Source organism: Sulfitobacter sp. R18_1, assembly GCF_017743915.1.
GTDB classification, from domain to species: Bacteria; Pseudomonadota; Alphaproteobacteria; order Rhodobacterales; family Rhodobacteraceae; genus Sulfitobacter; species Sulfitobacter faviae.
Genome location: NZ_JAGHRG010000001.1, coordinates 659,602 through 712,563 on the forward strand (window position 1 = coordinate 659,602; position 52,962 = coordinate 712,563).

At 50.4% G+C, this 52,962-nt stretch carries 58 protein-coding genes and 34 tRNA genes (1 of these 92 only partly in view); 62 read left to right on the forward strand and 30 right to left on the reverse strand.

Annotated features, from left to right (window positions below):
- Together J7392_RS03965 and J7392_RS03970 are read left to right on the forward strand one after the other, a co-directional pair.
- A protein-coding gene (locus J7392_RS03965) for a hypothetical protein (RefSeq protein WP_209216297.1) crosses the window boundary here: on the forward strand, positions 1 to 240 show its 3' portion. 153 nt of this gene lie to the left of the window's left edge; 240 of the gene's 393 nt are visible here — the last part of the coding sequence; its start codon lies off the left edge, out of view; it ends in the stop codon at positions 238 to 240.
- Positions 241 to 329: 89 nt separating this feature from the next.
- On the forward strand, positions 330 to 1,697 hold the full coding sequence (locus tag J7392_RS03970; RefSeq protein WP_209216298.1) for a hypothetical protein: 1,368 nt from the start codon (positions 330 to 332) through the stop codon (positions 1,695 to 1,697).
- A gap of 52 nt (positions 1,698 to 1,749) precedes the next feature.
- Here J7392_RS03970 and J7392_RS03975 read toward each other — a convergent pair whose 3' ends face one another.
- The 11 genes from J7392_RS03975 to J7392_RS04030 form a co-directional block, all read right to left on the reverse strand.
- On the reverse strand, positions 1,750 to 2,658 hold the full coding sequence (locus tag J7392_RS03975) for a hypothetical protein (protein WP_209216299.1): 909 nt from the start codon (positions 2,656 to 2,658) through the stop codon (positions 1,750 to 1,752).
- Positions 2,659 to 2,710: 52 nt separating this feature from the next.
- A complete protein-coding gene (locus tag J7392_RS03980) occupies positions 2,711 to 3,871 on the reverse strand; it encodes a hypothetical protein (RefSeq protein ID WP_209216300.1) in 1,161 nt (386 codons plus the stop codon).
- Between the two features lie 63 nt (positions 3,872 to 3,934).
- The gene (locus J7392_RS03985) at positions 3,935 to 4,351 is read right to left on the reverse strand and encodes a lytic transglycosylase domain-containing protein (protein ID WP_247744469.1); all 417 of its coding nucleotides are present in this window, start codon (positions 4,349 to 4,351) and stop codon (positions 3,935 to 3,937) included.
- Positions 4,351 to 4,974, reverse strand: a complete 624-nt coding sequence (locus J7392_RS03990) for a hypothetical protein (RefSeq protein WP_209216302.1) — start codon at positions 4,972 to 4,974, stop codon at positions 4,351 to 4,353. Before J7392_RS03990 ends, J7392_RS03985 begins: the two co-directional genes overlap by 1 nt.
- A gap of 5 nt (positions 4,975 to 4,979) precedes the next feature.
- Positions 4,980 to 5,990, reverse strand: coding sequence for a ParM/StbA family protein (locus tag J7392_RS03995; protein ID WP_209216303.1), 1,011 nt, complete (start codon positions 5,988 to 5,990; stop codon positions 4,980 to 4,982).
- 331 nt (positions 5,991 to 6,321) lie between these two features.
- Entirely contained in the window at positions 6,322 to 7,503 is a 1,182-nt protein-coding gene (locus J7392_RS04005; RefSeq protein ID WP_209216305.1) for an ATPase, T2SS/T4P/T4SS family, read from the reverse strand.
- Between the two features lie 166 nt (positions 7,504 to 7,669).
- Positions 7,670 to 8,692 (reverse strand): type IV secretory system conjugative DNA transfer family protein, encoded by a 1,023-nt coding sequence (locus J7392_RS04010; protein WP_209216306.1) that lies wholly within the window; start codon positions 8,690 to 8,692, stop codon positions 7,670 to 7,672.
- An 11-nt stretch (positions 8,693 to 8,703) separates the two neighbouring features.
- Entirely contained in the window at positions 8,704 to 9,339 is a 636-nt protein-coding gene (locus J7392_RS04015; RefSeq protein WP_209216307.1) for a DotD/TraH family lipoprotein, read from the reverse strand.
- A 213-nt stretch (positions 9,340 to 9,552) separates the two neighbouring features.
- On the reverse strand, positions 9,553 to 12,951 hold the full coding sequence (locus J7392_RS04020) for an SbcC/MukB-like Walker B domain-containing protein (RefSeq protein ID WP_209216308.1): 3,399 nt from the start codon (positions 12,949 to 12,951) through the stop codon (positions 9,553 to 9,555).
- Positions 12,944 to 13,615, reverse strand: coding sequence for a DUF4194 domain-containing protein (locus tag J7392_RS04025; RefSeq protein WP_209216309.1), 672 nt, complete (start codon positions 13,613 to 13,615; stop codon positions 12,944 to 12,946). Before J7392_RS04025 ends, J7392_RS04020 begins: the two co-directional genes overlap by 8 nt.
- A gap of 1 nt (position 13,616) precedes the next feature.
- Entirely contained in the window at positions 13,617 to 15,011 is a 1,395-nt protein-coding gene (locus J7392_RS04030) for a Wadjet anti-phage system protein JetA family protein (RefSeq protein WP_209216310.1), read from the reverse strand.
- A 127-nt stretch (positions 15,012 to 15,138) separates the two neighbouring features.
- On the opposite strand from J7392_RS04030, the gene J7392_RS04035 reads away from it, so the two are divergent.
- Positions 15,139 to 15,612 carry a GNAT family N-acetyltransferase gene (locus J7392_RS04035; RefSeq protein WP_209216311.1) on the forward strand — a complete coding sequence of 158 codons (474 nt, stop codon included), beginning with the start codon at positions 15,139 to 15,141 and terminating at the stop codon, positions 15,610 to 15,612.
- A gap of 4 nt (positions 15,613 to 15,616) precedes the next feature.
- On the opposite strand, the gene J7392_RS04040 is transcribed toward J7392_RS04035, so the two are convergent.
- Positions 15,617 to 16,258: a hypothetical protein gene (locus J7392_RS04040; protein ID WP_209216312.1), complete on the reverse strand. Its 642-nt coding sequence runs from the start codon at positions 16,256 to 16,258 to the stop codon at positions 15,617 to 15,619.
- A 214-nt stretch (positions 16,259 to 16,472) separates the two neighbouring features.
- On the opposite strand from J7392_RS04040, the gene J7392_RS04045 reads away from it, so the two are divergent.
- The 47 genes from J7392_RS04045 (at position 16,473) to J7392_RS04275 (ending at position 34,616) form a co-directional block, all read left to right on the forward strand.
- Entirely contained in the window at positions 16,473 to 17,288 is an 816-nt protein-coding gene (locus tag J7392_RS04045; protein ID WP_209216313.1) for a hypothetical protein, read from the forward strand.
- Between the two features lie 10 nt (positions 17,289 to 17,298).
- Positions 17,299 to 18,081 carry a hypothetical protein gene (locus J7392_RS04050; RefSeq protein ID WP_209216314.1) on the forward strand — a complete coding sequence of 261 codons (783 nt, stop codon included), beginning with the start codon at positions 17,299 to 17,301 and terminating at the stop codon, positions 18,079 to 18,081.
- Positions 18,082 to 18,099: 18 nt separating this feature from the next.
- On the forward strand, positions 18,100 to 18,423 hold the full coding sequence (trxA, locus tag J7392_RS04055; protein ID WP_209216315.1) for a thioredoxin: 324 nt from the start codon (positions 18,100 to 18,102) through the stop codon (positions 18,421 to 18,423).
- Positions 18,423 to 18,956: a hypothetical protein gene (locus J7392_RS04060; protein WP_209216316.1), complete on the forward strand. Its 534-nt coding sequence runs from the start codon at positions 18,423 to 18,425 to the stop codon at positions 18,954 to 18,956. Before trxA ends, J7392_RS04060 begins: the two co-directional genes overlap by 1 nt.
- 157 nt (positions 18,957 to 19,113) lie before the next feature.
- A complete protein-coding gene (locus J7392_RS04065) occupies positions 19,114 to 19,260 on the forward strand; it encodes a hypothetical protein (protein WP_209216317.1) in 147 nt (48 codons plus the stop codon).
- 401 nt (positions 19,261 to 19,661) lie between these two features.
- Positions 19,662 to 19,736: transfer RNA gene (locus tag J7392_RS04070), tRNA-Asp, on the forward strand.
- 23 nt (positions 19,737 to 19,759) lie between these two features.
- Complete coding sequence (locus tag J7392_RS04075; RefSeq protein WP_209216318.1) at positions 19,760 to 19,978, forward strand: hypothetical protein; 219 nt, start codon at positions 19,760 to 19,762, stop codon at positions 19,976 to 19,978.
- Positions 19,958 to 20,032 (forward strand) — tRNA-Lys (locus J7392_RS04080). Before J7392_RS04075 ends, J7392_RS04080 begins: the two co-directional genes overlap by 21 nt.
- 27 nt (positions 20,033 to 20,059) lie before the next feature.
- The gene (locus J7392_RS04085; protein ID WP_209216319.1) at positions 20,060 to 20,680 is read left to right on the forward strand and encodes a hypothetical protein; all 621 of its coding nucleotides are present in this window, start codon (positions 20,060 to 20,062) and stop codon (positions 20,678 to 20,680) included.
- 4 nt (positions 20,681 to 20,684) lie between these two features.
- Positions 20,685 to 20,763: transfer RNA gene (locus J7392_RS04090), tRNA-Lys, on the forward strand.
- Positions 20,764 to 20,867: 104 nt separating this feature from the next.
- Positions 20,868 to 20,951: transfer RNA gene (locus tag J7392_RS04095), tRNA-Cys, on the forward strand.
- Between the two features lie 104 nt (positions 20,952 to 21,055).
- Positions 21,056 to 21,131, forward strand: a tRNA-Thr gene (locus J7392_RS04100).
- 54 nt (positions 21,132 to 21,185) lie between these two features.
- A complete protein-coding gene (locus J7392_RS04105; protein ID WP_209216320.1) occupies positions 21,186 to 21,644 on the forward strand; it encodes a hypothetical protein in 459 nt (152 codons plus the stop codon).
- A 64-nt stretch (positions 21,645 to 21,708) separates the two neighbouring features.
- Positions 21,709 to 21,795: transfer RNA gene (locus J7392_RS04110), tRNA-Leu, on the forward strand.
- A 29-nt stretch (positions 21,796 to 21,824) separates the two neighbouring features.
- Positions 21,825 to 21,899: transfer RNA gene (locus J7392_RS04115), tRNA-Glu, on the forward strand.
- 138 nt (positions 21,900 to 22,037) lie between these two features.
- A tRNA-Leu gene (locus J7392_RS04120) sits at positions 22,038 to 22,123 on the forward strand.
- A gap of 24 nt (positions 22,124 to 22,147) precedes the next feature.
- A tRNA-Gln gene (locus tag J7392_RS04125) sits at positions 22,148 to 22,223 on the forward strand.
- A 126-nt stretch (positions 22,224 to 22,349) separates the two neighbouring features.
- Positions 22,350 to 22,465 (forward strand) — tRNA-Ala (locus J7392_RS04130).
- An 8-nt stretch (positions 22,466 to 22,473) separates the two neighbouring features.
- Positions 22,474 to 22,549: transfer RNA gene (locus J7392_RS04135), tRNA-Ile, on the forward strand.
- 9 nt (positions 22,550 to 22,558) lie between these two features.
- Positions 22,559 to 22,634 (forward strand) — tRNA-Phe (locus tag J7392_RS04140).
- Between the two features lie 410 nt (positions 22,635 to 23,044).
- Positions 23,045 to 23,119: transfer RNA gene (locus J7392_RS04145), tRNA-Gly, on the forward strand.
- Positions 23,120 to 23,231: 112 nt separating this feature from the next.
- A tRNA-Ala gene (locus J7392_RS04150) sits at positions 23,232 to 23,307 on the forward strand.
- A gap of 398 nt (positions 23,308 to 23,705) precedes the next feature.
- A tRNA-Met gene (locus J7392_RS04155) sits at positions 23,706 to 23,782 on the forward strand.
- Positions 23,783 to 23,932: 150 nt separating this feature from the next.
- Positions 23,933 to 24,007 (forward strand) — tRNA-Trp (locus J7392_RS04160).
- A gap of 6 nt (positions 24,008 to 24,013) precedes the next feature.
- Positions 24,014 to 24,089: transfer RNA gene (locus J7392_RS04165), tRNA-His, on the forward strand.
- Positions 24,090 to 24,131: 42 nt separating this feature from the next.
- Complete coding sequence (locus J7392_RS04170; RefSeq protein WP_209216321.1) at positions 24,132 to 24,569, forward strand: GatB/YqeY domain-containing protein; 438 nt, start codon at positions 24,132 to 24,134, stop codon at positions 24,567 to 24,569.
- A gap of 4 nt (positions 24,570 to 24,573) precedes the next feature.
- Positions 24,574 to 24,650, forward strand: a tRNA-Ile gene (locus J7392_RS04175).
- 103 nt (positions 24,651 to 24,753) lie between these two features.
- A tRNA-Val gene (locus tag J7392_RS04180) sits at positions 24,754 to 24,829 on the forward strand.
- A gap of 151 nt (positions 24,830 to 24,980) precedes the next feature.
- Positions 24,981 to 25,056, forward strand: a tRNA-Glu gene (locus J7392_RS04185).
- A 301-nt stretch (positions 25,057 to 25,357) separates the two neighbouring features.
- Positions 25,358 to 25,433, forward strand: a tRNA-Met gene (locus J7392_RS04190).
- Between the two features lie 203 nt (positions 25,434 to 25,636).
- Positions 25,637 to 26,395: a Sir2 family NAD-dependent protein deacetylase gene (locus tag J7392_RS04195; RefSeq protein WP_209216322.1), complete on the forward strand. Its 759-nt coding sequence runs from the start codon at positions 25,637 to 25,639 to the stop codon at positions 26,393 to 26,395.
- Positions 26,396 to 26,416: 21 nt separating this feature from the next.
- Positions 26,417 to 26,492, forward strand: a tRNA-Met gene (locus J7392_RS04200).
- Between the two features lie 130 nt (positions 26,493 to 26,622).
- A tRNA-Arg gene (locus J7392_RS04205) sits at positions 26,623 to 26,699 on the forward strand.
- Positions 26,700 to 27,205: 506 nt separating this feature from the next.
- Positions 27,206 to 27,282: transfer RNA gene (locus J7392_RS04210), tRNA-Pro, on the forward strand.
- A gap of 27 nt (positions 27,283 to 27,309) precedes the next feature.
- Positions 27,310 to 27,385, forward strand: a tRNA-Ala gene (locus tag J7392_RS04215).
- 37 nt (positions 27,386 to 27,422) lie between these two features.
- Positions 27,423 to 27,505 (forward strand) — tRNA-Leu (locus J7392_RS04220).
- Positions 27,506 to 28,424: 919 nt separating this feature from the next.
- Positions 28,425 to 28,515 (forward strand) — tRNA-OTHER (locus J7392_RS04225).
- 76 nt (positions 28,516 to 28,591) lie between these two features.
- Positions 28,592 to 28,679 (forward strand) — tRNA-Ser (locus tag J7392_RS04230).
- Positions 28,680 to 28,891: 212 nt separating this feature from the next.
- Positions 28,892 to 29,116, forward strand: a complete 225-nt coding sequence (locus J7392_RS04235) for a hypothetical protein (protein ID WP_209216323.1) — start codon at positions 28,892 to 28,894, stop codon at positions 29,114 to 29,116.
- 10 nt (positions 29,117 to 29,126) lie between these two features.
- Positions 29,127 to 29,199, forward strand: a tRNA-OTHER gene (locus J7392_RS04240).
- A 72-nt stretch (positions 29,200 to 29,271) separates the two neighbouring features.
- Complete coding sequence (locus J7392_RS04245) at positions 29,272 to 30,213, forward strand: DUF2974 domain-containing protein (protein WP_209216324.1); 942 nt, start codon at positions 29,272 to 29,274, stop codon at positions 30,211 to 30,213.
- A 93-nt stretch (positions 30,214 to 30,306) separates the two neighbouring features.
- A complete protein-coding gene (locus tag J7392_RS04250) occupies positions 30,307 to 30,579 on the forward strand; it encodes a hypothetical protein (RefSeq protein ID WP_209216325.1) in 273 nt (90 codons plus the stop codon).
- An 88-nt stretch (positions 30,580 to 30,667) separates the two neighbouring features.
- The gene (locus J7392_RS04255) at positions 30,668 to 31,426 is read left to right on the forward strand and encodes a phage Gp37/Gp68 family protein (protein ID WP_209216326.1); all 759 of its coding nucleotides are present in this window, start codon (positions 30,668 to 30,670) and stop codon (positions 31,424 to 31,426) included.
- A gap of 74 nt (positions 31,427 to 31,500) precedes the next feature.
- A complete protein-coding gene (locus tag J7392_RS04260) occupies positions 31,501 to 31,923 on the forward strand; it encodes an HNH endonuclease (protein WP_209216327.1) in 423 nt (140 codons plus the stop codon).
- 1 nt (position 31,924) lies between these two features.
- Positions 31,925 to 32,001 (forward strand) — tRNA-Arg (locus J7392_RS04265).
- Positions 32,002 to 32,384: 383 nt separating this feature from the next.
- Positions 32,385 to 34,499, forward strand: a complete 2,115-nt coding sequence (locus J7392_RS04270; RefSeq protein ID WP_209216328.1) for a TerD family protein — start codon at positions 32,385 to 32,387, stop codon at positions 34,497 to 34,499.
- A 30-nt stretch (positions 34,500 to 34,529) separates the two neighbouring features.
- Positions 34,530 to 34,616: transfer RNA gene (locus J7392_RS04275), tRNA-Leu, on the forward strand.
- A gap of 52 nt (positions 34,617 to 34,668) precedes the next feature.
- Here the strand turns inward: J7392_RS04275 and J7392_RS24430 are convergent.
- Entirely contained in the window at positions 34,669 to 35,172 is a 504-nt protein-coding gene (locus J7392_RS24430; protein ID WP_209216329.1) for a DUF5362 family protein, read from the reverse strand.
- Between the two features lie 152 nt (positions 35,173 to 35,324).
- On the opposite strand from J7392_RS24430, the gene J7392_RS04285 reads away from it, so the two are divergent.
- A tRNA-Gln gene (locus tag J7392_RS04285) sits at positions 35,325 to 35,400 on the forward strand.
- 104 nt (positions 35,401 to 35,504) lie between these two features.
- Here the strand turns inward: J7392_RS04285 and J7392_RS04290 are convergent.
- Positions 35,505 to 35,774, reverse strand: a complete 270-nt coding sequence (locus tag J7392_RS04290; RefSeq protein WP_209216330.1) for a hypothetical protein — start codon at positions 35,772 to 35,774, stop codon at positions 35,505 to 35,507.
- The gene (locus J7392_RS04295) at positions 35,759 to 36,664 is read right to left on the reverse strand and encodes a hypothetical protein (RefSeq protein WP_209216331.1); all 906 of its coding nucleotides are present in this window, start codon (positions 36,662 to 36,664) and stop codon (positions 35,759 to 35,761) included. The genes J7392_RS04290 and J7392_RS04295 overlap by 16 nt, the downstream gene beginning before the upstream one ends.
- 59 nt (positions 36,665 to 36,723) lie before the next feature.
- On the opposite strand from J7392_RS04295, the gene J7392_RS04300 reads away from it, so the two are divergent.
- From J7392_RS04300 to J7392_RS04310, 3 genes are all read left to right on the forward strand, one after another.
- Positions 36,724 to 36,798 (forward strand) — tRNA-Val (locus J7392_RS04300).
- Between the two features lie 7 nt (positions 36,799 to 36,805).
- Positions 36,806 to 36,894: transfer RNA gene (locus J7392_RS04305), tRNA-Ser, on the forward strand.
- Positions 36,895 to 36,977: 83 nt separating this feature from the next.
- Positions 36,978 to 37,604, forward strand: a complete 627-nt coding sequence (locus J7392_RS04310; protein ID WP_209216332.1) for a hypothetical protein — start codon at positions 36,978 to 36,980, stop codon at positions 37,602 to 37,604.
- Positions 37,605 to 37,662: 58 nt separating this feature from the next.
- Here the strand turns inward: J7392_RS04310 and J7392_RS04315 are convergent, their stop codons facing one another.
- From J7392_RS04315 to J7392_RS04340, 6 genes are all read right to left on the reverse strand, one after another.
- A complete protein-coding gene (locus J7392_RS04315) occupies positions 37,663 to 38,019 on the reverse strand; it encodes a hypothetical protein (protein WP_209216333.1) in 357 nt (118 codons plus the stop codon).
- 92 nt (positions 38,020 to 38,111) lie between these two features.
- Positions 38,112 to 38,810, reverse strand: a complete 699-nt coding sequence (locus J7392_RS04320; protein WP_209216334.1) for a hypothetical protein — start codon at positions 38,808 to 38,810, stop codon at positions 38,112 to 38,114.
- Positions 38,811 to 38,908: 98 nt separating this feature from the next.
- Positions 38,909 to 39,856 carry a spore coat U domain-containing protein gene (locus tag J7392_RS04325; RefSeq protein ID WP_209216335.1) on the reverse strand — a complete coding sequence of 316 codons (948 nt, stop codon included), beginning with the start codon at positions 39,854 to 39,856 and terminating at the stop codon, positions 38,909 to 38,911.
- Entirely contained in the window at positions 39,847 to 42,117 is a 2,271-nt protein-coding gene (locus J7392_RS04330; protein WP_209216336.1) for a fimbria/pilus outer membrane usher protein, read from the reverse strand. The genes J7392_RS04325 and J7392_RS04330 overlap by 10 nt, the downstream gene beginning before the upstream one ends.
- A 136-nt stretch (positions 42,118 to 42,253) precedes the next feature.
- Entirely contained in the window at positions 42,254 to 42,676 is a 423-nt protein-coding gene (locus tag J7392_RS04335) for a fimbria/pilus periplasmic chaperone (protein WP_209216337.1), read from the reverse strand.
- Between the two features lie 11 nt (positions 42,677 to 42,687).
- Positions 42,688 to 43,176: a spore coat U domain-containing protein gene (locus J7392_RS04340; protein ID WP_209216338.1), complete on the reverse strand. Its 489-nt coding sequence runs from the start codon at positions 43,174 to 43,176 to the stop codon at positions 42,688 to 42,690.
- Positions 43,177 to 43,348: 172 nt separating this feature from the next.
- Here J7392_RS04340 and J7392_RS04345 point away from each other — a divergent pair, with 172 nt between their 5' ends.
- From J7392_RS04345 to J7392_RS04355, 3 genes are read left to right on the forward strand one after another with little or no spacing between them, the layout of a single operon-like run.
- Entirely contained in the window at positions 43,349 to 43,693 is a 345-nt protein-coding gene (locus tag J7392_RS04345) for a hypothetical protein (RefSeq protein ID WP_209216339.1), read from the forward strand.
- Between the two features lie 60 nt (positions 43,694 to 43,753).
- The gene (locus J7392_RS04350; RefSeq protein WP_209216340.1) at positions 43,754 to 44,155 is read left to right on the forward strand and encodes a hypothetical protein; all 402 of its coding nucleotides are present in this window, start codon (positions 43,754 to 43,756) and stop codon (positions 44,153 to 44,155) included.
- A gap of 1 nt (position 44,156) precedes the next feature.
- Positions 44,157 to 44,360, forward strand: coding sequence for a hypothetical protein (locus J7392_RS04355; protein ID WP_209216341.1), 204 nt, complete (start codon positions 44,157 to 44,159; stop codon positions 44,358 to 44,360).
- Between the two features lie 9 nt (positions 44,361 to 44,369).
- Here J7392_RS04355 and J7392_RS04360 read toward each other — a convergent pair whose 3' ends face one another.
- Positions 44,370 to 44,978, reverse strand: coding sequence for an outer membrane lipoprotein carrier protein LolA (locus tag J7392_RS04360; RefSeq protein ID WP_209216342.1), 609 nt, complete (start codon positions 44,976 to 44,978; stop codon positions 44,370 to 44,372).
- 362 nt (positions 44,979 to 45,340) lie between these two features.
- Here J7392_RS04360 and J7392_RS04365 point away from each other — a divergent pair, with 362 nt between their 5' ends.
- Together J7392_RS04365 and J7392_RS04370 are read left to right on the forward strand one after the other, a co-directional pair.
- The gene (locus J7392_RS04365; RefSeq protein WP_209216343.1) at positions 45,341 to 45,898 is read left to right on the forward strand and encodes a hypothetical protein; all 558 of its coding nucleotides are present in this window, start codon (positions 45,341 to 45,343) and stop codon (positions 45,896 to 45,898) included.
- Positions 45,885 to 46,811, forward strand: a complete 927-nt coding sequence (locus tag J7392_RS04370; RefSeq protein ID WP_209216344.1) for a nucleotidyl transferase AbiEii/AbiGii toxin family protein — start codon at positions 45,885 to 45,887, stop codon at positions 46,809 to 46,811. The genes J7392_RS04365 and J7392_RS04370 overlap by 14 nt, the downstream gene beginning before the upstream one ends.
- Positions 46,812 to 46,823: 12 nt before the next feature.
- Here the strand turns inward: J7392_RS04370 and J7392_RS04375 are convergent, their stop codons facing one another.
- The 8 genes from J7392_RS04375 to J7392_RS04410 form a co-directional block, all read right to left on the reverse strand.
- Positions 46,824 to 47,201, reverse strand: coding sequence for a curlin repeat-containing protein (locus J7392_RS04375; protein ID WP_209216345.1), 378 nt, complete (start codon positions 47,199 to 47,201; stop codon positions 46,824 to 46,826).
- A gap of 80 nt (positions 47,202 to 47,281) precedes the next feature.
- Positions 47,282 to 47,758, reverse strand: coding sequence for a hypothetical protein (locus tag J7392_RS04380; RefSeq protein WP_209216346.1), 477 nt, complete (start codon positions 47,756 to 47,758; stop codon positions 47,282 to 47,284).
- Positions 47,759 to 47,814: 56 nt separating this feature from the next.
- Positions 47,815 to 48,375, reverse strand: a complete 561-nt coding sequence (locus tag J7392_RS04385; RefSeq protein WP_209216347.1) for a hypothetical protein — start codon at positions 48,373 to 48,375, stop codon at positions 47,815 to 47,817.
- A 61-nt stretch (positions 48,376 to 48,436) separates the two neighbouring features.
- Positions 48,437 to 48,937 (reverse strand): hypothetical protein, encoded by a 501-nt coding sequence (locus tag J7392_RS04390; RefSeq protein ID WP_209216348.1) that lies wholly within the window; start codon positions 48,935 to 48,937, stop codon positions 48,437 to 48,439.
- A 50-nt stretch (positions 48,938 to 48,987) separates the two neighbouring features.
- Complete coding sequence (locus J7392_RS04395; RefSeq protein WP_209216349.1) at positions 48,988 to 49,449, reverse strand: hypothetical protein; 462 nt, start codon at positions 49,447 to 49,449, stop codon at positions 48,988 to 48,990.
- A 77-nt stretch (positions 49,450 to 49,526) separates the two neighbouring features.
- Positions 49,527 to 49,988, reverse strand: a complete 462-nt coding sequence (locus J7392_RS04400) for a hypothetical protein (protein ID WP_209216350.1) — start codon at positions 49,986 to 49,988, stop codon at positions 49,527 to 49,529.
- 123 nt (positions 49,989 to 50,111) lie between these two features.
- Positions 50,112 to 50,633 (reverse strand): DUF262 domain-containing protein, encoded by a 522-nt coding sequence (locus tag J7392_RS04405; protein ID WP_209216351.1) that lies wholly within the window; start codon positions 50,631 to 50,633, stop codon positions 50,112 to 50,114.
- Between the two features lie 78 nt (positions 50,634 to 50,711).
- Positions 50,712 to 51,044: a hypothetical protein gene (locus J7392_RS04410; RefSeq protein WP_209216352.1), complete on the reverse strand. Its 333-nt coding sequence runs from the start codon at positions 51,042 to 51,044 to the stop codon at positions 50,712 to 50,714.
- Positions 51,045 to 51,184: 140 nt separating this feature from the next.
- Here J7392_RS04410 and J7392_RS04415 point away from each other — a divergent pair, with 140 nt between their 5' ends.
- The 3 genes from J7392_RS04415 (at position 51,185) to J7392_RS04425 (ending at position 52,958) form a co-directional block, all read left to right on the forward strand.
- Positions 51,185 to 51,358 (forward strand): DUF465 domain-containing protein, encoded by a 174-nt coding sequence (locus J7392_RS04415; protein WP_209216353.1) that lies wholly within the window; start codon positions 51,185 to 51,187, stop codon positions 51,356 to 51,358.
- A 623-nt stretch (positions 51,359 to 51,981) separates the two neighbouring features.
- Positions 51,982 to 52,398 (forward strand): Hsp20 family protein, encoded by a 417-nt coding sequence (locus J7392_RS04420; protein ID WP_209216354.1) that lies wholly within the window; start codon positions 51,982 to 51,984, stop codon positions 52,396 to 52,398.
- A 404-nt stretch (positions 52,399 to 52,802) separates the two neighbouring features.
- Positions 52,803 to 52,958: a hypothetical protein gene (locus J7392_RS04425; RefSeq protein WP_209216355.1), complete on the forward strand. Its 156-nt coding sequence runs from the start codon at positions 52,803 to 52,805 to the stop codon at positions 52,956 to 52,958.
- The last annotated feature ends 4 nt before the right edge of the window (positions 52,959 to 52,962 follow it).

Here is a 52,962-nt window from a genome sequence, read left to right on the forward strand (position 1 = left end):
CATGCGAAGGAGGAGTGGGCGGGAGCGATGCCGCCAGTTGATCTCGCATACCGATTTGAGCTACCGGCAAGAGACAGGTCGATGACCCCATCCCATGTAAGAAAGTGGGAGGCCAGTCGCGGTGTGAAGCTTTCTGATGCGCTCGATATCCACTGGGTATCGCTTGATGATGACTACTACTTCAGCCTTGATGAATATGTGGCAAAGATACTTGTACCAGCCAGTAGTCAAAAAATATGATCCAAGAAAAATAAATCATATTTTTGGTGGTTTCTTTCTAGAACCATAGATAACTACGGGGGTGAACGAGAAGTCCCCGGAGGGAAGTCATGGCAAAGAAGCAAATTAAGTGGCCAGATCTTAGTGTTTATGGTGTTGTGCTCAAGCGTTGGATGGGCCCTGAAAAGGGCGTAGATGCTGAGCAAGGCGACAGGTACGCCGTCATCTATCCTCTAGCAGAGTCGATGGATGTAGACCTTAAGGAGGCCTTGGCGACATCTGGCTTTGAAGAGGCATGGATCGATGGTCAAAGCATCATGCGTCGCCAGGGTAGCTTTGGATCGTCAGATTTGAAGTCGACCTTCCCTGACGTGATCAGTGAAACAGGTTTTGCCCACCAAGTACTTGAGGGTGATGCTCAGATCGAGAAGATCTGCAACCTCCGTGGTGAGTTTGGTCCCGCTCCAGTTCTTGAGGAAGCGCCTGTTGAAGAGGTAGCCGAAGTCGAGGAGATCGATGACGATCTTGAAGGCATGCTTGGCGCCCTTGTAGAGGGCCTAGAGGACGCTCCAGAGGCTGAGGCTACCGAGGCTCCAGAGTCAGAGGTTGTTGCTCCTGAGGTTGCCGTAGAGCCTGCTGTAGAGGCAGAAGTCGCCCCGGCCGTGGTCGAAGTCAAAGAACCCGCTCCAGCCAAGGAAGTGGCCAAAGACAAAGTTGTAAAAGCGGCTCCCAAGGAAGAGGCAAAGGCCCCTGCCCCGGTTGCTATTCGCAACGACGTAGAGATGACAGATAGCTCATTCGACGGTTTTGAAGCTTACCTTATCTATCAAGGTATTCCCGCGTTGGCTCGTGAGGAGTTCATGACTGCCCTTCCTCATCTCGTATCTTTCCTAAAAACACAGGAAAGCGAGAGTGATCTTGCAAAAGGTGCTTGGGAAACTCCTCAGCATCCTGGTGAAGTCCGCAAGCTGTTCAAAGAGAAATGTGATCCAGCAGACAAACAGTTTGCGAAAACGAAAATCATTGAGCCGCTGTACCCTCTCGCCTTCGATTTTGTGGCTGTCCAGTGCGATCCAGAAGTTCGTGAGACCATGAACACATTTGCGGCTGAAAATGGCGCCGAAATGGATGAGTTCACGAGCTGGTATGAAGGCTTCGCACGTGACTGCTTGAATGCTGATGGTAAGAGCTACACATCACAGCTAGAGCGTGGCATGCGTGCCTTGGGTTCGCGTATCGCAGTGCAAATGTGTAAGTCTGGCGAAAACACGCGTAGCGCGGATAGGCACCTGCGTGAGAATGATGTTCGCTTCGTCTTCATGGACATGAAGGGTGCAGCAGTCATGGATAACACTAAGCAGGGTTTCATCAATCCAGTGCGCAAAGATGAAGTGCGCCGCAACCAGGTTATCGAGAAATTCGAGACACTGATGCCGTCTCTTGAAGTGGAAGCAGATGCTCCCAAAATGACTGCCTAAAAGAGCCTAGATGTAGTAAGGGGGCTGGATTTTTATTTTCCAGCCCCCTTTTTTATTCTTCGGTTACATCAACATTCAGTCCGAATGATTTGAGATCCGATATTTCTTTCAAGTTGCCTCCGCCAGGAACCTTCATGCGGACATTTTGAGTCCTGCCAACGAAGGTTTTTGGATCCGGAATGGCGGAAATTCCTAGCTCGTTCTCAGCCTCTTTGCGGAGATCCTTAAGAGCCTGAATTTTGGACTTTGCGGCCACAGGGTCGGTTGATGCACCGGGTGTGCCAAACCGCTCCAGTAGAGCGCCTGCTTGGCCCGATGAAGACCTATTTAGGGTTTCCACTTTGACATCTACAGGGGGAGTATCAGCCTCCGGTTCTTCCGTGTCTTCAATGACTTCCTCAGCCTCAACAAAACTGGGGGTGAACTTTTCCTCAGTCTTCACCAGAGGGACCTTTTCAGCTTTCTTGTCGGCAAAATCGCCAATCATGCCTTCAAGAACTTTTACCTTGTCAGCAATCTCCTCTTGGGCGACATGCACCGAGGGTGTGGTATCTTTCCGTTCAATAATGTCCTGCACCATTACTGTCGCGACCACTGCGAAGGCGATCCCTGACAAGTACAATATGCCCTTATCAAATGGAGATAGCCTCCGCCTGGTTGGTTGTTTTATAGCTTCAGGTGAGCGAAGCACGAGGCCGTTCTGAGATCCTTTTGGTTGTTTCTCTAGAGCCTTTACCTTCCCGGATTTGCTCAAGATACCAATGTAGACCGACTTCTTTTTGGCTTGTCTCGAAAAGATGTACCCAAGAAGTCTTCCCTTCCGATCATATGCTTCAATGATACTCAGGAAATCAGGTCGGGCGCCTTTATCTGGGTAGGGAACATCATCGAATTCATGTGGGAATAGAATTCTCCAGGAAGATGCCTTCCTCATTACTTTTTCGTCTTGTATACGTGCCATATCACTTTCCAAATATCATCAATAATATTAAACGTGTGCAATTGATTGCGAATTAAAATTCGACCTCAACTTCGAAGAACTTATCGAGATCCATCAATCCTTGGTTCTCAACATAGTCAATAAGGCCATCCACTGCCTGATCTACGTGGGGTTCCACCAACTTATCTCCAAGGATGTTCTCGGCGTGGAAGTGACTGACGGCCCCTGCCCCTTCGGTGTGGAAGGACATCCGGCCGCAGTTGTTCAGGGCGTACCACAGAACCCGGTCCATAGGCTTCAGCCAGCGGATCTCAGCGCTTGCAAAGACCCCACCGTGCTTGCGTGCCCATCCCAGTAGTCTGAACATCGCTGTGTTCGTATAGGCGTGCTTATCTACAACCTTGTTGATGGCTGGAAGGAATTTGTCCTCTTTTTCTTTAGTCTCGTTGAATATAGCCTCGATCTCTTTATCGGCTTCTTCTTGAGATTTAGTGCTATAGATCACAGAGATGCGCTCTTTCATCCCCCGCGCATTCTTATCGCGCTTCGCGTTCAGGAAGCAGGCAACACAGATGCCTTTGATGTATGCTGGAGCCTTCTCTACACCGTGCCAGGGCTCACCCAGTTGCGCTGCGAACGCTTCCTCTGCCGCATCTAGATCCACTTCACCGTCCTTTAGGCCGATGTTCATGTCTCGCATCCACTCCATAGGAGTTCGTGCGGGTAGCTCTTCTTTGGATAGTGCGTCGGGATCGAATTTTGCTCCCGGTGTGAAGACCTTCCAGTGTTGGGACTGGTAATCAGCGAGAGATGGGCCAAAGCCGCCTGCAAGGGAGAACTGCCTGGAGAAACCCTTCCCTTTCATTTTGAAAACTGTTCGGATTGTCCAGAATATCATTATGGGGACAAGTACCCATCTTGCAACGCGGCCCGCCCATGAGGCCATTGCATAGAACTCAGGCCAAGTGATAGAAAATGGATCAACATAATAAGGGCTATCGCTACCTTTGTAGACGCCCTTCATGAACTCCAAATAACCAAGCTCCGTGCCGCTGAAGTTCAAAATATAGCTGGCGGGATAAAGCTGAGCGAGGTTCACTGCAAAGGAAAACCAGACGATGAAATCTCGAGCATAGGTCCAGATGAGCCAAATAGTTAGACATAGCAAACCGAAGGCAACGAATACCATCAATTCCTTTTCTGTCTGGTTGTCTTGTCCCTGTTTTTGACTCATGGTGGCCTCTAAGTATGAACTATAGGTTCATATAGTCGGCGGTTTATTAAATGCAGTTCAATATCAAGGATTGCGCGACATCATATTATTGTAGTTTTCCATGAACTTGGATTGGTATCGCGTTTTGTGCTTCGGTGTCCAAGAATGGTATCGGCCAATACCCTCCAAAACATTGCCATCACTGAGGTCTATATTCTGGCGAAGGATCCAAGCGCCCGCTTTGATGTTGAAGCAGCCGTCGTTCAATAGCTTCTGTCTAGCCATGTTTTCATCGCCCAGAAAGAATGTGTTGGCAACTTCATCTATCCATACGCCGTCATTAATCTGCATCGGTCCTAAGTCCAAGGTGCCGTTGGAGTTGGTAGAGTATCGTCCAACCTTACCGCCCTCTGTTTTCATAATTCCGGCGATGATCAAGGGGTCTATATTGAATGTGCTGGCTGCGGCAATGATGCATGCTGTTGTAACCGGGATAAGCATCACATGATATCTCCGATAAAGCCGAAGCCTGAATCTTCATCTCCACCAGATCCTTCTTCCTGAACCTCTCGCGCCGACCGTTCTTGAGACTGCCTGGTAGGCTTGCGTGGGGGATCTTGGTAATCTCTAGGTTCTGGTTTGCGTGCTGGAGGCGGCGGAGATGGCGCAGGTCTTTCCCTTGGCGGTTCTTCCCGCGTGGGCTCCTCTTTAGGCATCATGTCATCAAGTATTGATGGTCTCTCTACACGCTGTTCTTCCTTTGGCTCTCTATGCGGCGCGATCCGAGGAGACGGTTCGGGCATCGGCTCGAGATCATCTTCATCGCCGTGTAGTTGGCTCCACACCTCGGCGCCCTGCATCTCAAGGCCATCAGTTTTCGAAGGGACTGACGGTTTTCTTCTTCCTGTAGGACCTTCGTGCGCTCTGATGGCCTGCATTTCTTCTGTGATTGAAGGCGGAAGCTCTCCTTCTGCCACCATTGCATCAAAGCCCCTCATCAACATACGTCGAAACACGACCTGAGGACGGCTGCGGCGCTTACAGGATTCCCATAGCGCCAGCAGCATGTCGTCTTCATCAAGACCGTCTTTTAGGTATATTTGGATGGACTTTGCGCGAGGCATAAGGCTTAGCCTTTTACCTTGATGTACTTGTACAATCCCATGGCGTTGGAAAACTCAGGGTCTTCAGCGACATGCCCGTTCGGGAAGTGGTTTGCCACTGACTTGAACAGCGCGGATCCACCGCCGACGAACACGACCGCGCTCAAGTTCGCGGCGGATCCTACTCGGCGATGCACTTCCCGGGCAATGCGCCCTTCTTGATCGCGAACCACCTCATCCACAATGTGACTTACATCATGTTCTTGGTTCCAGATCTTGAATTTCCCGGTCCGTACAGCCTGATCGACCTGATCCAAGGGGAACTGATCTCTTACACGGAACTCTTTGCGGATGGCCTTCGACATGGCGTTGTAGACGTCAAGGACGCCGTGGTTCGCTGTGCCAGATACTGAGTGATCGATTGCGTGACCGCCAAGGACGACAGCGATGTCAGTTGTCCGGCCGCCGATATCCACAATAGCAATACGACCCGAAGCATCATTGCGCTTCTTCAGGTTCTCATCGAGCACATAGTCAAACCATGCAGCTACCGCCTGGCATCCGACGCGCACGTCTGACAGGATAGGCATAGGATCTCCATTTGCTGAAGATACAGACTTCAGGAGATTGACGCGTTTCGCTTCGATATGCTCGTGATCGCGCTCATCATCCAAGAAGTAATCGCCTACTGGTAGACCAGTAACCAGGCTCACATTGCGTCCTGAATATCCCGACTCCATGAGAGCATGGTTTACGAGCACTCGGTTTAGCTGAGAGGTGTGAAATCCATCAAACTGCGTATTTTCGGATTCAATCTCATCCGAAACAGTAAAATGATCACCTTCTTCGGTCGCATAAAGAGAAATGCCACCGCCACTGAAGTTACCGAGACCTACGCGTCCTGCACGAACGGTAGAGCGCATTATTGCTTTTTTGATTTCTCCGGTTTCAGGGCATTCGCCTACGAGCTTTGTTTGAGCATAACCGTCATCTACAGCAACAGGTATAATATTTGAATTCTTGTCTTTTTTGGTCATAGAAACTGCCTCCAGAGAGGATTATAGGATATAAAGCTTAAACTGCCGTTGTCAGAATAGCGGTCTACGGTCGTAATCGATTGCATATCGCATTTTTTCTTCGCTCAGAGGGGGTCTGACGTTTCCAACAAGCTTTAGACGAACAGCGCGAATTGCCGAAGGAAAGTCATATCCAAAGCGTTCCACCCAGTAAAATAGGACCGCAATCGCGATGAGAAGCATGAAGGTCCACATCCGCATATGCAAAAGGAAGCCTAAAAGGAAAAAAGATACCCGTGCATCTAGTACGAAGAATCTGGGAGCGCGAAATGTATTTCTCCAATGTCCCATATCATGTCTCTCTTTTTGTAATATGACGTAAAGTATTTTTGGATATCAGACCTTGATCGTGTAGGCCTATGGCGCAATCAGCCATGCTCTGTCCGATACAGTTGCCTTCAGCAAGAAGACGACGGATAACCTTTGGCCAATCGTCGATCTCGGCAGCGAGCACTTTTTCACGGGTATCATCATCGAATACCATGAACTCGCGACATGCTACTTTACCGCCTCCTTCGCGTGGGAGCAGGATTTGCGTGACGATCATTCTGAGCACCTCTAGGATGTCGATAGCCATGGCTCGGCGTTCGTCCCCCGGGAACGGGGTAACAGCACGTCTGAGCGTCTCTGCGACACCAATGGTGTGCATGGTTGAATACATAAGGTGACCGGTTAGGGAGGCTTCAACGCAGGCTTCAATCGTTGCTTTGTCTCGCGCCTCACCGATGGTGATGATAGTCGGCTTGCGGCGAAGAGCGTTTCTTACACAGTATGCAAACTCGCTTGCTTCATCGGCCTGCGCCCTGGGTCGAAGGTGCTTGCCCACATCAGTTTGGAAGACAACTGATGATGGCATCTCAACCTTATCGTAGACGTATTCAACAGGCTTGGAGTATTCCAATACCTTTTCGTTCGCGTCTGGGTCTTCTAGAACCATGCGTAATCCGCTTGATAGAAGTGTAGATTTACCAGAGCCTGTGGGACCTGTGACAAGAACCATGCCATCCTTTGGTCTGAAGTTCTCCAAAATAGCGGGTTCTACATTTAGGGTGTCGATATGAAGAGGAATATCGGGAAGCGTACGAACAGTAATCTGGATGCCATCCTGACCACTGCTTCTGCCGCCTGTAATATTAACACGAAAACGCATCCTTCCGCCCGGCACGCGGATTTCATGCGATGGGTCCAGGTCAAATCCACTTTTGATCTCTGCGGGACCGTTCTCACCATAAATGTAGCGAACAATCCCATCGACCTCGGGTACCTGAAGTGATTTTTGAGTGACCTTAACGAGCTTGCCGCCAATATCTGCAATCACAGGAAGGTTAGGCTGGATGGTAATGTCAGAAGCACCTTTTTCAGAGCACCAGATCAGAAGCTCATCGAAGTTATCTTCGCCAATGCGACCGTCGACTTCAAAAATTGATCCATCATGTCCGCGTGAGAAACTGCTCTTCTTTTCGTCTTCGCTCATGTTAGTTCCTAAATAAATACCTATTAAAAGGTCATGTATTTTGGAACTGTTTAAGGCTCGTGAAAGGTTATTAATGAAGAAGGGGGCTCTCTCGAACCCCCTTCTCGTTTCCCCCTCCTCTCGCAGGTAAGAAGGGGAAATCCTCAACCTGCTGTACTACTCGACGTTAGTATTGGCGATCCCCGTGTGTGGGGAAGTCTCTGACCTCAACGCTTCCGTAAGGCGTGGCGTAGTCGGCCGCTGGCCCATTCTCGATGGTGGGTGACCAAAGGCTGGGATCAGTTTGCAGCTGAGGATCTCGAGTAATCCTAACTGCACGGTCGTTGACACGCATGCTGCTACCGTCACCAGTGACCCCCAGGGGTGCTTTGGCGAGCATAGGAGCACTTACTTTGCCCTCAGCTAGCAGACGCTTGTACCGGACCATGCCATCATAATCCCGATCAAGGCGATTCAAATCCATCTGGAAGATGTCATTGGCCTGCTTTACGCCGGTCTCCCAACCCTGGCGGACATACTTCTCCCAAAGCTTGCGCTCATTGGGTGTCCGGGGAAGGATTTCCATAGGAGGTTCATTTGGTGCCGAGTAATCCCGAAGAAGGTAGCTATGCCATAGAGGAGCATTCGGCGTGAACTTTGCCTGACTGATAATCTCATAGATATCATCAGCGATCCGAAGGGTCTTCCCTGCGTCATGAACCTCATAAGACTTCTTTGCCTCTGAGATTACGGGAGGAAGCACGACGACGTTATCAGGGCCTCGAATAATGAGACCGGTAAAGTCGTAAATGCGATCCAATTTCGAGGCGCGTTCGCGCAGCATGAGATTGATCTCACGCGACGTATAGGACAAGCCTCCACGCGCACCATAGGCTAGCGCCGTATCCCGCATGGCTGGACGACGAAGACGATCTTCTTCATCCTCGTCCTCTTCTTCCAAGGCCTCAACGGCTTCGATTTTGATCAGCTCACTGAGACCCGGAACCTTCGTCTTGGTGATGGACTCCAATTGTAGATGTCCAGGGTTTATGTCTGATCTATGGGTTGCCGCGCTTCCAGGCGCACCCTCAAGGTTGTCCCCTGTGTGCTTAACCGGCCCGACGCGAGGCATCGTATCAAATGCTGGCGTTGTGCATGCTGAGAGCCCGAAAGCTCCCAGCATCACTACCAATGTAGCGGCTTTATTCACGGGTTTCCCCCTTACTTACCCAGCTTCTCTTTATGCTTACGCACTGCTGGAGGGGTGGTGGGAGCCGCTTTCTCTTGCTTCAGAGAAGGAGAACTCATGGTCGACTTGGCAACAGGCGGAGTGTCGTCTGCATGTGCGTTTGTCAGAAATCGGAACTCGATGCGCTTGCCGTTCGGGTCTACGAATACCTCAGCAAACTGGCTGACCTGGTAACCGATATCTTCGAATACCTTGATAGCAGGCTCATCAACTGCGGAGACCGAAACCATGATATCTACGGGAGGCTCTTGGCCGACTACCGAGAAGGTGTAGCCAATGTTGCGGGCCAGCTCTTCTACCAGCTGAGCTGCTGGACCGGTCCATTCAACGCTTGTGGGGCGCTGCAATTCTGGCGGCATCTTTGCGATAGCATCGCCATCCATCGAAGGGGATGTCGGTGCTGTGCGCGTGCGCTCAACTTGGGCCAAAGTTTCATTGGCTGCTGCTGCGCGTTCGGCAGATTTGGATAGGCGTTCATCGATCTGCTTTGCGGCAGACGATTCAGGTTCCATACGTGATTTGCTGCCAAAACCTGGCATAGCAACGTTGCTGCAAGCAGCGGTGGATAGGAGAGCGCCGATCATGGCAACTCGTGCAATATTCTTCATTTTTATTCCTCCTGCGAATTAAGAATAAATTGCTGTGCCCGAAGGCCGCTTATGCAATATGGTTAAATTATTCATCAGATTACTACAGTGGTATTAAAGCACAGGCATGGTTAAGTCTGATTTAATATACTGCGTGCTTCCTTGGCGTCAGACAAAGCTTAATCACCCGGTGAGAACACCAGTCATGCAGTACTTACGATGCGCAGAAGCTTCTTAAGCGGGCACCGGTTGGTGCACTGGGTTCTCTTTTAGCATGGCTTCTTTCGCCTTCGGCCCGATACCTGATGTATCAATGAAGACGTCTTCAGTGCCTGGGATCCTAGAGACAGTGATGACGCTATCTACCGCTTCGATCAGCGTAGCCCTTTTATCTTCCGGGACAGCAACCACCACTTGAAGTCCTAAGGCCCTGAAGAGGCCCATAAGGCGTTGTGTGTTCGGGATATCGAGACGGTTGAACGCTTCATCGAAGAGAGTGAGGCCCATACCTTCCGTGTCGCCCGCATGGGATTTAGGGTAGTATGCGCTCACCATAGAGGCCGCGATAGCGACATAGTATGGAGCCTGTCTCTGGCCGCCTGAAAGCTTACCTAAAACAGCACTAAGAGGGGTACTCTTAATAGTTGCTGGATCCTTGGGATCGGGATGCTCGATGTAGAGTTCGAAAGTGAAATAGTTGCGGTAATCGCCGAACCTTTTGATGTCATCATCATCACTTTCGAGGATGGCTTCCAGATCGGCAAGTCCTGCGCGAGCTTCTTCGCTCTCAAGGTCACCCTCTGGGTCCAAGGCAGTTTGCACAAGGTCATAAATAGGCAGGAACCTCGCTGATACTGAGCTTCGGAATTGATATGTCTGACCGACAAACTGGTGGCGTTCAAGGCGCCGGTTCAAGCTATCTACCTGTTGCTTGAGGAGCGCAAATTGTTCTCCGAGCTTGCTTACCAAACCCTCTTTGAGAGAGGACTCCATTTCATCTCGTGCCTGTTCCAGCCGCTCTCGGTATTGCAGGAGATCGTTTGCCCGGTATCGCTCTAGTTTGCGTGAGACCCATGCAAAGCGATCTTCATCGTGGGTATCTTCGGCCAGAGGGGCATCCTCAATGAGCCATTTTTGCGCGAAGCTTAGAAGACCGTTGTTACCGCGTTTGACATAAACTGGAGCTGCCCCGTTCCGCACCAAGGAGGCTCTCGCAGCGGCCACTCTAGCACGGTATCCGGTAAGAGCTTCCTCAGCACTGTTTACTGGCATATCCAGCAGAGCAGCGAAGTCTTCCGCATCCATCAGATCGTGATCTGCCTCTTGTTGCACAAGGCCTTCTAGCCTTTTCATATTTTCTGATGCTCTCAGATCAATTGCATCGGCCTCTTTATCCGAGAGACTGTCAATATCGATGTTAGATTGCGCGATTTTCTCTCCTAGAACTGCTATCTGCACCTCGATAGACCGGCGATCTTTTCGCACCTGCTCTAGATCAGGCTTGAGAGAAGCCAAGCGGCCTCGAGCCTCGGACAGCTTTTCTTCTGCTTCGGAAGCCTTGGTGTCGTCGATAGCAGTCTTCTTTTGTCGAAGTGCCCTAGCCTCGATCAATACACCAGAAAACTCCGCTAGCAGGACATCTAGATCTTCATGTGAAATAGTTGAGGCGGACCCGTATCGAGTTATAGCGCTATCAAGTACCGAAAGTGAGGTCTCTGCCTGCGACAGCTGACTACGAATTTCAGATGCTTCACGTACGATGGCCTCGCTGGCTTTCTCCCGGGCACCCTTCCCTAGAATAGACGAACGATCACGGAATACTCGAACTGTCGCACCTGAGTTGGTCTTGCCATTTCGAAGGATCGCTGCACGATGCGACGTCAACTCATTCTCGTCTTCGGCACGTACATAACGTCCTACGGAATAATCTATGAAGCGTCGGATATCATCATTCTCGGTCACCACAATGTCTGCGATGGAGTCTTGAGATCTTCGCTGATCACCTTGCCGGAGGCGACGTGTGTTGATGAGACGAACAGTGTCGAACTGATTGCGATTTTTGAACAGGAGATCAAACGCGGCAGAAAGATCGTCATCAGCCACAAGCAGTGCTTCACGGTTTGGACCCAGAAGAGCCTCCAAGGCAAAGGTCCAGCTAGTATCGGTAACCTCCACTAGTTCTGGAAGGATGGCATGCTCAATCCCTGCTCGATCCAAGGTAGCCATGAAGTCTCGCACTTGTCTGGAGTAAAGCGGAGGGCCAGAGCTTGTACTGGAGACGTCCCCGATCTCATTCAGTCGATCCCTAATTTTTGATGCTTGATCAGATATCTTATCTCTTGAGGTTCGCAGCTCGCCCGAGATCCCGCTGTGATCCAGTATCAGTTTGGTCGCGGATGTGATGTCTGATCGGTTAGCTGCCCATTCTTCGGGGGTTTTGTTCGCGCATATGCTAGCAAGATATCGGGCGTCCGCTGCCAGATCGCGAACCAGTTCAGGAAGCGTCTCTCTATCTAGGTCTTTGAGGTCCACTAAGGGCTGAAGCATCCCTTCAACTTGGCGCCGGATGCCATTTTGTCGTTCAAGACATGTGCGCAACTCAGCATCGACAAGCGCAACCTGGTTGCCTGCGTCTGAACCTCTGAGGATCTCACGCAATGCCTCCACCTCTTTTTCGATCTCGGCTACCCGTCCGGTCAACTCATTGTCACGTTGAATGAGGCCAGCGTCCTTTGCCCGTAGCTTATCGGTATCTGCCGAGAGGGCGCGAACCTTTAAGCGCTGGGCGAGCGTATCAAGTTTGCGTTCCAGAATGGCGATATCTGCTTCCTGGAGCATGATCCCAAAACCCGTCTGATAGTTGTGAGCTATCATCGAGAGGTCAGAAATCATATTTTCGACCCTTTCGACTTCTCCCGTCATTTCACGCCAGATTTCGATGGAAGATTTTACGCCCTTCATATCAAGGGGGATTGGCTCCAATACGAACCGCCTCATGAAATCAGTGGGATCAGATATCTCTTTTGTCAGAAGAGCGTTGGAGAATGCCCTCATGAAGTGCTTGGAATCTGGGGGCAGCTCCGGCCTCATCTCTCCGAGATAGGCGCTCACATACTTGGTGCTGGAGGTATGGAAAGCAAACCCGGGAACCTGATCACGCAAGCGCTCAATGATCTTCTCGTGGCTATCAACAACTTCCCCAGATCCTTTCTTGGACATGTGATCTTCAATCTTGAAGTCGTATCCAGGAGCGACGAACCGGCGGGTGGTCTCAGCATTGTTTTGATCGGCCTTCATGAATAGGCCAATAGCGATGCTAGATTTCTTGCTCTTGTCGGTGAAGGTTAGCACAAGGGTGCTCTCTGCCCGCTCGCGTCGGGGCTTTCCCTCGTTCAAGTCAGAGACGCATCCCAGCATGTAGTCACGGACAGACCGGCTGCGCTCGTTACCTGCGGCCGCGTTCAGCTCAAGCATGTTTCTGTTGTTGCCACTAATGACAGTTTGAATGGCATCCAAAATGGAGCTTTTGCCTGCCCCCGTCTGACCGATTACGGCCGTATGACCGTCGATCCGGATGTCCAGCGCATCGATCAGATACCAGTTGTGCAGCGATATACGGGTTAACTCATACATTTGCTGTCTCCTGCCCCTGCTCTTCCAAAAAGCCAGAAGCCGTTTCTTTTTCTAGCCAGGCTTCGAGCCGCTCTACAAAGTCATCCGATACCATTACTCGTATTCCCGGAAGTATCGTGATGCGGGTCACCTTGGCCTCTTTGTCACGATCTCCAACTCTGATGCATCCAACGCGAGAAAGGTCTCTCAACAGCGTCTCGATAAGTTGTCGTTCGCTTGGTGGCGTTGCCTTGGCAATCTTTTGGTAGACATCCAGTAGTTCTATGGTGTCCGTATGAACGCGGCCGGTTTCATCCATGCCCCCTGATGCGAGCCCCTTCTCAAAGAGGAAGCGCAAAGCAAGCCTGGTGATGGTTTCGTCCTTTTTTAGTCGCATCTGGCGCCACCCATAGGGAGGTTTTTCGTGGTCCTCAGGGACCAAGGCAATCATCTGACTGCGGCTGTCCATCGTGAGCTTAAAGCCAGCCGTGGCGAAGTACTTTTCGAAGAACACCCGATGTTCCTTTAATGCGCTGATCGCCGCGCTGGGAACGTTCTGCATGTCATCGTATATGACCTGATGAAACAGGAGTGCCTGTATGGCTGTTCTGATCGCCTCGGCCTCAGCTTCAGAGTCCTCTACCTTGTCAAGGATCTGGCCAAGCTCTTTTAGTTCGAATGCCATGTTAACTGCTCTCTTTTGTGCGGCGCTCTATGATGAAGTTTTGGCACCTTATCCAACCATTATCGATAACACCCTCGATGTCGCGAACCTTCCATTTGTCCGAAAGAGCGCCGCCCGATAGATATTCAATCCCCCGCAGCCTCTCGAAGACAAAGAAGTCATCCAAACTATTGATCGGGAGGTCCTTGCCCTCTGCGCTTCTGGCGCCCTTGAGGATGCGATCCAGGTAGCCTTCCGCTTTATCAGGGGTGATCACACTTCGCTCGCGGTATAGCTGAATGGCTGTTTCATATTTTTGCATAGCAGGAGACTTTGAGGGTCTCTTGATTGGTTGCGCTTCAATCTTGATCGATTTTTTAGCTGGGCTGAAGAGGTGTACGGGTCCAGAAGGAAGGTGAGTGCCCAAATTGCAATCATTGGCTTCTGTTGCCTTGAAGTCGTGTTTGCCGATCTTCCGCAAGACGCGCTCAATGGTTTCTGTGTTGGCTTCTTCAATGCTATCCAAGAACTTGATCGTATTTCGGATGCGTTGTTCTACGCGCTTTCTGGTTTCCTCGATGATCTCGAGGTATCCATCGATATTCGTGAAGACGGAAGCAATTTTTCGCAGATCAATAGATACCGCATCTCTGGCCTTTTGGAGGCTTTTTGCCTTCCCTTCCCGGATATAGGCTTCAGCAAGGGACTGAAGCTTGAATTCATCGTCCGAGATATTGTCGACTAGCTCGAGGATCCGAACCCGAAATCGATATGGGCTCGCTTTTGTATGAAGCTGTTTGTAATCGGCGATGAGGTGTCTCTCCACATAGTCCTTGAAGAAGGCTTCAAAGAGAGCGGAGAAATCGTGATGGGACGATATGGCTTCTTCGGCCTTCCCCATACCGGCACTCAAGGTGCGAAGGTGGTTTAGAAAGCCTCTTGCAGAACGTGTGGCTGACCTGAGGGCTTCAGACCTGTTCTCTGGATCTCGATCAGCGCTTTCTAGAAGAGAAAGAACCTGGATGACCTCAGCACCGTAATTACGAAGGCGCCCGGCCTTCATATCGAGCAGGAAGTCTAGCAGGATCCGAGCGCCAGGATCGATGTCTACAAGCCTCTTGTAGCTTGATCTCTGCTCTACGAGCCAGCCTGTCTCAACCAAGCGTGCATAGAGGGTGTTGGCGCGCTTTACGCCGAACGGATCATCGCCTTCCTGGCTTCCTATGCTGTTGGCGTTCAGGAACTCCTGCATAGCATCAATGACTTCAGGTCGGTTCACGACACCAGCATCATCGAAAACCTGCTCAGACAGATATTCCAGAAGTTCGGCGTGCAGATGCTTAGAGCTGCCAGAGAACAGCTTGAAGGCATCCGGATGGATGTCGCCGAAGATTGCTTGCTCTATAGTTTGCCCCATGGTGCTATGGTAAACCTAGTTACAAGTCGTGTAAATCCGACTTATTCAAGTATTTGGCATCAATTGATTACGCATATTTGCGGCTTTCATTACTCATGGCCAACTGCTTGCCAAGGAGATTTGTTTTATGGATATCGAAATTGTGCCAGGTACAGAGGTTTACCAAGAAGAGGTAAAGAGACAAGAGAATATTCCTTATGGCGAACCTGGCATGGGTTCGGATGATCCAGAGTTTATCCAGGACCGCATAAAATATCTATATATGGATTACTTGCGTAATGAAACATTGGTCGTCGCCCGTGATGAAGGAAGAATCGTAGGCGCGATTGGCTTGCAAAAGAACCCCTATGACGGGTCAGTGTATTGGCTCAAATATGTTTCCGTGGAGGAGGCCTATAAGAACCAAGGGATTGCATCTAGCATGTACGAGGAGGCAATCAAGTTCGTTCAGAATGAAGGCTGTCAGATTGAAAGATCCAGCTCTTCGCCGGATGGCAGGGTTTATCTCACAAATGTCGTAAGTCGACTAAATGAAAGGTATCCTGGGGTCATAAAAAATCCCCCGGAAGAAGAGTATTCTCCTCCGGGGGCGATGATCTAAGTTCTTAGTCTTCCATCATGATCAGGTCTTCGAACCATTTGGTGTCGTCTTCGTAGCCAAAGTTGATAAGTACCTTGTGTAGGTCTGGGAACCTGGTGAATTGATCCAGGATCCGTTGGCGATGCTCAGGCTTCTTCCATTTCGGCTCTTTGGCCTTCTCGACAGGGCGAATGCCATTCAGGGCACGGGATAGATCATCAGGAATATCCTGCTTGTAGAAATCGGAGAAATCGCCTTCGAACTCCATCCCATAGGCTTCGGCCAGGATGTCTTTGATGCCTTCCGGATTGTCGACGAGATCCTCATACTTCAGGACGAAAACCCCATTTGGGAAGATGCCTGAATTGATGATGGTTGTGATCGCATGATGGGTCGGCAGAATGCCTGGAGCGTTGTAGGTAGGCTCCACCCCTTGAGGCACGAACCAGCAGTGATCTGCGCCGACAAAGTAGTCATCAGGCACGCGCTTGTGCTTTGATAGCAGGACATCACGAGGATCGCGCATGGTAATGATGAGGTCTACATGCTTCTTGCCCTGAGCTTCCTTTAGGATGTTCGGGATGTCGAAAATATCGAAAGGGCGCTTTGTGCAGTAATTGCCCGGCTTATCGAGGTACTGACGTGCTTGCACCTCGGAGTCCGGCATGTTGAAACCCTTAAGGGTAGAACGCAGCATGTTGTAAAATAGAGTGGTTCCAGCGCGGCCTTGGCCTGCAATTACGATATGTCTTTCCATGTAATCCTATAACCTTATTAAAGATGTTTGCGACTACGGTACCTCTTCTTGGTTTATCGTGGTTTAAAGGTGTTGTTGCTTGCGCGTATGTCTGTATTATTCATTACTAACCGGAGGGATTATTATGACGCCTACCTACACAGTCGTATCACTGAAGCTTGATCATGATCTTGAGGGAAACCCTCGATTGAATGTCGGGCACATGTTCAATGAAGGTGTTGAGGGCACCCTGATCACCTCGGATACGATGATCGCCCTTATGGATCAGGGTTTGGACCGCTTGGGTCGTGTCGACGTATATATTTGCAGTACCAAAATGTCGGCCGAAGAGCTTTATAATATGAAAGCCGCAGAGCAGTCTGGCATAAGAAGGTTAGCTTTCGGTAGCACTGCCGAAGGCTCAGGTGTCATGGTGACGTGGGATCCGAAAGCGAAGTTTGAGTTCCGTACTCATGATCTGAGGCAGGCTTCCCGGCTAGTCACGCACGGAGTTGAAACATATGGAAGCTGGATGCTGGATCACGAACAGTGTCGAAATATCGAGGCTACCGTAGGACACGTGGCATCGAACGGCGCAAGACTTCGCCGCGCTAACTTTAATGCCTATACGGATGCGGTCTGGGAAGACTTGCCGACAATTGCCCAACATGACTTTATAGAGAACGCTCAGCTTGAGTTGGAGGAGCACATCCACGGTTGGGTTGCCCCTATCGGTATATCTGTTGAAGATCTAAACACACTGGCAGAAAATGATGACGAGTTCGACGAGATACTTGAGCATGCGACCGATGGTGACGTCAAAGCCGCCATCCGAGAAGTTATTAAAGAGAAGATGAAGCATTCGGACAATGCGTCTACCAGCGACATTTTGTGGGATGTTCGATCCAAACTTGAAAAGATGGCCGAGTTGAAGGCCGACGATTCAACGTTTGGAGCTTAAGGGAAGCATTATGACTGTTCAGCCACCTAAAATCATCCCGCTCTACGTTCCCGAAACGCAGGAAGTTCACGAGATGGGACTTGCAACAGCCTCTCCGGCTCCATTTGAGGGTCTTACTCTTCTAACCAGTGATAACGAGGTGAAGCTTCGCGATGTGGGCCTCGACCAGATCGGTCATCTTGAGATCATTATTTATGACACCCCTCAGCAGGCGCGAGATGCATGCACAGCAATTGGGGAGTTCCAAAAATATGATACAGAGAGCCGTGACCTCATGCCTGGTGTTGCCCCCTCTGGTGAGGGTATTCTGTTTATCCAGAATCCTGCTGCCGCAGTGTTTGAGTACGAGGTCGTGGATCGCCGCATCCGTTCAGAAGAGCATGCTGATGAGTGGTTTGTCAGTGTATCCCTCGATAGAGGTCAGTTTGAACGCATGAAGGAGGAGATCGAGAAAACACCTTTATCCGTTCTGCATGCCCGCAAGGTGAGTTTCCTAGGGTCACAGATCGAGAGCATGGGGCTCACGATCAACATGCAAAACGAACTCGAAAGCCGCAAAGGTGGCTACATCTCACTTGAGACAACATCACCTGAAAGCATTCTCACAGAAAAATCCTATACGCATGGCGGAATTTTTAAAGATGCTCTCGTAGATGATGTTCGTGAGGCTTTGCTACAGGTGGTCGATAATGATGATATCTCTACGAATGAGAGATTTGATGACGCTCTTGAGCGGCGCTTACACGAAGTGATGACACGCAAAGAAGGCGTGCTAGACGGACCAAAAATTTGAACATTAAGGAATATTTCAATGAAGACTATCAATGTAACTAAAGAGACATATGAAGCTGAAGTAACCAACTCCAGCGTACCTGTGATCGTGGACTTCTGGGCGCCCTGGTGTGGGCCCTGTAAGAGCGTAGCTCCCCTTCTTGATGAGCTGGCAAGCGAGTTTGCCGGTCGCGTAAAGATTGTGAAGGTTAATGCTGACGAAGAGCCTGAGCTTGCAGCTTCCGCAGGTGTGCGTGGCCTTCCTACCCTCCTGTCCGTCGTCAAAGGCGATGTGAAAGCCAGCCGTACCGGTGGTGCCAGTAAGTCAGCACTCAAGTCGTGGGTTGAAGAGGCCATCCACTAATGAGGCATCAAACCCATATCGATCTCTATATCGACCCTACGGACGACGACATGCCTTATCGCTTAGAGCGTCCTGACGTCGAAGGTGCCTATAAGGTCACCTATGAAATCGATGAGCAGTCTGAGAAAGACAATTTTCCGGAGGCTCATCTGATAGTGTACGATACCCCTCAGCAAGCTCGGAGATCCAAGGACCTCATTGAGGGCCTAGATGGAGATGCGATTGTCGAAGTAGCCCAGGCTCCTACTGGTGAGGGTCTTTTGATTACTAGCTCGGACAGTCGCGGATCGCTAAGCAAGGTCAGCCTCGCGATTTCAGTGGTAGATAGGAGAGAGGCTCTCAAGGAATTCCCAATTGATCCGAGTTGGGAGCAGCATGACTTCCAACTCGATTTCCGTTCTACGAAGTGTTCTGCCCCCAATGCCTCGTTGATTGCTAGCATTGCCCATCAGGCTGCCGCACTTTCGGCAGATGAATTGGAAACCCTTCACGAAAAACTCTCCGAATTAAGCGGGCCTAAACCAAAAATCTGATATCCGATTTCCCTTATTTTTATGGCGACTTTCGGACAAGAATAAAAAAGTTTAGAAATTTTCGATTTTTATGCTTGCATTGTTCTTGGGCCGATGCTATCTATCGTCTCACAGGCCAATCACGGCCGTTTACCCAATCTAAGGACTAAGCAATTCAATGAAACTCGTACGTACACATAAGCAAGAGAAGATGGCAGCCGCCGTCTCCGCACGCTTTATGTTGAGCGTCCGGGAACTGGGTTGCATTGAACTTGGCCAGACCTGGTCTGATCGCGATTATGCGTTTGAAGGTTATGGAGGGTAAATCAGAGATTGAGTGAAATCATATCTGGTTGTTTCGAAAGAAGCCCCTCCCTGGTCAACCCAGCGAGGGGCTTCTTTCGTTTTAATTCAATCACTTGTCCGGTGTACTTGATCCGGGGGAGTGGGACACCTGGGTCCCGAGAGCGCCACTGGCGGCTTTCAAAGCGCAGGGACAGACACTCGGATAACGAGTGTGCTACGACCGCTACATGGGGCAAATTCCCCGTGGTCTGCCAGATGCAGATGCTGAAGAGAAGGGTCGTAGTCCGGAGGGAACGTAGCGTCTTTGACGTGGATACCGATGGCTGAGAGTTCAAGGAGTTACCAGCCTTGAACAAACTTCAGCACGAAATCTATTCTTGGGATGGGGCGGCTAAAACTGGCTCATCCCAAGAATAACACGGTCCTATCGTATAGTGGTTATTATTCCTGACTGTCGATCAGGAGACAGGGGTTCAATTCCCCTTAGGACCGCCATTATCAATTCAAAGGAGAGAATGATGAAACGAAAACCTGTATTCAAACCAAGGGACTCGAATGTTCCAGCCATGCGCCTGAGAGTTTCGGGTGCTCACGGAAAAACGAAGAAGGCAATTCGGCGTTCAGATAAGGTCGCGCTTAAGAAGATGTTGCCGGGCACTCAAATGGAAAGCAATAAAACTGCTCTCTTTTTGAGTGCCCTAGCTGCCAAACTAATTGGACGGGTAGCTCAGTGGTAGAGCAGTTGACTTTTAATCAATTGGCCGTGGGTTCGACCCCCACCCCGTTCACCAAATCAACATATTTTAGAAAGCTATTTCATGGAAAACGCACTGATAGAAGAACAAGAACTCGAGGCCGAGAAGCAGAGATTTCGCCTCCACATTCGCGGCTTTGAGGTACTCTTCAGGAGCCTTGGCCGGGAAAAGCTTGATCGCCTGATGCTCAAGGTCTGGAAGCAAAACGCCAAAGAACTTGCTGCCAAGATGGATGCGATTGACCGAGACACCTTAGGTCCTCGAATGGCCTTCTCTCTCGCTGCTGCGAAGGGCGTCCTGACTGTCATCGGCAACGATGATGCGATGTCGGCAGAAACCCTCAAGGGCTTGCTGAGTGCGATCTACAAGTTGGGGCAAACACGCTTCGATGAGAGCTTTCCGCACAAGGATGACAAGTACGGGGAAGCTGACATGGAAGCCCTTCGGCTGCTACATCACATCGAGATGGTCAACTTCTCAGATTACAGTGAGAAAGAAATCTTGGACATTCTTGAGAGTGGTAGCGAAGGTGACGAGGCGCAGGAGATCGCCAAATCAATCAGAGCGGCTCAGGCGACCATCAAGGAAACCCCTGATACAGCCTCCAAGAGGTTCGATGAATTGGCCGCTGTCGGTGAGTACGACATTCATGGCTTCATCGAAGCTGGCAGGCTGAAATCATAAAAATGGACCGGTAGCTGAGTTGGTTCTAGCGGCGGGCTCTTAATCCGCGTCATACCTGGGTTCAAATCCCAGCCGGTTCTCCAAGACAACGTGGGGCGTAGCTCAGATCGGTGAAAGCCGTGTAGTAGAGCGGGCATCGTGAATGGTGTCGCGTCATAGGTGCAACTCCTGTCCTCCACACCAGCACGGCGCAGTGACGGAACGGTAACGTGCGGGATTGCAAATCCCAGGCCCCGAAAGGGAGGCGGTTCAACTCCGCCCTGCGCCTCCATAAATCTGCCGCTCTTGGTCCGTAGCGGGGTAAAAGTCTGGCATTCGTGCCGGGGTCAAATGCGGCCGGGTCCAACCGGTTGCGGCTAACGGACCGCCAATAACGCCGCTATAGCTCAGTCGGTAGAGCAGTCCCTTGGTATGGGACAGGTCAGAAGTTCAATTCTTCTTGGCGGCACCATTGTTCTAAGCATCACCGGAGCCATTTCCTCCTTTAGAGAATGAGGAGTTTGAGATGGATAAAGTGATCACACGACTAGAGGTCGCGAAGGAAAACAGGCAGGAACGACTTGTCCAGTACGACGATCCCAATCCAGAAAGTCTATGGGTCCTGAAGGGCTTCAATGCGGAAGGTATCTGTCTGGTAGTTAGCGTTCTTACCGATCTGAATATGGATCCTAAAGAGAGCGATCAGTTCGCCCGTGATACGGGTAAAATGGTTGAGAAGGTTGCCCAGTTTATTGGGGAATGCCCGGATGTAGATGGGAAGATCACTCTCAAGTTCCTAGAGGATAACGAAGATGAGGTTTCCATAGAAGACACTCCTGGAAACATAAGTGATCACCGCCTATCCGAAATCCTAGCAGATGTCGTTCCGGACGATGATCTTTGGGATGATCACTACCTAGATTGTCTCCGTAGTGTCATGGAAGATATCCACGATAAGCTTACTCCGGCGTCTCCGGCGCCGTGACACCACTTCAACCTTGAAGTTGACGACCTGAGGCGGCTTTGGCCGCCTCCTTTTTTAGATATTTGCCGCTTTGGTGGAATGGTAGACACGGTGCATTCAAAATGCGCTGTTCGGAAAGGACGTCTGGGTTCAAGTCCCAGGAGCGGCACCAAGTTACGATCATGTCTATTCATGATTTATGCACCCATCGTCTAGCGGTTAGGACGCTGCCCTTTCAAGGCGGAAACACGGGTTCGATCCCCGTTGGGTGTACCAATACTACCTGCTGGTTGAGCTTTTCTCCCGTAGGATAACAGAACACGGTATCTTCATAGGCATGCATGAGGACTAAGGGGGCGCGGCAGAGCGTTATCCGCCAAACACATTGGAAGCCATTTCATATGGTTTCCTTATGCGGGATTGGCGTAATTGGTAGCCGCGCAGGTTTTAGGTACCTGTGGTTTCGTACCGTGGGGGTTCGAGTCCCCCATCCCGTACCAATTCAATGAAATCAACAGGTTAGTTGGGGTGTAGCCAAGCTGGTAAGGCAACTGTTTTTGGTACAGTGTACCGGAGGTTCGAATCCTTCCACCCCAGCCAAAATAAAATTCGATCCTACGGGATCACCGAGATGCATAGCTGAAGTCTTCCCGTCGTAGGGATAGCAGACCGGGCGGCTCATGACCGACGGATACAGGGCTGACAACCTGCCTATGCGACCAATTTGGGAGAGTAGCTCAGAGATTGCAGTAAGTAAGGCCGATGCGTCTGGAAGCTGTAACAGTGCAGAGCGGCAGGAAGCCCCTGTGACGTCGCTGGTTAGAATCCAGCCTCTTCCACCAAATAACATCGTCTAATAGCTCAGTTGGTAGAGCACTTCGCTGATAACGGAGAGGTCCCTGGTTCAAGTCCAGGTTAGACGACCATAACAATGTGGATCGGTAGCTCAGCTGGTAGAGCGCTGGATTGAAGATCCAGGCGTCGGGAGTTCGAACCTCTCCTGGTCCACCAATAATATTATCTTTCACTGAATGCTTGGGGTCCATATATAGAGTATCGGCACTCAAGGAAACAGTATGGATAGAAGGCTAAAGAAAACGTTTTTCCGAGTTCAGTCTTCGAGTGAAACTGACCAAACTAAATTTCTTAGGGCGCAACAGTTGCCTTCTGGAAGAATGGTGATTTCACTACGCAGAGAGACATATAACTCAGCGAAAGCCGCTGCGGCCCGAACCATGTCTGATATCAGGAATAAACGGTTTGGATTGGCGCGTTAAGTTCAGGTCTTAAATAGTTCCTGATCCACGATTTTACGGACATGTTCTGGTGAATTTCCATCGGTAGCCAGAAAGCGGGTAGCCATAGGAAAATGGCTGAACGGTGCCCATTCGCCGTCTTGTCCACCAGAATACATAGAATACGCGGGTGTAGCTCAGGGGTAGAGCTCTTCGTTGCCAACGAAGTTGTCGGGCGTTCGAATCGCCTCATCCGCTCCAAGATTGGACGCCGTAACTGGCAGCCAAGTATCGCTCAAGTCAAATCCGCAAGAATATGGAGGGTGATCGTTTAGATCGCTATGCCAGTGACGAGGCATCGATACAAGAATATGGGGTCTTAGCTCAGCTGGGAGAGCAGTTGCTTTGCAAGCATCAGGTCAGGGGTTCGATCCCCCTAGGCTCCACCAATTTAAAAGCGATAAGTTTTATCATCAATGAAACTCAAAATTAGAGGAAATAAGATATGTCCAATACAGAATAAATATTGATCTCTTAGGTCCATAAGGCAGGCGTTTTCAGAACGCCCTACTCTCGTGGCCATGATAATTTTAAGAGAATGTCTTTGTCGGGGGCGGCGCGAAATGAGCCTGGGGTTGATCCTCTGGGAGAGTATCGCGGTCTATGTTGCTAGGGCGAAGCTCAGGCCGCAACACCTGAGTGGACTTAGCCCCCGCCATGGGCATTCTCGTTATCGAAAATACGGGCCTGTAGCTTAAAGCGAACAAAGCGCTCAATGCCCCTGGGGACCGCCTCAGGAATTGACGAGAAGATATCGGTAACGCAGCCGGTCAGGTCCATCAAGTTTTGCGGGATAGAGCAGTCTGGTAGCTCGTTAGGCTCATAACCTGAAGGTCGATAGTTCAAATCTATCTCCCGCAACCAAGATCCTGAGGAATCGGGATAGACCCAATCTGCGGGGTCTCAAAATATGGCGGTCGCTTCGGGCGATAGGCGGGGGACTGGATAATGAAGGAAGATTTGGAATCCAGAATGGCAGCTGGGAATGGGTATGCTGCCACCATTAAAGTTTTTATCGGTGTAGCTCAGTGGTAGAGCGCGAGTCTCCAAAACTCGGCGTCCGGGGTTCGATTCCCTGCACCGGTGCCAAATTATGCTGGTCTAGTGTTAGCGGTAAGCACGCGACGTTGTGGACGTCGAAGGGTGAGTTCAAATCTCACGGCCGGTTCCAATTATAGAAATTCTAAGCTCAACATTCATGGAAGGAAATAAGATGAGCTCCCTCGCCCAAATCAAAGCCGACGCTATTAAAGCGCGTAAGGCAAAATCGCCGGAAGCAAAGGTTTTGGTCACCCTATTGGGCGAGATCGACACCAAAAGCAAAACGCTGGCTCCCGGCAAAAATATGACGGATGCCGATGTGGTGGCTATCGTTCGCAAATTCCTGAAGGGTGTCGACGAAACCCTGAAGCTGTTGGATGCAGATAAAGCACCTGATGCGGTGGCCTACGCCAAGGCGGAGCGCGCTGCTCTCGAGGTGTACTTGCCCAAACAGATGACCGAAGCCGAGATCGAGGCTTTCGTGCGCGCAAAAGTGTCTGAGGGCGCCAATATTGGTCAGATCATGGGTTCTTTGAAACAAGAGAAGGCTGGCCAGTACGATGGCAAGATTGCTTCTCAGGTAGCCAAGAGTCTCTTGGCAGCCGCATAAGTTTGATGTGGTAGCTCAGTTGGTTAGAGCGGCGGGCTCATAACTCGCAGGTCGATGGTTCAATCCCATCTCACATCACCATTATTCCTTGAGGTGCCTGACATTTCGATGCTGGGCACCTCAAATATACCATCTAGCGTATATCTCTAAATTATACCTTATATGGTATACGCTAAAATGTTTTGGCCGCTTAGCTCAGTTGGTAGAGCACCTCCTTTACACGGAGATTGTCGGGAGTTCGAGCCTCTCAGCGGCTACCATTTTCCTGTCTTATGAGTAGAGACATCTGGTGTAAGAGCCCTCACAGGTTCGATGCACATCCGCAACTTGAGCGGAAGGAGTGATTTCTCGAGGTCACGTCCATTTATAATGGTCTGGTGTAATTCCAGATGTCCCTACTCATAAGATAATGGCCCCTTCGTCTATCGGTTAGGACGCTAGGTTCTCAACCTAGAAAGGCTGGGTTCAATTCCCGCAGGGGCTACCATTATTCAGAGTTTGGGTGCTCTTCCTCCTGGCGGTCTGTAACACCGTTGCGGTTAAACGTGGAGGCTGGTTTCGCGAGAGGTTCAAGTCCTCGGGTACCCACCATTATATGAACGATAGCATTCCCGGATAGATACCGATGTTGCAGTCGTTCAATCAAGTTTCGGTCGATTACGCGGCCATCAAATCATTTGCTCCCTGAGGCATTGAGTTGGTGGCTGTGGGTCGTGGGGTCAGGGCCCCGGAGAGTGATGCGAGCCCTTCGGATAAGGGTAAACGTGGATCTCAACCCGAGTTCCTTTTGCGGGATAGAGCAGTGGTCAGCTCGTCAGGCTCATAACTTGAAGGTCGGTGGTTCAAATCCGCCTCCCGCAACCAACTAAAACGTAACGCCTCGCCTATCCTAGGTAACATCGGTCGAGTAAAACGCGGGCTGGATAGCGATCTAAGGAAGCGTAATTAACTTCCATAGGCAGCAATTATTCTAAGTGCGGCGTTACAACCAATTCATGCTCGAAAAAGGGTTAGCCTTCACGAAGCATAAAGTGAACTGTGCTAAAACAAATCGAGGAGTAATAATCATGGCCCGTGTTATCTGTTTGTCTGGAGCTGGCTTGTCGGCCGACAGTGGATTGTCCACGTTCCGTGGTGCTGATGGTCTATGGAATAACCATAGGGTCGATCAGGTCTGCAACATCACGCGATGGAAGGCTAACTTTGATGTCGTTCACCGTTTCTACAATGATTTGCGGACCGGTCTTCCAAAAGTAGAGCCCAATGCGATGCACAGACTGCTGGCTTCTTGGCAGGATCGGTTTGAAACCGTTTTGATCACGCAGAATGTCGACGATCTGTTGGAGCGTGCTGGAGCGCGTGATGTTCTTCATCTGCACGGCCGCCTTGAAGAGATGCTTTGTGTTGCTTGCGGTAATGTCTGGAATATTGGTCACCGTGCATACAATCCGATGGAAGAGACCTGCCCCGCCTGCCCTTGTCGCAAGGGCGTGAAGCCAAATGTGGTCTTCTTTGGTGAACGGGCGCCTGCATACCTGGATCTAGGTAGGGTTCTGAAGTCCGTCACTCCTGAAGATGTCTTTGTGGTGATCGGGACGGATGGCCGTGTCGTGCCAGTAGGAACCATCGTGGCAGAGCTAAAATGCCGGAAGGTTTTGAACAATCTGGAACCTGTAAGTCAGGATGAATGGCTTCCAGGCATGGTTCATGAATGCCTGTTCAATAGAGCCATCTTTCGTCCGGCAGTTGATGCCGTGGAAGAGCTTGATGAGATCGTGTCAGCTTGGATGGCAGAAGTGAACGATACCCCTTCGGCAGTGGCCTGAGGGGTATCGAGAATATAGTTTTGCGGGATAGAGCAGTGGTCAGCTCGTCAGGCTCATAACTTGAAGGTCGGTGGTTCAAATCCATCTCCCGCAACCAATTTCCATGAAGATATTATTGATTTTCTGCATGTATAAACATACCTAATAGTTTAGGTGTTCGGATGCGTTGCATCCGGCATCATGTGCGCCCATGCTGGCCTAGTACACCACGGTAAGGCACAACTATTGCATCGTTAGCTCAGCTGGACAGAGCTCCCGGTTTCGGCCCGGGTGGTCGTGGGTTCGAATCCTACACGGTGCTCCACAACAACCGACATCAGACATAATGTTCGATGTGGTAGTCGACCCCACGTATGCCCTGGGGTCGTTAAAGATAAAGCAGGTTCGCCTGTGGGTCCACGCCGCGCCCTTTCCGAGGCCGTGCCTGTAAGAGGTCAGTATCGGGTGTCATGCAGTGGGTGACATACACAAGTTTAAGTTTATCTAATATCTAATCATGGGTATATTTAACCCCTCCTGAAGCATATTGATGTAATGTAACCAAGAGAATTCGACCAAAATGTCGACACGATATCACGCTCCCCAGACCGCGAGGATGGGGTTAACTCGAAACCCTTTCAGGGAAAAGCAGGACAGGACGTCGGGTCTGCAAGCGTGTACTACAAAGACCTTGGGAGTTGGTGGCCTGAGAGTTTATATAGCGGTGAACATCCCAGTGAAAGTAGCCCGCCAACTGTTTGAGCTTGCGCGAGGCAAGTTAGGTTGACTGGACCTCCCAGGGCATTCTGCGGGATGCTCGCCCACCGCCTTCGGGCTATGGCGCAGTCTGGTAGCGCGTCCGTCTGGGGGACGGAAGGTCGCAGGTTCGAGTCCTGCTAGCCCGACCAAACAAGTTTCATCAAGTATTAGAATATGGGGTCTTAGCTCAGCTGGGAGAGCATCTGCATGGCATGCAGGAGGTCAGGGGTTCAAGTCCCCTAGGCTCCACCAAGATTTCAGTGATCCTTGAGTTTCTCAGAGATCCAATGCGGGCGTGGCGGAATGGTAGACGCGCTGGTTCGAGATACCAGTATCTTTGATGTGGAGGTTCGACTCCTCTCGCCCGCACCAAAATTCTCCAGTTAGAAATATGACTCGGAGCCTAGTTGATTAGTTGATCTGGTCTGCTAAAAATTCGAATAGTTTCGTGTGGGAGCATGTGTGCTCTGGCCCTTTGTTGGCTAAGGTAAGAAGAACGGCATCCGTGTTGTTCTCGGTTCAAATCCGCCACTTCCGCACGGCGAAGCATGCAATGACCTGCTGCTTTGCCAGCCCGCCTGCTTGTGCTAGCCGACAGGCGGGCTGTAACCTAGAATTATGACATCGTAAGATATGTGAGATCCCTTCGGGGTTCGGGGAGTATGACAGGTCCATCGTCTCTGACCTCAAAAAAGGCACCATAGATTGAGTACCTGGAAGACCGTTGGAAGTGGCTCCGGGTGGATAAGCGGGAAAAGCTGGGCTGCAAATCCGGCGCAAAGCCCACGGAAGCTCGATCATCAAAGGCTGCTTGATCTATTGACAACTAACGCAACTCACTATATGAATAAGTGTGTATAAATACTGGGAGGTATTTCTATACATGGCCGAATAAGACACTCAGGACCCGGTAATATTTTTGCGCCAAACTTGACTTGTGCTGAATTTTACTTCGCTCGAAATCCAAGAGGAAGAAAAAATAATCTGCACTTCAAACATGTTTAGTCGCTATAAAGTCGGGATTGATATTGAAGAGAATTGAGAAATTCTCACTCTTTTATGGCAACCTGGGCCATGATCAGGCGATTTAACGCGTGTTGTGTTAGTTGCGATCTGAATCAGGTGTAGTCTCAGGCCTTTTCATATTTTCAGGCGGGAGCGCTAGTGCTCAGCGCTCCCGCCTATAGAATTCTGGGTGCCCTTCCTCCTGGCGGTCTGTAAAACCGTTGCGGTTAAACGTGAAGGCTGGTTTCGCAAGAGGTTCAAGTTCTCGGGCACCTACCAAGGTTATTGCAGAGTGGCGGAAAGTAGACGCGCGGGCCCAGATGCCCGTGAGTGCCCGATCAGTACTCGTGTAGGTTCGAATCCTACCTCTGCAACCAAGCTTACGCGACACCTGCTGTCCCGGCGCCGGGAAGAAAGAGTGGTGTGCCCAGTCGGAGAGACGGCAACTTAAACGGAAGGATGGCAGAGTGGTCGATTGCACCCGCTTGGAAAGTTGGCGGTCCTTCGGGACCCGGGGGTTCGAATCCCCCTCCTTCCGCCATAAGCAATCAAGTATTGAAAAATCGAGGCAAGCATATAAATCGTCTTGATGTCCCTGATGTATCTTGGTATGTATCCGCAAAACTTGTCATTTAATGATAAGTTTCCATTGAAAAGAATTCCTTAAATCGGAATATTAAGACGCCCTATGGGTAAGTAGGCTGATCGAAGCAATGTGGCTTCTGGTCGCCCAAGAAAGAAAAGGAATATGACATGGCTTTAGAGATTAAGCATATCGACGTGAACAAGGTTAAGGGCACTCTGGATGGGGTCCTGGACTTCGAAGTAGAACAGGCAAACGGCAGCGTTATCGCACGGATCCAAGATTGGTCTCGTGAACTCGCAGGTCATTCCGCGCGTACAGTTGCTGAGATGCGGATGCTATCTTATGAAAGCATCGCAAGCTACCGCCTTCATCAAAGATCTATGGGCTCCTAACGGGGCCTTTGCTCTCTTAGCTCAGTTGGTAGAGCATGTGCCCCAGGAGGGGCTGGTCGCAAGTTCAAGTCTTGCAGAGAGCACCTAATACCACTTTGTGGATTGCAGTCGGCCGAACATTTTATAGTCAGATACTATGAAGGTTTGGCTGACTTATGTCCCGCAAAAAGATCACCCCCGAAGATGTCGTGAACTCAGCTCACCTGTGTTTGGCGGTCTATGATGAGACGCCAGATGTCACAGGGTGGGAGCCGATTGGCGTTGATGATCTCGAAGTTCCGGACGGCTATGAACCAGATGGTCGCTATGTGAACGAAAATGCTCTCGCCTTTGTGCGGTCCATGGAAGTGAACGGCGAAAAGACCCTGGCGCTCGCTTTCAAAGGTACCGACAAGTGGTGCTTCCAGGATTGGAAGGACAATATCCTCAACATCAATACGCATTACGAAAAGATGCGTCCGCTTATCGATGCATTGGATCGCTATGTCGAGGATAAAGGTATCGACCGTGTTATGGTCATGGGACACAGCCTAGGCGGCGCTATGGCGGCTATCTACATGGAAGAGCACCCCGACACCGAAAATGGCGTCAAGTACTCTGGTGTTAGCTTTGGAAGCCCGGGTGGGGTCTTTGCTGATGACCACTCTGACAATCGCCTCATATGCTTTCGTCATGACCTTGATGTTGTACCACATGTGGCGTCCATGCGCTCTAAGGTCGGTCAAAACTATCGCTCGCCCGGACGGGTCGTAACAGTCGATGAAGGCGATCAAACACGATTCAAGGGGATCTTCGGACGCGTTAAGGCCCACTCCATGAGAGAGTATGTCAAGACAATCGAAAGTCTGGCTACAAAGAAGACCTTTGGGTTGGCTTTGAGCGTAGATCGAGACCTCTTGATGCTTAGATCGGATGATCCACAGCAAAACTGTCGAATGCGAACAGAACCTTCAAGAGAAGTTGATAAAAACAATATTCGGGGGCACGCTCTTTCAGATGAGGAAGCTCAAGCCCTCGATGAGTTGGTCGACAAAGCACATGAGATGGATAGGCATCTCATAGATGCTCAGGACGATGCCTTTAGTCCCGGCCCGTAGGATTTCTCATGAATAGATTATTGATAGCTCGGGCTATTGTTTGAAATGTGGGTTTAGTGTATTAATTATCCATAATTCAAAACGGTGAAAAATATGAGCGATGATGATACTCCCGCCAAGACTGGTAAAGTCAGGGTAACAATCGACCTGCGACGAGGGCAGATGGATGAATATGAAAAGATGGCTTCCGAATGCGGATTGACGCCTCAAGAACTGTTTAACGTCGCCATGACGCTTTACCAATGGGCAGTCAAGGAATCTAGAAAGGGTCGAAGGATCGGTTCGGTAATTCCAAATGATCTGGAAAGCCTTGAGCTAATCGAGATGCCTGCTCTTGCAAGAGTGCGCCCCGGTGGCTCCGACTAATACTAGAGGCAAACGTCTTCTAGCTTTGAGAGGTGGTGGTCAGCACCGCCTCTTTTTATTTTGAAACCCAAATCCAAGGAGAGGAAAGATGGCCGAGAATACCGGTATCGAATGGGCTATGCACACCTTCAATCCATGGATTGGGTGTACCCGAGTAAGTGCTGCCTGTGATTTCTGTTATGCAGAAGTCTGGGACAATAGGTTTGGCGGAGACAGATGGGGGCCAAAATCCCCCAGAAAGAGAACCAAGACCTGGGGCAAGCCTTTAAAGTGGCAAAAGGAAGCTAAGGCATCTGGTATCAGACCCAGAGTGTTTTGTGCGAGCCTTGCGGATGTTTTTGATAACCACAAATCCATCGAAGACAGCTGGAGGAAAGAGCTTTGGAAGCTCATCAAGGACACGCCTGATCTCGATTGGCTGTTGCTGACCAAGAGACCTCAAAACATCGTCAGGTATCTCCCTGATGACTGGGGTGATGGTTATCCGAATGTCTGGCTAGGGGTCTCTACTGAGAACAGAGAAGAGATGCTCAGGAGAGGTAAGGTGTTGGCTGCCATACCGGCGGCCGTGACCTTCTGGAGTGCTGAGCCCTTGATCGAGGACTTGGGCGCCATTCCTGCGGATATCATGCCTTCATGGGTGATTGCCGGTGGGGAGAGTGGCCCCAACTACAGGCCTTCTGCGGTTGGCTGGTTCAGGTCGATCAGAGACCAGTGTGCAGCATCCGGGACACCCTTCTTGTTTAAGCAGTGGGGTGGCAAGTCCCAGCCCGAGATCAAGAAGCTGGGTAGAGAGCTTGATGGTGTAATCCACGACGGCTACCCGGCACCTCGGGTGATCGCATAAAAATATGATGGGCGGGCAATCTCTAAGAGAGCGTCTGCCCATCATTCCCTATAACCGGCGCCAGGAGAGTAGCCATGAAGGATTTCAAGCTCCTGTCTCGGGAGGATTTCAAAAAAGAAGTGTTTGCACGCGATGGGCACAAGTGTGTTCTCTGCCGTGAACCTGCTGTGGACGCTCATCATATTTTGGATCGCAAGCTCTTTGCGAATGGTGGCTATTTCCTCGAGAATGGTTCCTCTCTTTGTTCTGATTGTCACCTTGAAGCGGAAAAGACGACCGCCACTGTGGAAGAAATCAGAGATGCGTGCGGTATTAAGGCCCATGCCCTGCCAGATGGTTTTGATCCATCGAAAACATATGACAAATGGGGAAATGAGATTTCTCCCAATGGCAGCCGAATTCCCGGACCTCTATTCTGGGATGACGGGGCCCGAAAGATTTTGACCCGTGCTGGCATTTTGTACAGTGGGGTCTTTGAGGGTTTGCCCTCAACCTAATACCCGCCTAGCTCAGTTGGATAGAGCGCCTCGCTACGAACGAGGAGGTCGGGGGTTCGAATCCCTCGGTGGGTGCCAATACAGATAATCTGGAAGAATTCTTAGGTGTCTTCCAGATTATCTTTAATAGAATTGATTTATATGCTTGACCATTGTTCTTTTATGATGGTATATACATGACATGCTCTGTACTGAGCGGACCACATGCATTGACATACTTCTAAAATTTTTTATGGCAAATATAACGTCATGCGCCCGTCCGTTCTGTCCAGAGCATGTGCCTTTGTGATGAGACACATCCTTAGCTCATACTTCTATGCAATTTTTAGGTCGCAGGTTCGACTCCTGCCGTCTGATTAATTTCAGGCGTAGCTCAGCGGTAGAGCAAAAAACAAAATGAGCCGGGCTCTTCTCATCTCATGGGCACATGCTCTGGACAGAACAATTAGATTGGAAAGAACATGAATATCGACGCTATCATCATCTCCCTGTTTGGAGCTGTTCGCATTGAGAATGATATTCCAGAGCGCGAGTCCGAAGCGTCCGTTCTCGATCTCATCGCGTTGGCGAGCGAAGCTGGTTATGCTTTTGATGCTTCCGTCATGCGTCGTATTGCAAAGCTAACCCCAGGCCAGCGTGGTATGCTCTTTCATCGCCTAGGCTGCGGCTTTGAAGATGCGGTTTCCGGATTTGCGAAGCATACGTCTCCTCTGTATCGGGCTTTCCCGAACCACAAGGAAATCCCGATTGATCAACGTCTGGCGTACTTTTTCCTGCACCTTGTAGGGATCGAAGTTCAGCACGACCCTGCCCTCTATGGCGCTCATCCGGTCACAGGTTTCCAGGACTCCCTTTTTGGGGCCTCCGAGAAGATGGACGATGAGTTTTCGGTTCCTCTTGAGGTAAGCGAGCGCACGTTCCGTTTCCTGCGCCTCGCAGATGATGCGTTCATGAATGATAAACTGTGCGCGATGATGGAAAACCTGACTCCGTTCAGCGAGGATGAGCAGTCATTTGTCAAGTTTGCTGTTGCCCAAGACGGTTTCGATGCGGCTAGCCTTTCTGGGGTCAAGTTCCGTGAGAAGCTGCCGATGATCTATGATATGGTTGATCGGGAGACTTACGCAAAAGCCTGCAACTCGGTGACCGATGTGATGCGTCTGGCGGCTCATCTGTCTGGGCCTCGCGTGGTACATGGTACTACTCGTTGGGCAGCTTCTTATCAGGTTGATGCCGATCTCTCTCTGAAGTCGGCGCCTAAGTTCAATCTCAAGAAGTCGCAGGCGAAGGGTCTGCTGGCAATCTTGGAGGCCATTCTAGAGCGTGGCACAACCGATTATCAGACTGACCTCATGCGTCATGAAGAGCCTTGGAAGCGATTTGCTTCGCATGTTCGCGTTCGTGGCTTTGAAAAGCGGTTCCCGCAGGCAGTTGCTGCGCTGAATGATCTTCGTTCTGGCAAGCTGCGCTCTTGGGAGGCCAAATACGCGTCCGCTGATCTCACTCAGAAGATTGCTTTGGCCGAGAACCGTCCTGGTGTGTTTATGCGCCGTATGACGGCCCTGGGACGCCTTGTGGAGGCTTCTGGTGATGATGCTGCCCGAAACATGCTTGCAGAGGCTGCTACGCGCTCCTTTGCGTCTGTGGACCCGTTGAAGCTTGTTCAGCTGCTCGTGCATCTGGAGCGGACTAACTTTACCAAGAAGCGCTATCATGCTCTTCCTTCTGGTGGGGTCATGACGTCCGAGGCTGCCCCTATTGATATGGGGTATATCGCGAAGCTCCTGCGGGAACATCTTGGTGAGCGACTCTCTGGTGTCGTAAGCGGTTCCAACAATGATGAGCTTGCGAACATTTTCATTCCGACCTCTAATCGGGGTGCGTCTTCTTCTAATGTTCGGACATCCAAGGGTGATCGGGTGAAGTTGAGCTTCAAAGATGAGGACGTGGTTCGCTTCTTCCTTCATTGGCATCACCGCTGCGATGTAGATATCTCTGCGTCGTTTTATGATGCAAATTTGAAGCGTGTTTCTGAGTGTACCTACTACAACCTCAGAAGCGCTGACTACGCTGCACATTCGGGAGACATCCTTGATGGATCGCAAGGCGCTGCGGAGTACATCGACATCTCTGTGGGCCCTGCTCGCAAAGCTGGTATCCGTTATGTTCTGATGACTGCAAACGTCTTCTCCGGGCTGACTTTCGACACGTTCGATTGTAGCGTCGGTGCGATGCTGCGGGATGGTCAGACAGGGCGTCACTTCGAAGTCTCCACTGTCGAGACCAAGTTGAACTTGAACAGCCAAACACGGCGGACCAACCCGGCTATCTTTGACCTGGAAACAGGGGAGATGATCTATGTCGATCTGCACGGTAAGTGGGGTCAGGGCGAAAACGTGTCCAGCGGCGCAGCTGATCTTGCTGATGTCATGGATTACTTCGTGAACTTCCATAAGTATCGCGCGACCTTCGCGGATATTATCCAGTTCACAGAGAATGCGTCTGACATGGCTCTCACGGCCGATGCAGTGAAAGAACGTCAGGATGAGATCTTGAGGGATCTTGCCGCAGCATAAGAATACTCAGGGCGCTACGGTGTCCTGTATGCCCAAGTGATGAAATGGTAGACGTGGGGAACTTAAACTTCCCTGTCCTTTAGTGACGTGCCGGTTCGAGTCCGGCCTTGGGCACCAATTACAATTGTGATGAAAAGGGCGCCTATATCTCAAGGCGCCCTTTTCATCTTTAGATGATTTTGGCAGAGTTTTCTGAACTTAAATCAAAGTCGTTATCCATGAGCATTTCATGGGTGGCCTTGAACAGTTTGCTGGAATAGATGTAAATATAGATCGCAAAGCCGATCATTGGGATCCCGATGAATGCGCCAACAATGGTCAGTGAGAGCAAGGCTCCAATAATGATCAGTGCGAGTGGGTAGCGGGTTTGAAACTTTTTCATCCGAACTTCATTCTGAATTGTTTGCACATCGCCATTCTTGAACCCTAAAAGATTTGCGCCCGTGCTATTCTTGATAAAGGCAAAGGTGCCTTCCCAGCCAGGATGGAGGTGGCGCGACATTTGACTGTCAGCTTGCACGTTGAGAACGGTGATCTCTTTTCCGGTCCCTTCTTCTTTGAATACAACGGTGCTGTATTTCCACATCCTATGGGGATTGTTGCCCTTACGCTTTGTGTCGCTGACGGCTTCTCCGACGTAGGTGATTTTGCCTTTTACTGTAATTTTTTGCACGGATGAAAGTCTCTCTTTGCTAAAAGTGTTGAATACATTTAATCATTGCAATTTGGAGTTGTCCATGCCCTATTTGCAGTTGTCATGAAAATTTGCTATTTTGTATGCGTTAACCTGAATGAAATGCATTCAGGTTATTGTGTACTCACCGTTGGGGTGTAGCCAAGCTGGTAAGGCAACTGTTTTTGGTACAGTGTACCGGAGGTTCGAATCCTTCCACCCCAGCCATAATTCCGAATACTGTGATCTTGACGTTGTTGGCTTGTTTGAGCTTGCAAGCTCAAGTTCTCATGAAGCGGCCGCCGACCCCGCGTGAACCGGTCGGCACGATTTCATAAGCTTCCGATTTCCCGGCGGTGCCGAACAAGAAGAGATAGCATCCTTCTGCCTGAGATTACGCCCACCTTCTTCAGTTCAACCAGGGTATCCTCGATTTCGTCAAGCTCCACGCTGTCACCGGACAGTTCGGTTATCTTATCGGCGAAGATGCGACCGTAGGTGATTTCTGGCAAGATGAGTTTGGTTTGCCTGATGTACCTAGAAACCACCTCTGAGACCGTAGGGCTTGCCTTTAAATGAGCTTTGTTCAGGGCGTCACACATGATGAGTTATCTTTATTACCAACTACAGGAAACACGAGGCTTCGTACTTCAAGTAGGATCTCTTCCTTTAGCTGGCGTTCATCTTCGGTTGCAGGCTTCCAATTTGTGCTGATGTAGCCAGACACCGCATCGAGGGTCGACAGCGCTTCGTCTCTGGCACGGTATCTAGGGGTGAGATCGTAAGCCTTAGTAATCCTTTCGTGCAGACCGATCATCTCAAAGGCTTCTTCAGGAGATGTTGGACGGCATGCAGAAAGGGCTTCCTCCTGCACCCTTCTGAGGGCGTCTCTTACCCTCGGAGGTGCGACTGAGGATGGCTCACGTTTAATTTCCGGACTAACCCCAAGCGCTTCCCTCACATCCTCCAGAAGTTCCTCTATCTTTGGAGATAGCATCCATTTTTCAGCGGCTAGAACGATTTCTGGGTCATTTGACCAATCTTGGGGCTCGTCGGATAGAGTGTAAATCCGTTCACTGTCATGGCTTATGAGTGGTCCCTCGCCAGTAGGAGTGAGAAGCCTTCCGAATTGGTTGGCCGTAACATCTATGTTGTAGCCAGTCTTGTCGTGGTTCAGCCAGACATGAGGAGCACTTATGATGTCTTCATCTCTTATACCATCGCCATCCACATCTGTGATGTCTAGCGGGATGTCATCGTCCTCGTCGAAGGGAAGTTGACCAAACTCAAGGCTCCAGCCCGACTGTCCAAGGATCTCTAGAAGGAAGAGAGTGAAGGCGGAAGACTCGCGGCACAGATGGGTTGAGGGGATGTCAGGCACCTCTTCGCCGGTGATTTTACGATGTTCGATCCAATGGTCGACCCAGTGATCAACAAGGAATTCATGAACGTAGAAGGCGAAGATTTCAAGCTGGTGAGGGTCAGTCATCATTCTTAATTCCAGTCGGTACATGTGACATGTCGAACTGGATCGCTATTTTCAAATACTTTCGCGCGGTAGCTCAGCGGTAGAGCACCTGGTCGACATCCAGGGGGTCCGTGGTTCAATCCCACGTCGCGTGACCAATAAAACGGAAGGATGGCAGAGTGGTCTAATGCTCCGTCTTCGAAAGGCGGCGATCCTTTAGGGGTCCGAGGGTTCGAATCCTTCTCCTTCCGCCATTATCAGTCAAACCCCATATAATTTAATCACAATTAATCAGCCACGTGGTAAGGTGCGAGTTAAGAATAAGGGGTTACGATATATGACTACTACTGAAGATACATCTTGCAAGCTGTGCAATACACCTGACTCCGGTTTCGTCTATCACTACGATGACCACATGGCGGGTGGGTACGGCTCAACGCGCTACGATATGCGCAGGCTGGTGTGGCTCAAGGATGCTCCAGAAGAGCTTGATTACGACGACGGTGTTTGTGATCTCTGTGTCGATAGAATGGTCAGGGATGACCTTCTGGAGGAAATAAAGAATTCTGGTCTATCGCAGAAGGCATTCAAAAACATCTTCCTGATGGGTGCCAGAAATATGTATGCCCAATACGCCTTGGAAAGGAAGGTTCCCCAGGAAGCATTGGATCTGGATGAGAATGGGGTAGCAGCCATCGAAAGGTTGAGGAGATCTATTTTCCCTGATCCAAGTACCCATCCTCAAGGTGCCCTGAGACTGGATGAAAACTACGGTACTAGCGCCTATAATACAGGGAAATCTCACGCTGTTGCGGCCGTAATGCTAGGGTATGCCTGCGGAGAGAGCCCAGACTTCAGTGCTGCTGCGGCAGCCTATGCTGAAAACATGGTCGAGCATGTTCAGTTCATTGAGAGATTGCTCGGAGAGTTGAACGACGCCGTGGAATTGGACAAGGACGACTAAGTCGACATGTGATAAATACAAAAGGCCCCTGTGCAAAACACAGGGGCCTTTTTGCGTTTTAGATGTCTTGTTCGTGCCTTTCGGGCTCTCTTAGCAACTCTTTGAGGCGTGCCACTTCCCTAAGAGCGGTATCGCGCTCTTCTGCGATCCGTGCATTGGCCAAGAGATCTGCGAGAAACTTTACTGCTACCGCACCTTGCGCAGCGATGATGTTGTCCGATCTTGCCATTTGTTTTGAGATGCGATCAGAGTGAAATTGCTTCACCTCGATATGCACGCCCTCTTCGCTGAGATGGAAGTCCAACGCCTTGTTGACTTCGCTTCCAGGTTTACCATCTTCCGTGAATGCAAAATCGCCTGCGATTAGGCCATCGCGTAGCATCTTCTCCATAGGGTCATCTTTGCGCGGTTTCATCTTAGTAATCCGGTATTAAGTATTTAGAAACCATACCGAACTGCTTTATCCATTGCAATAACATGAATAGATATAATTAATTGTGGTTTACCTCATCCGTTCACATCAAGAGAGATTGCTTGCCATGCTTCTTCGTCTGGGAAGTATCTTATCTTCCCTTCGAAGCGTCCTCTTATCATTGCACCGAAGCCATTTTGTGCATCAAAGGTGCCTACAACTTGGTATAGGCAATCTCCTAGGTGCTTGGTGCCCTGCCCTTGCCGTGTGGGGAAATCCGCTGTGGAAGGGGCTTTCAGGCGCTCTTTAACGTATCCTTGCATCATGACATAGGCGTACCCTTCCTTGCCTGAGGTGCAGGCTTGCTGGCGCTCCTTTTGGGCCTTGGCATAGCCTTCTTCTCTGCGCGCTGCGGTGACCGCTGCATATTCTTCCGGATCCAGTTTCGAAAGCTCTGTAAGCCAACGTGTATCGTCATGAGACTTCAGCAGCTCAAGATAGGCAACCTGATCGGTATCCCTCAGAACAGCGAGCTGACTTTCTGTTTCTTGGTTCATTAAGCCGCCTGCCACCAACGTAAATGACCCGGTTATCAGAAATGCCATGAAGGCTTTCCCTCTGTGTTTAAAACGAGGAAGGCCTATGCCAGTCAACATAGTGAAGGTTGCCACAACACAGAGAACGAGGCCAACTACACCAGCAGTAGTGTGGTCTATTTCGATTAGAATAGCGAAGCCGACCACTAAAGCGATTAGTTCAAATAGCCCAAGAAAGGCGCTTGTTGTTTTGCTCATAACGTAATGTCTCCCATAATGCGCCGATGAGAGCATTCGTTAAGGTGGGAGAGCAAGGAGGCAGTAGTCTAAATGAGCCGAATATTTTCTTTCTGTGTTCAGTATTCAACGGTTATGAGGACGCTATCTCGATATGTCCCAGAAATAGCTTCCTGACCCGAATGGATTCGACCATGGACTTCAAGACGCTGGGAAGAACCTGCTCCCACGGCTTGAAAGGAGTTGAACGCCTCATCACCCCAGGGCTGAGTTCTGCTGTGATCCATATAGAGACCATATCTGAGTAGATTGCTGCCGTTTGACATGGCGCGAAATTCAGGATTACTCACACCGGGGCTAGTTCCAGGTCCAAGCCTTACATTGAATGGAGTATCATGGGTGCATCTCACCACAATATCCGTGGAAGCATCAATGGGATCGTTGATGGTGCCTGGAACGCGGCCGAAGCCTAGGGAGGCCCCATCAACCTCACAGCTGGATGTCAGATGCGCTGATGCGGAAAGCCCTGAGATTTTTGCGGTACTGTCAGTCGGCATGCCGCAGCTTTCGACTCCGATGTCCACGTAAGAGTGACCGGTTGGATAAGGAGCCTTATAGGTTCCTGTGCGGTGTGCGCCCGCCGTGGCTAGGATCTCGGCATATGCTGTAATGGAAGCATCAACTTTTCCGTTGTAAACCGGTAGGCGCTTGAAGATCCCATTCTCCCACAAAGGGTAGCCGCCTCCGTGGCCTCCATCTCGGATCACATATGTGATCCGATTGCTGGCATTCCTCTTAAGGTAACGAGTGCCGCCACCACGTTCGTTGCCGTGCCCGGATCCCAAGTGAATGCATACGCCTAGCGTGGGAGTTTCAATCCGACGGCATTCGATCTCAATGTTTGTAGATGTACGGTTGCTGACCCCGTCCCGGATCGCCACATCTCCGAAATTGATTGCAGAAGCCCGGGCCTTGCAATGTTCTTTTGGCTTGGCTTGGGCATCGCCAGAGATCGAACCAAGGCCGAGGGTAAAGATTATGGCCAGAAAATATGAAGTCAGTCGCATGTGATGTGATCAATCTGTTGTTGGATGTCATCTGTTGGTGAAAAAGAAAATCTGCCGGAGCATTCAAACTCGGTGCCGACCAGGGAAAAGGTGTTGTTAGCTGCAAGACCCGTCATCCAGGCCATGCCGTCATAACCAACCGTTACCGGCTCCAAGCCATTAACGCTGATCTCGGATCCAATCGGGGCGGGGGTACCATCCTTAAGGTGGATGACACCCAGTGCTTCACCTGTGGAGGCAGAAGTACCTGAAGTCCGCATATCAACCAGAACGCCTGCTCCGCGCGCTGGGATGACAGTGGCAGCCGTCACACCCAGAGCATAGGTTTCAGGCAGGCTGCTGGGATCGATAGAGACTTGGTTCTCACGATATGAGTTTAGGCCGGTGACGACCGCCCTACCCGTCCAGCCCGTGTGAGCGATCTCGACGTGCTGAAGTTCGACTGGAATGTTAGGTTCGCCAGCATCCACAATAGCAAAGGCATCATCAATCTGCGGGGCAAGAGCGAACTTACCACCAGCGAATACAATGGCGCCCTGGGCACGTGCTTCCATGGAAGATTGCTCATCCTCATGGCGAATGCTTCCAGATAGCTTCCCATAGCGGTGCTTGAACTGAGCACTACCGACGAGTTCAAGGGCAGACTTTCGCTTGGTAATATGGGCCTCATAGCCGACGCCATCGGTTCCAGGCTCTAGAGCCTTGGAAAGGGAAACCTCGGAGGAAGTTCCGCTATGGCCGGTAGACACATTAGATCTGATGTGGTGGTTTGCTCCAAGTTGCATTTGAAACAGAGCGCCTACCCGGGCAGTATCTCTGACGAACTCATAGCTTCCGCTGACATTAATAGAGGCACGTTCATCAAAGATGTCGAAGCCAATTCCGGCAGAGGCAATCTGATCCTTCCGCGATCCTCGCTTTGAGTTCACGAAGCTCATGTTTAGACGTCGTTCTGATTTTGGGAGCGGGATACCTACACTAAAGACGTCTTGTTGACTGGGGAAAGCCATCTGATCGGTGGCGGGCATGCCGCCCAGTGCCTGCATGCCATTGATCATCGCGAGATCCGCATAGCCATTGTCAGAGCGCAAAGAGCTGGCCTCGAAGTCGATCCCCTTAAAGCGAGCATCCACGGCTGCATAAAGAAGGCGGCCAGTCTCTTCTTTGTGTTCGCTATAGCCAGAAGCCAGCGTAAATTCAGCCCACTTACCAATAGTGGATGAGATCCCTCCGCTGACGTTGATCAGGTCAGATGCGCTTTCAAAATGCCCGTGCAGAGTGATCCGGTCGCTCCAGCCATAGCGAAGGGATGCTGATGTCGACAGGCTGCTTCCATAGTGGCTAGAAGTGGTGCCAAACATGTGGCGAGCGACACCAGTCTCGATGGAATATTCCAGCTTCCCCTTTTTCATAAGGTTGTGGCCAGCAAAGAAGGGAACCTCACGAACGTTCGTATCGCCGCCCTCCTCTCGCAAAACAATGGTAGCCTCGCCTGAAGAGGCAGTTGTCGGTACATCTTCCACACGGAATGGCCCCTCATGAACCTCCCCGCTGTAGACGCGATTATTATCGATATAGACTTCAACCGTGCTTGCCAGATGGGCGGTCCCATCAAATGACAGCTGAGGCCCATCAATCAGATCAGAGCGAAGCCCGAAGTTACGTTTGACTTGGATCCCACCCATGCGAACAGATCGTCCCCATGCCGGTGCAGAGCTCTTGATGTCTCCAGCGAGATAAGAGACGCCGCGCTTCATGTCATCGTGTTCAATTCTAGTTTCCAAACGCATGAACTCGGCGTTGCCATCAGCATCGATATCAAAGGTGCCTGAGCTTCTCAGAGAGCCTGCTGGAGTAAATACCCATCCATCAAGGCCTGCTGTGTAGGCATCAATGGTCTCGCCATTGCGTGTGTGGCGTTTCGCGCTCAGATCATAATTTAGGACGGCTCCGTAGCCGGTATCGGGCTCTTCCAGCGGTTCTTCTTTGCGGGCAGACAGGACCGTAGGATGCAACGCAGAGTGCGGCGCATAGAAAGTGATCGATTGGGCGAATTCATCGTGTTCGACGCGGATATCATCAAGGTTTTCGAGGTTGATCGACGTGGGCCCCAACATCGACAGCTTGATTCCTGCCTTTTGCAGTTCGCTTCGGGCACCGAAAATTTCGCCGGTCTCCATGTCTTGTTCAAACTCTCGGATCACCTCAGTGTCACGGCCGTTGATGAAGACCTGCAAGAATACTGGGAAGCGATCTGGCATAGCCATATCATCATCGTCCGCCCAAGCGCCGCTCGCAGGGAGCACAGCGCCGGTGCAGGCCAAGCCAATACCAAAAATATGATGAAGGGGGAGATGCATGGGGTGACGGGGCGCCTCTCAACGCCCCCTTCTAAGCCTACGGATTAAAGCACAATGGGATCGAGTGACGCAGGCGCAAAGCCAACTTTTGGGATCCCTTAGGAGGATCAGTCGGAATGCGATCCACCAAGACCCGGTAACATTCACGCTTGCGCAGTGGCTTCTTCGAAACTCGAACGGCGCGAACAGTAAGTTCCTGGCGTGGCTTCAACTTGGACATCGGTGGAGACACCACGACGTCGCGTGTGGGCTTCAGGACGTTGGCAGGCTTGTTTTCATCCCATGCCATCACTCGGACTTGCACGACACTGCTCTTTGCACCCTCAGCCTTGATCGTCAGGGTGGTATGCTGACCGGTGGGTTCGAGTTTGGTTGGCGCAACAGAAATTGAAGCAGCCGAAGACAGCGAAGGCATCAGAGCGCTGATCAGAGCGATTGCGGCGAACGTTTTACGGGTCATCTGTGCTCCTCTTAGTACGTCAGCGTCACAAGGACGGTGTCTGCATAGGAACCAGCGGTGTAGTTACCCTCGGGCACCTGACCGTAGACAGCGATGTTCTGAGGCTGAGCTGTGCGGATCGGGCCGGTATAGATCGAGCCGTCGATACCCACTGTCTCGTTATGAGCGGCATCGGAGTGCAGCATATAGGGAACCGTTTCTCCACCCGAGGAGACCATTTGACGAAGACTGCCGTCAGCGCTTTGTCCGCCATCTAGGGTAACTGTGACATTCGGCTTCTCTGCGGTACAGATGACTTCAATGTTACCAGCAGTGGTCTCATCACCAGAACCGCTTGCACTCAGCTGGCCGAAAGCGACGGAGGTGGCAGAAACTGTGCAGTTATCTTCAACCGTGGCCGAAACGCCAAGGTTTGTCGTCCGGAATTCAGCATGGGCGGTGGATGCCAGAAATGCAGTGACGAGGGCAGCTGCCCCAATTCTTAGAGTATTGTTTTTCATATATTTACCTTGTTTGTAGGCAAGACTATTCTTGCGTGGTGCCACTTTATACAAACATGATTAAGGCAAGACAAAGACTTTGGTAAGTTTAAAAATTGGAATTTGCAATTTATATATGGATATTTATAACTTATCAAGTTAAGGTAACGCAACTCAAGCCAAGGATAGCACTGTGTCAGAGCGTATCGTCATCGAATATTCAACATTTGGGCCTGGCAACACCTATCAGTATACAGTGGCTGCTACGGTGTCTTCCTCGGAAGCCTTCCTTGAGGCGCTGGGAGCCGCTGCCCAGGAATCTTACGATCAAGGGCATACCCGACATCCTGTCGATCTGGATGTGGATGGCATCCTCTTGCAGTCCTTCCCTGTGAAGGAATACCTTGAGGATAAGTATGCGTGTGAGGTCTTGAGCACCGACGAGTGGTTTGAGCAAAAAGAGATGGAGAATTCATCTCAGGAACGCCTAGAACGCCTAGACCGTCTGGCGGGTGTGGTCGGAACCTCTCCTCTTTAACCTTGTTTGCACCGAAAACAGGTATGATTTCTATAATATTTTTTGCAAAGGATAACTGAAATGGAACTCAAAGAAGCAGCGGCTCTCTTGAATGGTGGCGAATACCGCCGTGATGAATTCAAGAGAGAAATCACTAACCAGTTGAAGGAAGCCGGTATCGTTGCCGTAACGGGTGAAAGTGATGATATTGTATCGCTATACGGCGCCATCAGGGATGAGTGTGGCTTCGAGGTCATGTTCTTTGATGGTGAGCTTTTGCAGAACGCCTGTGATGATGATCGCTGCCCGTATTTCGAAAAGCTTACCAAGAAAGCCAAGATCATCAAGGCAAGCTTTGATGAAGGGGAAAACGATGACCCGACGTGGCAGTTTACCGTTCCTGTAGATCACGAGACCTTCGACCTCATGGAAGATGGCAAGGTGTTCTCTCGAGGCGCTGTTTTCTATCTGAAGGATATGTAGGATGACGCCGAACTCGATCAGGTTGCAGGTCTATACCGATATGGCTCTAAAGGCTAAGGGGTCTCAAGAAATGTCCGAGGTTATCCAGGCAGCGATGACTAACGGCATGGAGCAAGGTTTTGCGCAAAAAGAGCGTGAGGTTGAGCAAGCAATGCGAGTTTTAGGATTGCGCGATGGGGCCTTCTCAGACGGAACCGAGAATTAGATCGGTCAGTTAACGCGAACCACCTGTATGCCTTACTGCGGTATCAAACAGGTGGTTCGGCAGATCCACATCTACCTTTAAGGCTCCAAGAACGACTGTCGTCGAGCCCCCATTTCCGTTATTAATAACCCATTGGCGTAGCTCTACAGGCTCACCGGTGAATTTCATCTGGATGTTACCATATTCGGGTTGCTCAGGATCCTGTGCTGTCACAGTCGTGGCGGTGCCGTTATAGCTATGATCAGTTACCATCTTGGCGCGGCCCAGATCTACGTGATCTGCAAGGATCACCGAGAGAGGTGTGCGCGATAGAGGAAAGGTCTGAGCCGGTTGATTGGATTTCGTGTCATAGATCATAACCGTGTTCGCGCCTGCTACTACTAGGCCGGTGTCCGGTTCATTGTATTCGAAGCGAACTTTCCCAGGGCGCTTGATGTAAATCGTGCCTGAGCTGATGGAGCCGTCATCGTTGATCTGGGTGAAGTCCCCTTTAGCAGTCCGCAGTTCATTCAGGTAGCCAGAGATGTCGCTCAAGGGTAGCTTCTGCTCTGAGGATGCCGCGATAGAAGCCGTGCTGGCGAAGCTGAATGCCAATATCGAGAATAGAATTTTGCGCATACGTATATGTCCTTTGTTTCTTATTGGTTTTTCTGAAGCGTCCGATGAGATCGGTCGAAAAGTTCGAAGTCATGGCCGTTCTGAATGCTGTCTAGCTGATCCTCAGTGAGGCTATTGGATACAGGCTGTTCGTTTTTATGCATGATGGAATCCGTTTTATGCTTGTGTGATGTTATATGTTGAATTCTATATCTGCAATCGTAAAGCTGACTGAATTTCTCTAAGCCGAGCCAAATTTGGACGGTCTACAGCAATGACATCTTTATATGTAAAAACTGTAGACCTTATTTCATTGACCCAAGGGTTGCACAGCTCTACAGTTTGTACATATAGGTATGTATAAACTGTAGAGCTGATCTGTTATGGACTTTAAGACGTCAATTGCCCGCCTCAGTAAGATGGACAAGGAGCTAGGCAAGCACGTCTATTCGCTGGCCGATCTCCGGATGCTATTTCCTGAAGATAATCAGCGGACCCTGAACGATACCTGTAGAAGGCTGATCGAAGGAGGGGCCCTAGAGAGGGCAGCGAATGGGGTCTTCGTGTTTACCTATGCCACATCGCTGAATACCGACCTCCTAGAGCGTATCGCGAATACCATCCGTCGAGGAGAGTATAACTATCTCAGTCTCGAGTCCGTGCTCTCCAGTCATGGTGTTATCTCTCAGATTACGCAGGGCTACATCACGATGATGACCACCGGTCGCGAAGGTCTATTCACAACATCCTACGGAACTATCGAGTTTACTCACACTGCAAGGTCAGCGGCCGAGATCGTTGAGAGAACCATTTGGAGTAAAGAAAGGCCGTTCAGAACGGCGCCAGTCGAGATGGCTTATGAAGACCTTAAGAGAGTGAATAGAAACCTGCATCTGGTGTCCCTAGATGAACTAGAAGAGGTGACCCATGCGAAACCATGACGATTTCAGACAGCTTGTAGATCACGCCATCACACGAGATGATCTTGTTGGTATCCGTCCTGTCGTCGAGAAAGAGCTCTTACACTACGAGATCTTGAACACGCTTCATAAAAGTGGAGCGCTAAAGCACCTTGTCTTCCAGGGCGGAACCTCCCTGAGGCTGTGCTACGGCTCTCAGCGTTATAGTGAAGATCTGGATTTCGCAGGCGGACCTGATTTCGCGAACGCTCACATGTCTCATCTCAGGGATATGCTCGAGAAGAACGTTGCCAGCAGGTACGGTTTAGAGGTCACAGTAAAGGCGCCAAAGCAGGTTCGCGAAGAGCCTTCTAGAGATGGCGTCCAGGTCGATGCTTGGCAGGTTGCGATCCAGACTGCCCCTGATCGCAGAGATGTACCAAAGCAGAAGATCAAGATCGAGGTGGCCAACGTCACCCCCCACACCCGGGAAGTGCGTCCGATCAAAAATAACTGGGTAGAAGCAGCAAGTGGATTTGATGACCTCTTGATCGGTGTGGAAACCATGGAAGAGATCATGGCAGACAAGTTGGTGGCGTTGCCTGCTGTACAAAGCCATGTGAGGAACCGTGACATCTGGGATCTCACTTTCCTGGCTCAGCGTCGCAAGAAACCTGCCATCTCGATGGTGTCGGCAAAAGTAACAGAATACCGGGTTGATGAGTATGACGCTAAGCTGGCTGACATGATCGAGCGTCTGCCTGATATCGTTGAGGGTAATAACTTCAATCAGGAGATGCAGAGGTTCCTTCCCCCTGCCCTTGTGCGGTCCCGTCTGAATAATCCGGAGTTCCGGGAGTACATGAGAAAAACGGTTGGAGATCTTTTGGAAGAGGTCCGCCGGGGACTGGATCCTGATCACGTCGATATAAATGACGATCCATTCACTATCTGAAATCTTCGGCTATCAGCGATGGCCCTGAGTTATCGAAATGAAGTTATTTTGCCCCTGCTGCCGAAAGATCGCACGGTTGGTGGAGCCAGCTTGATGTACTATCGCCTGATTTTCGATGCCCGCCACGGATCCTTGTATGAGGTTTGACGTGCCCCACTGCGTCAAATCCGCAAGGTTGTCTTGCCCTAAGAGATCGACATCGATGCTGTGTCCGGCGACGAGCGGAGATTGCTGTGACAGGATCTGATTTAGATCACCTGTGTCAGTGATCTCGAGGATGTTTTCTTTGAGTAGTGGGTTGGCACTGGCCAGTTGAGCAGAAAGAAAGCTCAAAACGCATGACGAGATCACTGTTAGAAAGCGGATTCTAGGTCTTGAGATAGCTGTCATGACGGGTCTTCTGTGCGCTGTAAGGGTAAAAAAGCCAGGCCGAACGATGGCCTGGCTTAGTGCTTACACGAAGCGGAGACTTACTTCGGAAGCTTGTACTTTTTCTTGACTGTCAGATACTCGTCCAAGCCTTTGCGAACTTTCTCCATCAGCAGCTTTGCGTTCTCGTCTGTGGTTTTAGTCACAGCCATGACGACTTTCACGTTGGCCCCATCTGCGGCTGTACGTGCAGCAAACTGCGCCTCACCATAGCGATCTGTGAGGGTGGTCGTGCCGATCAGGGACTTGCCCTCGTCTTCTTCATCTACCTTAAATCCGGCGTCTTTCATGCCATGCTTGAGACCCCAGTAGACGTCATTCGCGGATGCGCTTGCTTGGACCCATGCCATTGTCTGTTCGGGCGTCACTGCGGAAACCTTGTTGGTTTCTTCTGGTGCCTTCTCAGGGGCCTTCTCCACTACTGGTGCGGTCTCTTCCTTTTGCCCAAAGAAGCTAGGAACGCTTGAGCAAGCAGACAGTGCGCCGACAGCACAGAAAGCGATAATAAGTTTTTTCATGAATATCTCCGAATTCTAAAAAGTTAACACGTCGACAATAACATAGTAAGATTAAATTAACGTTTACCTTGCCAAGGAAGCTTGAAAAATGCAGATTTATTCACCCTATTATCCATCTTCTCTTGGTTTATTTTTGTTTCGATACTGCGGTGGATCTTATTCGCAAGCCGACCGGCCATCTTCTTACTGAGGTCACCGTTTGCGCGTATGCGAAGGCCTACTGACAAGGCATCTGGTAGAATCTCATAGGTGAGATCAAAGTGTACCGGCCCACCGTATAGGTGTTCGACGGCCGCCTTGGCTGAGACTTCCCCTTTGGCGCCGTCATCCTTTTTATCAGTGATAATCAGGCCCGCGAGTTCAATGCCTTCGGCTACCACTTTGTGCCCTGTATCGCCTGCATACTCGAAGTGCCAATCGCCCTCAGCCATGAGATATGTGGATGCCGAAAGCTTTTTAGGTTTGTGATTATAGGTCACTTCTACTGAATCGGTTTCTTGAGATAAGCTATCGGTAATATGCTCGAATTCCTCAAACGAGATCTTGTCTGATCTTTGAAGTCCGCAAGCCGATACCGCGAGTATCAATGATGATGCAATGAGTAGTCTTTTACGCATGGTGGTGCCCTTTTCAATAGGTTCTATCTAGGGCACCACCGGTTACTTGAGCGTTTATGTGTTAGCCGCCATAGGGATCATTGACCCCTCCGAAGCTTGGGGCGAAGTACTCCGGTCCTGGCGTTGCAACAACGGGATCAGGTTCTTGTGGTGTCGGGGCAGGCGCGCTGACTTGCTTTTTTCCCCAGAAATGATCGAGATCTGAACCGTCCGTAATGGAGATGGAATTGTCTTCGTAGATGGGCCTACCACCACTGGATGGTGCTCTCTGGGCCGGAGCGGCATAGCTTGAGGTCTGCTGACGTGGCTGGGGTGCCCGGTATGCTGGGGGCTCATCGTAGATAGGCTGCCCAAAGCCGTGATTAGCTCCTCCAGGGGCATCTACATACTGATAGCTGCTACGGGCGGGGGTTGGCGCAGCTGGCCTAACCCATCTGACCGGTGCTCCTTCGTAATCGTGAGCAATCTTTTTTAGATGATCCTGATACTCTCCATAAGTCATTTCTTGGCTACAAGCGGCCAGCGAAAGCAGAATTGTAGAGGCGATAATAATCTTTTTCATTGTGTGTGTCCTTTATATTGTCAGGATGTGTCCTCCTGAGTGGTTTCAAGTTAGTGCAGTGATCTTACCGGAACGCTTAGGCCTTCAATCTGAGCGACGATGCCTTCGCGGATTTCAGATGCAAGCCTGTCAGCAAGATCAGGGCTGAAGTCGGCTGGGCCCCTCATGCTGAGCTTCACGTCGATTGTCGCCGGACGAACACGGTAGGTTAGGCCTACTCGTATGTTGCCGTAGATTTCCGTCAACGGGTGCTTCGCCATCATGTAGCGGGTCGGGCCGTGGGTCTTTACATCAACGACATCGAAACCGGCATGGGCAAGACCTTCATGCATGATCATCGCGCTCTGAGAGCCTGTGTAATCAAACGTCCAGAACCCTTCGACGATCTTATATGTCGCCTTTTGCGCCTCAGCTTCCAGCATGCTCTGCTTGGCCGCTTGCCTATCCACAGCGTGTGCGGCTCGGTTCATTGCAGCATAATCGACCTGACGATCAGTAAGCGGATCGACCACGCCAGTTCCACCGCAAGCTGCGAGGCCAAGTAGGAGAGGTGAAGCTATCAATATTTTTCTAAGCATAGTGACCTCAATTATTTGATAAGAAACTCTGTAGTGTAATGTTGGATTTCTCGGATCGCCTGGGCGGCGGCTTCATCATTTTTGGAGCCGGTGACCAAGAAGGTAATATTGCTGCCTCGTCCATCCTCGCTTTCGATATTCACTACACCGCGCTCCGATCCTCGAACGGCCGTGATCACCCCGATCAATGGTGCGAATGATGTGAGCGTGAAACCAGTGTTCATTAGTCCACTGCGAGCTGCGCGCAAGGAAACATACGTGGGAGTTTCCGAGAGAACTGTATAGGCGGTGTGGCTGCCTACTGACTGCTCCTCAACCGATTTAGCTTGTTGGGAGCCCGGGTAGATTGCACCGGTAACCTTGTTGGCCACGTCATTTGGCATGTCGGCAAACCGCCCCATGGGGAGCGTATCCATTGTTGCGCATGCGCCTAGAAATGGGACCAATATAAGGGCTTTCAAAAATTTCATCATCAATTGCTCTGATTGTGTGCAAGGGATGAAATAAACAAGAATGGTTTAAGAATTCTTGATTGGAAACAATCCAGCCAGGAAGTGTTAACTGTCTTTAGCTGTGGTTCGACTTCGTAAGAAGAGTTACGGAGAAGGAAGCGCCCGCTCTTCGGGCTTGTGATCAACACCACCAAAGTTCATGAGATCATAATACTCGCGGAGAAACATCTCATCTTTGCTGTGGACTTCGTAATGCGGGAAGTGAATTCCGTTTTTGAAGTGCCTCTTGTCGGCTGGCGTTAGATCTGACCATAGATAACCGTTGGCGGGGAGCTCATCGTTCAGATATCGCTCAATTGTATGTAGGCGTTGCTGACCATCCAGAATGAGGCCATCAAATGGGTGATCGTAGTCTTCTGGAAGAACATTGATTGAAAATGTCCCGAGAGGAATGCCGCGCCACGCGCTTTCAAGGAAACTCAATTGTTTTTCTTCAGACCAAACTAGGTCCCTTTGAAAATCAGGAACATTAAATCCTAGGATACTCCGCATACCCTCTTGGGGCTTGAAAAAGGAATCCACCTGATTATTGACCAGGTATCCCATCGTAGACTGGGTGTGCTGTCCAAGCTTGAAAGACGGAGGCATAAGACGTTCGCTGGTCATAGGGATACCCATAGTTTTATCTTGCTAATAGCTACCAAATGGGGAGCTATTAGCAAGAGGCAATCAGCGCCAGATACCTTAGTCTGCGGTAACGCTGGGCTCTACGCGAGACTTGGTTGTCGACGGCGCAGGTTCGCGCATTTTTTCGACGAGGTGTTTGATCCGATGTCTCTGGGTCACGAGTATGTGGGTGGCGGTAAAGCATGCGATAAAGAGGTTCGCGGTCCAGTCCAGATATGTCGTCATTAACGCGGCATAATAGATCATGGCTGGAGCGCCAACTGCGAACAGTGCTACCCCCAGCGTGCCTCCGATCAGCACTCTTGCAAACCGCAGTGGTGTGTCCGTACGTGTCCGGAAAAATTTGGCGAGCGCGGTCGCTAATGCGTTGTTCTCAAGTGCTTTGGTCATGAAGAATACTCCTGTATCTCAGGTAAGTACAAGACATGTATTAAGCACGAGTTGAAATTTATGGTTGAGTTGTGATTCACAAAGACCACATACTCAAGTGGCTACCCCAAAAGGTGGCCGACTAACTTGGGAGACTAACTATGACTGAACATCCTCGTCTTGAAGCGCTTCAAGCTCGTCACCGTGAATTGGACACAAGAATCCAAGAGGAAGAGCGCCGCCCAAGTCCGGAAACAGACAAAGTCACAGCTCTTAAGAAAGAAAAAATGAAGGTGAAGGAAGAAATCACCCATTTTGAGACAGAGAACGCCTAGGCAGGCACGACCCCAGCCCTTTTTTATGAGGGCTGGGGAGCCTCACTTCATATTGCTGGCCACTTGGTTTCATGATAAACGTAATATATGAAACCAAGCCAAGAACTAATTGACGCATTCCAAGCAGTAGCTGACCTGACAGCGCCGAAATGTGCGGCCTGCCGGGCGCCGTTTGCGTGTTGCTCAAGAGATCAGTGCGAAGGCACGAAGGACTTTGCGAAAGAGCACTTCGGTGTCACCTTGGAAGAAACTGGCGGGAAGCTTCCGTTCTTGGGTGATAACGGATGTGTGGTGCCACCTCACCTGCGGCCGCTATGTTCGGTTCATGTTTGCGAGATGCACCTATCAGACCCTGAGTGGTCGGAAGCCTACATGGATGCTAGAGCGCGCGCGGACGAGGCTCTATGGGCATTGCTGATGCCGGACGACGAAAATCAGTAAAGCCTCCCCTACCCTGCGCTATGCAAAAATAGACATGAACATTTTTTATAGAAAAAGATCTTGAATGGATAATTCGGCTTCCTATCTAGGCTTTGCCTTAGGATGCCATGAAGGGTCCATAGGCAAAATGCCCGTCGAAAGAGGGTAATTAACAACATTGCTCAAAAGAGGATGACTTTACTATGAAACACTTTGATTTGACCCCTATCTACCGTTCCGCAATCGGTTTTGACCAAATGGCCAGCGCCATTGATCGTATGATGAGAGAAACCAATGTTCCTGCGTATCCGCCATACGATATTGAACAGCTGGGTGAAGACAGCTGGAAGATCACCTTGGCTGTCGCAGGATTTGCTACCGATGAAATTGATGTAGAAGTGCGCGATCAGGTTCTTGTTGTCTCCGGATCTCAGAAAGAGGATGACACGAAGCGGGAGTATCTGCACAAAGGTATCGCTACCCGCAACTTTGAGCGTAAGTTCACTTTGGCTGATCACGTGAAGATCACCGAGGCAAAACATGAAAATGGCCTACTGAGCCTGAGCTTCGAGCGTGAACTTCCAAAAGAGAAAAAGCCTCGTAAAATCAAGATCAACTGATCCTTTCCTGATGTAGTGTTCGGGCCTCACCGATTGGTGGGGCCCTTTCTATTTGGTGTGTATCTCCATTGCGCAGGAACGGCATTGGTGCGAAAATATGAAGATGAGAAGCAATACCACCATCGCTCCTACTGAACTGTCCGTCCTCCATGGCCATTCCATACACTTCTGGTGTCCTAACATGCATGTCCAGAGTATCCTGGTCAGTGACCTTTTAGCGTTGCCTAGTCCTCCTCAGACGACCGCTGATGCGTTGGGCAGGGCCCGCTGCAAGACCTGTGGACAGATGGCATCCGAAATCAGGATATCATTTCAGGGTGGCGCCTATACAGGATAATAGTATGGTCTCCATTTACAAAGCATAGATCTAGAACTATACTTGCTTTATTATATGGAGACTTACGATGGATTGGACTGAGAAAGATCAGAAAGAGTATGATGCTATTGTAGACCAATTGCGTCGGCAGGGTTGGGATCGGTACGATGCAATGGAAGAAGCCGATATCAAGATGTCAGAGCGCAAAGAGCATAGAGCTAAGAAGGAAGCTTCAGAGGAGTAGCCGC

Bases quoted from the DNA above. Each gene is read 5' to 3' on its own strand.
- J7392_RS04015 (WP_209216307.1), bottom strand. From the start codon at position 9,339: ATGAAGAATATTGCACGAGTTGCCATGATCGGCGCTCTCCTATCCACC.
- J7392_RS04315 (WP_209216333.1), bottom strand. From the start codon at position 38,019: ATGAAACCGCGCAAAGATGACCCTATGGAGAAGATGCTACGCGATGGC.
- J7392_RS04060 (WP_209216316.1), top strand. From the start codon at position 18,423: ATGAGGCATCAAACCCATATCGATCTCTATATCGACCCTACGGACGAC.
- J7392_RS04245 (WP_209216324.1), top strand. From the start codon at position 29,272: ATGTCCCGCAAAAAGATCACCCCCGAAGATGTCGTGAACTCAGCTCAC.
- J7392_RS04025 (WP_209216309.1), bottom strand. From the start codon at position 13,615: ATGGCATTCGAACTAAAAGAGCTTGGCCAGATCCTTGACAAGGTAGAG.
- J7392_RS04065 (WP_209216317.1), top strand. From the start codon at position 19,114: ATGAAACTCGTACGTACACATAAGCAAGAGAAGATGGCAGCCGCCGTC.
- J7392_RS04255 (WP_209216326.1), top strand. From the start codon at position 30,668: ATGGCCGAGAATACCGGTATCGAATGGGCTATGCACACCTTCAATCCA.
- J7392_RS04040 (WP_209216312.1), bottom strand. From the start codon at position 16,258: ATGCCGGACTCCGAGGTGCAAGCACGTCAGTACCTCGATAAGCCGGGC.
- J7392_RS04020 (WP_209216308.1), bottom strand. From the start codon at position 12,951: ATGTATGAGTTAACCCGTATATCGCTGCACAACTGGTATCTGATCGAT.
- J7392_RS03985 (WP_247744469.1), bottom strand. From the start codon at position 4,351: ATGCTTATCCCGGTTACAACAGCATGCATCATTGCCGCAGCCAGCACA.
- J7392_RS04320 (WP_209216334.1), bottom strand. From the start codon at position 38,810: ATGAGCAAAACAACAAGCGCCTTTCTTGGGCTATTTGAACTAATCGCT.
- J7392_RS03980 (WP_209216300.1), bottom strand. From the start codon at position 3,871: ATGAGTCAAAAACAGGGACAAGACAACCAGACAGAAAAGGAATTGATG.
- J7392_RS04410 (WP_209216352.1), bottom strand. From the start codon at position 51,044: ATGACCAAAGCACTTGAGAACAACGCATTAGCGACCGCGCTCGCCAAA.
- J7392_RS04170 (WP_209216321.1), top strand. From the start codon at position 24,132: ATGAGCTCCCTCGCCCAAATCAAAGCCGACGCTATTAAAGCGCGTAAG.
- J7392_RS04050 (WP_209216314.1), top strand. From the start codon at position 17,299: ATGACTGTTCAGCCACCTAAAATCATCCCGCTCTACGTTCCCGAAACG.
- J7392_RS04075 (WP_209216318.1), top strand. From the start codon at position 19,760: ATGAAACGAAAACCTGTATTCAAACCAAGGGACTCGAATGTTCCAGCC.
- J7392_RS04375 (WP_209216345.1), bottom strand. From the start codon at position 47,201: ATGACAGCTATCTCAAGACCTAGAATCCGCTTTCTAACAGTGATCTCG.
- J7392_RS04105 (WP_209216320.1), top strand. From the start codon at position 21,186: ATGGATAAAGTGATCACACGACTAGAGGTCGCGAAGGAAAACAGGCAG.
- J7392_RS04390 (WP_209216348.1), bottom strand. From the start codon at position 48,937: ATGAAAAAGATTATTATCGCCTCTACAATTCTGCTTTCGCTGGCCGCT.
- J7392_RS04310 (WP_209216332.1), top strand. From the start codon at position 36,978: ATGACTACTACTGAAGATACATCTTGCAAGCTGTGCAATACACCTGAC.
- J7392_RS04365 (WP_209216343.1), top strand. From the start codon at position 45,341: ATGGACTTTAAGACGTCAATTGCCCGCCTCAGTAAGATGGACAAGGAG.
- J7392_RS03970 (WP_209216298.1), top strand. From the start codon at position 330: ATGGCAAAGAAGCAAATTAAGTGGCCAGATCTTAGTGTTTATGGTGTT.
- J7392_RS04295 (WP_209216331.1), bottom strand. From the start codon at position 36,664: ATGATGACTGACCCTCACCAGCTTGAAATCTTCGCCTTCTACGTTCAT.
- J7392_RS04400 (WP_209216350.1), bottom strand. From the start codon at position 49,988: ATGATGAAATTTTTGAAAGCCCTTATATTGGTCCCATTTCTAGGCGCA.
- J7392_RS04350 (WP_209216340.1), top strand. From the start codon at position 43,754: ATGGAACTCAAAGAAGCAGCGGCTCTCTTGAATGGTGGCGAATACCGC.
- J7392_RS04035 (WP_209216311.1), top strand. From the start codon at position 15,139: ATGGATATCGAAATTGTGCCAGGTACAGAGGTTTACCAAGAAGAGGTA.
- J7392_RS04045 (WP_209216313.1), top strand. From the start codon at position 16,473: ATGACGCCTACCTACACAGTCGTATCACTGAAGCTTGATCATGATCTT.
- J7392_RS04330 (WP_209216336.1), bottom strand. From the start codon at position 42,117: ATGCCAGATCGCTTCCCAGTATTCTTGCAGGTCTTCATCAACGGCCGT.
- trxA (WP_209216315.1), top strand. From the start codon at position 18,100: ATGAAGACTATCAATGTAACTAAAGAGACATATGAAGCTGAAGTAACC.
- J7392_RS04290 (WP_209216330.1), bottom strand. From the start codon at position 35,774: ATGTGTGACGCCCTGAACAAAGCTCATTTAAAGGCAAGCCCTACGGTC.
- J7392_RS04030 (WP_209216310.1), bottom strand. From the start codon at position 15,011: ATGGGGCAAACTATAGAGCAAGCAATCTTCGGCGACATCCATCCGGAT.
- J7392_RS04085 (WP_209216319.1), top strand. From the start codon at position 20,060: ATGGAAAACGCACTGATAGAAGAACAAGAACTCGAGGCCGAGAAGCAG.
- J7392_RS04250 (WP_209216325.1), top strand. From the start codon at position 30,307: ATGAGCGATGATGATACTCCCGCCAAGACTGGTAAAGTCAGGGTAACA.
- J7392_RS04005 (WP_209216305.1), bottom strand. From the start codon at position 7,503: ATGAGCGAAGACGAAAAGAAGAGCAGTTTCTCACGCGGACATGATGGA.
- J7392_RS04415 (WP_209216353.1), top strand. From the start codon at position 51,185: ATGACTGAACATCCTCGTCTTGAAGCGCTTCAAGCTCGTCACCGTGAA.
- J7392_RS04260 (WP_209216327.1), top strand. From the start codon at position 31,501: ATGAAGGATTTCAAGCTCCTGTCTCGGGAGGATTTCAAAAAAGAAGTG.
- J7392_RS03995 (WP_209216303.1), bottom strand. From the start codon at position 5,990: ATGACCAAAAAAGACAAGAATTCAAATATTATACCTGTTGCTGTAGAT.
- J7392_RS04370 (WP_209216344.1), top strand. From the start codon at position 45,885: ATGCGAAACCATGACGATTTCAGACAGCTTGTAGATCACGCCATCACA.
- J7392_RS03975 (WP_209216299.1), bottom strand. From the start codon at position 2,658: ATGGCACGTATACAAGACGAAAAAGTAATGAGGAAGGCATCTTCCTGG.
- J7392_RS04325 (WP_209216335.1), bottom strand. From the start codon at position 39,856: ATGCGACTGACTTCATATTTTCTGGCCATAATCTTTACCCTCGGCCTT.
- J7392_RS04385 (WP_209216347.1), bottom strand. From the start codon at position 48,375: ATGCGTAAAAGACTACTCATTGCATCATCATTGATACTCGCGGTATCG.
- J7392_RS04235 (WP_209216323.1), top strand. From the start codon at position 28,892: ATGGCTTTAGAGATTAAGCATATCGACGTGAACAAGGTTAAGGGCACT.
- J7392_RS04420 (WP_209216354.1), top strand. From the start codon at position 51,982: ATGAAACACTTTGATTTGACCCCTATCTACCGTTCCGCAATCGGTTTT.
- J7392_RS04425 (WP_209216355.1), top strand. From the start codon at position 52,803: ATGGATTGGACTGAGAAAGATCAGAAAGAGTATGATGCTATTGTAGAC.
- J7392_RS04335 (WP_209216337.1), bottom strand. From the start codon at position 42,676: ATGACCCGTAAAACGTTCGCCGCAATCGCTCTGATCAGCGCTCTGATG.
- J7392_RS04270 (WP_209216328.1), top strand. From the start codon at position 32,385: ATGAATATCGACGCTATCATCATCTCCCTGTTTGGAGCTGTTCGCATT.
- J7392_RS04355 (WP_209216341.1), top strand. From the start codon at position 44,157: ATGACGCCGAACTCGATCAGGTTGCAGGTCTATACCGATATGGCTCTA.
- J7392_RS04360 (WP_209216342.1), bottom strand. From the start codon at position 44,978: ATGCGCAAAATTCTATTCTCGATATTGGCATTCAGCTTCGCCAGCACG.
- J7392_RS03990 (WP_209216302.1), bottom strand. From the start codon at position 4,974: ATGCCTCGCGCAAAGTCCATCCAAATATACCTAAAAGACGGTCTTGAT.
- J7392_RS04340 (WP_209216338.1), bottom strand. From the start codon at position 43,176: ATGAAAAACAATACTCTAAGAATTGGGGCAGCTGCCCTCGTCACTGCA.
- J7392_RS04405 (WP_209216351.1), bottom strand. From the start codon at position 50,633: ATGACCAGCGAACGTCTTATGCCTCCGTCTTTCAAGCTTGGACAGCAC.
- J7392_RS04195 (WP_209216322.1), top strand. From the start codon at position 25,637: ATGGCCCGTGTTATCTGTTTGTCTGGAGCTGGCTTGTCGGCCGACAGT.
- J7392_RS04380 (WP_209216346.1), bottom strand. From the start codon at position 47,758: ATGAAAAAACTTATTATCGCTTTCTGTGCTGTCGGCGCACTGTCTGCT.